At 66.8% G+C, this 57,671-nt stretch carries 48 protein-coding genes and 2 pseudogenes (1 of these 50 running past the window's edge); 26 read left to right on the forward strand and 24 right to left on the reverse strand.

Annotated elements, in window-relative coordinates; genetic code table 11:
- Positions 1-479, forward strand: the final stretch of a protein-coding gene (locus tag CJZ80_RS07980; RefSeq protein ID WP_094512154.1) for a mechanosensitive ion channel family protein. 1,132 nt of this gene lie to the left of the window's left edge; the window shows 479 of its 1,611 coding nt (coding positions 1,133-1,611); the start codon falls outside the window, past its left edge; the stop codon is at positions 477-479.
- A gap of 183 nt (positions 480-662) precedes the next feature.
- Here the strand turns inward: CJZ80_RS07980 and alaS are convergent, their stop codons facing one another.
- Positions 663-3,365, reverse strand: coding sequence for an alanine--tRNA ligase (gene alaS / locus CJZ80_RS07985; protein WP_094512158.1), 2,703 nt, complete (start codon positions 3,363-3,365; stop codon positions 663-665).
- 99 nt (positions 3,366-3,464) lie between these two features.
- On the opposite strand from alaS, the gene CJZ80_RS07990 reads away from it, so the two are divergent.
- The 13 genes and pseudogenes from CJZ80_RS07990 to CJZ80_RS08050 all read left to right on the forward strand — a co-directional run bounded on the left by CJZ80_RS07990 (position 3,465) and on the right by CJZ80_RS08050 (position 18,455).
- Positions 3,465-3,917 carry a hypothetical protein gene (locus tag CJZ80_RS07990; protein WP_094512390.1) on the forward strand — a complete coding sequence of 151 codons (453 nt, stop codon included), beginning with the start codon at positions 3,465-3,467 and terminating at the stop codon, positions 3,915-3,917.
- A 21-nt stretch (positions 3,918-3,938) separates the two neighbouring features.
- Positions 3,939-7,127 (forward strand): DEAD/DEAH box helicase, encoded by a 3,189-nt coding sequence (locus CJZ80_RS07995; protein WP_094512164.1) that lies wholly within the window; start codon positions 3,939-3,941, stop codon positions 7,125-7,127.
- 71 nt (positions 7,128-7,198) lie between these two features.
- Positions 7,199-7,861 carry a DUF47 domain-containing protein gene (locus CJZ80_RS08000; RefSeq protein WP_094512167.1) on the forward strand — a complete coding sequence of 221 codons (663 nt, stop codon included), beginning with the start codon at positions 7,199-7,201 and terminating at the stop codon, positions 7,859-7,861.
- Between the two features lie 15 nt (positions 7,862-7,876).
- Positions 7,877-8,989, forward strand: coding sequence for an inorganic phosphate transporter (locus CJZ80_RS08005; protein ID WP_094512171.1), 1,113 nt, complete (start codon positions 7,877-7,879; stop codon positions 8,987-8,989).
- Positions 8,990-9,466, forward strand: coding sequence for a protein phosphatase (locus tag CJZ80_RS08010; protein ID WP_094512174.1), 477 nt, complete (start codon positions 8,990-8,992; stop codon positions 9,464-9,466).
- Positions 9,463-10,122 carry a 2OG-Fe(II) oxygenase gene (locus CJZ80_RS08015; protein ID WP_094512177.1) on the forward strand — a complete coding sequence of 220 codons (660 nt, stop codon included), beginning with the start codon at positions 9,463-9,465 and terminating at the stop codon, positions 10,120-10,122. Before CJZ80_RS08010 ends, CJZ80_RS08015 begins: the two co-directional genes overlap by 4 nt.
- Positions 10,123-10,318: 196 nt before the next feature.
- Positions 10,319-10,627 (forward strand): nucleotidyltransferase family protein, encoded by a 309-nt coding sequence (locus CJZ80_RS08020; RefSeq protein ID WP_094512180.1) that lies wholly within the window; start codon positions 10,319-10,321, stop codon positions 10,625-10,627.
- Positions 10,628-10,723: 96 nt separating this feature from the next.
- Complete coding sequence (locus CJZ80_RS15925) at positions 10,724-10,900, forward strand: HepT-like ribonuclease domain-containing protein (RefSeq protein ID WP_094512183.1); 177 nt, start codon at positions 10,724-10,726, stop codon at positions 10,898-10,900.
- Between the two features lie 234 nt (positions 10,901-11,134).
- Positions 11,135-11,422: pseudogene (locus CJZ80_RS08030) on the forward strand (2OG-Fe(II) oxygenase); the annotation flags it as partial.
- Positions 11,419-12,117, forward strand: a complete 699-nt coding sequence (locus CJZ80_RS08035) for a Coq4 family protein (RefSeq protein WP_094512186.1) — start codon at positions 11,419-11,421, stop codon at positions 12,115-12,117. The pseudogene CJZ80_RS08030 and the gene CJZ80_RS08035, both read left to right, overlap by 4 nt.
- A gap of 43 nt (positions 12,118-12,160) precedes the next feature.
- Positions 12,161-15,043: a valine--tRNA ligase gene (locus tag CJZ80_RS08040; protein ID WP_094512188.1), complete on the forward strand. Its 2,883-nt coding sequence runs from the start codon at positions 12,161-12,163 to the stop codon at positions 15,041-15,043.
- A gap of 75 nt (positions 15,044-15,118) precedes the next feature.
- On the forward strand, positions 15,119-16,327 hold the full coding sequence (locus CJZ80_RS08045; RefSeq protein ID WP_094512192.1) for a hypothetical protein: 1,209 nt from the start codon (positions 15,119-15,121) through the stop codon (positions 16,325-16,327).
- Positions 16,266-18,455: an alkaline phosphatase PhoX gene (locus CJZ80_RS08050; RefSeq protein ID WP_094512195.1), complete on the forward strand. Its 2,190-nt coding sequence runs from the start codon at positions 16,266-16,268 to the stop codon at positions 18,453-18,455. Before CJZ80_RS08045 ends, CJZ80_RS08050 begins: the two co-directional genes overlap by 62 nt.
- 373 nt (positions 18,456-18,828) lie before the next feature.
- Here the strand turns inward: CJZ80_RS08050 and corA are convergent, their stop codons facing one another.
- Together corA and mscL are read right to left on the reverse strand one after the other, a co-directional pair.
- On the reverse strand, positions 18,829-19,917 hold the full coding sequence (gene corA, locus CJZ80_RS08055; protein ID WP_094512199.1) for a magnesium/cobalt transporter CorA: 1,089 nt from the start codon (positions 19,915-19,917) through the stop codon (positions 18,829-18,831).
- A gap of 82 nt (positions 19,918-19,999) precedes the next feature.
- Complete coding sequence (gene mscL / locus CJZ80_RS08060) at positions 20,000-20,392, reverse strand: large conductance mechanosensitive channel protein MscL (protein WP_094512204.1); 393 nt, start codon at positions 20,390-20,392, stop codon at positions 20,000-20,002.
- 188 nt (positions 20,393-20,580) lie between these two features.
- Here mscL and CJZ80_RS08065 point away from each other — a divergent pair, with 188 nt between their 5' ends.
- Positions 20,581-20,922: a YciI family protein gene (locus CJZ80_RS08065; RefSeq protein ID WP_094512211.1), complete on the forward strand. Its 342-nt coding sequence runs from the start codon at positions 20,581-20,583 to the stop codon at positions 20,920-20,922.
- Positions 20,923-22,158: an RNA polymerase sigma factor gene (locus CJZ80_RS08070; RefSeq protein WP_094512216.1), complete on the forward strand. Its 1,236-nt coding sequence runs from the start codon at positions 20,923-20,925 to the stop codon at positions 22,156-22,158.
- 472 nt (positions 22,159-22,630) lie between these two features.
- Here CJZ80_RS08070 and CJZ80_RS08075 read toward each other — a convergent pair whose 3' ends face one another.
- The 6 genes from CJZ80_RS08075 to CJZ80_RS08095 all read right to left on the reverse strand — a co-directional run bounded on the left by CJZ80_RS08075 (position 22,631) and on the right by CJZ80_RS08095 (position 30,719).
- The gene (locus CJZ80_RS08075) at positions 22,631-24,052 is read right to left on the reverse strand and encodes a cell wall metabolism sensor histidine kinase WalK (RefSeq protein WP_094512221.1); all 1,422 of its coding nucleotides are present in this window, start codon (positions 24,050-24,052) and stop codon (positions 22,631-22,633) included.
- Positions 24,053-24,071: 19 nt separating this feature from the next.
- Positions 24,072-24,767, reverse strand: a complete 696-nt coding sequence (locus tag CJZ80_RS08080; RefSeq protein ID WP_094512224.1) for a response regulator transcription factor — start codon at positions 24,765-24,767, stop codon at positions 24,072-24,074.
- Between the two features lie 195 nt (positions 24,768-24,962).
- On the reverse strand, positions 24,963-27,380 hold the full coding sequence (locus CJZ80_RS08085; RefSeq protein ID WP_158217454.1) for a T3SS effector HopA1 family protein: 2,418 nt from the start codon (positions 27,378-27,380) through the stop codon (positions 24,963-24,965).
- A 183-nt stretch (positions 27,381-27,563) separates the two neighbouring features.
- Complete coding sequence (locus CJZ80_RS15095) at positions 27,564-27,869, reverse strand: hypothetical protein (RefSeq protein WP_144036983.1); 306 nt, start codon at positions 27,867-27,869, stop codon at positions 27,564-27,566.
- 272 nt (positions 27,870-28,141) lie between these two features.
- Positions 28,142-30,259, reverse strand: a complete 2,118-nt coding sequence (gene ligA / locus CJZ80_RS08090) for an NAD-dependent DNA ligase LigA (protein ID WP_094512231.1) — start codon at positions 30,257-30,259, stop codon at positions 28,142-28,144.
- A 37-nt stretch (positions 30,260-30,296) separates the two neighbouring features.
- Entirely contained in the window at positions 30,297-30,719 is a 423-nt protein-coding gene (locus CJZ80_RS08095) for a hypothetical protein (protein WP_094512234.1), read from the reverse strand.
- Positions 30,720-30,801: 82 nt separating this feature from the next.
- Here CJZ80_RS08095 and CJZ80_RS08100 point away from each other — a divergent pair, with 82 nt between their 5' ends.
- The 4 genes from CJZ80_RS08100 to CJZ80_RS08110 all read left to right on the forward strand — a co-directional run bounded on the left by CJZ80_RS08100 (position 30,802) and on the right by CJZ80_RS08110 (position 32,844).
- The gene (locus CJZ80_RS08100; RefSeq protein ID WP_094512239.1) at positions 30,802-31,344 is read left to right on the forward strand and encodes a SprT family zinc-dependent metalloprotease; all 543 of its coding nucleotides are present in this window, start codon (positions 30,802-30,804) and stop codon (positions 31,342-31,344) included.
- Between the two features lie 9 nt (positions 31,345-31,353).
- Complete coding sequence (locus CJZ80_RS15790; protein ID WP_255100248.1) at positions 31,354-31,482, forward strand: hypothetical protein; 129 nt, start codon at positions 31,354-31,356, stop codon at positions 31,480-31,482.
- A 63-nt stretch (positions 31,483-31,545) separates the two neighbouring features.
- Positions 31,546-32,223, forward strand: coding sequence for a hypothetical protein (locus CJZ80_RS08105; RefSeq protein ID WP_198948271.1), 678 nt, complete (start codon positions 31,546-31,548; stop codon positions 32,221-32,223).
- A gap of 99 nt (positions 32,224-32,322) precedes the next feature.
- Positions 32,323-32,844 (forward strand): DUF1269 domain-containing protein, encoded by a 522-nt coding sequence (locus tag CJZ80_RS08110; RefSeq protein WP_094512391.1) that lies wholly within the window; start codon positions 32,323-32,325, stop codon positions 32,842-32,844.
- Positions 32,845-32,857: 13 nt separating this feature from the next.
- Here CJZ80_RS08110 and CJZ80_RS08115 read toward each other — a convergent pair whose 3' ends face one another.
- The 4 genes from CJZ80_RS08115 to mnmG form a co-directional block, all read right to left on the reverse strand.
- The gene (locus CJZ80_RS08115; protein WP_198948272.1) at positions 32,858-33,385 is read right to left on the reverse strand and encodes a hypothetical protein; all 528 of its coding nucleotides are present in this window, start codon (positions 33,383-33,385) and stop codon (positions 32,858-32,860) included.
- A gap of 58 nt (positions 33,386-33,443) precedes the next feature.
- On the reverse strand, positions 33,444-34,118 hold the full coding sequence (locus CJZ80_RS08120) for a chorismate lyase (protein ID WP_094512392.1): 675 nt from the start codon (positions 34,116-34,118) through the stop codon (positions 33,444-33,446).
- Between the two features lie 81 nt (positions 34,119-34,199).
- A complete protein-coding gene (locus CJZ80_RS08125) occupies positions 34,200-35,078 on the reverse strand; it encodes a hypothetical protein (protein WP_094512244.1) in 879 nt (292 codons plus the stop codon).
- Between the two features lie 35 nt (positions 35,079-35,113).
- Complete coding sequence (gene mnmG / locus CJZ80_RS08130; RefSeq protein WP_094512247.1) at positions 35,114-37,027, reverse strand: tRNA uridine-5-carboxymethylaminomethyl(34) synthesis enzyme MnmG; 1,914 nt, start codon at positions 37,025-37,027, stop codon at positions 35,114-35,116.
- 99 nt (positions 37,028-37,126) lie between these two features.
- Between mnmG and moaB the strand changes: the two genes are divergently transcribed.
- Together moaB and CJZ80_RS08140 are read left to right on the forward strand one after the other, a co-directional pair.
- Positions 37,127-37,729 carry a molybdenum cofactor biosynthesis protein B gene (gene moaB / locus CJZ80_RS08135; protein ID WP_094512252.1) on the forward strand — a complete coding sequence of 201 codons (603 nt, stop codon included), beginning with the start codon at positions 37,127-37,129 and terminating at the stop codon, positions 37,727-37,729.
- Between the two features lie 50 nt (positions 37,730-37,779).
- On the forward strand, positions 37,780-38,634 hold the full coding sequence (locus tag CJZ80_RS08140) for an MOSC domain-containing protein (protein WP_094512256.1): 855 nt from the start codon (positions 37,780-37,782) through the stop codon (positions 38,632-38,634).
- 13 nt (positions 38,635-38,647) lie between these two features.
- Here CJZ80_RS08140 and CJZ80_RS08145 read toward each other — a convergent pair whose 3' ends face one another.
- From CJZ80_RS08145 to CJZ80_RS08155, 3 genes are all read right to left on the reverse strand, one after another.
- Positions 38,648-40,639, reverse strand: a complete 1,992-nt coding sequence (locus tag CJZ80_RS08145) for an alpha-amylase family protein (protein ID WP_094512259.1) — start codon at positions 40,637-40,639, stop codon at positions 38,648-38,650.
- A gap of 395 nt (positions 40,640-41,034) precedes the next feature.
- Positions 41,035-41,895, reverse strand: a complete 861-nt coding sequence (locus CJZ80_RS08150; RefSeq protein ID WP_233132911.1) for an HAD-IIB family hydrolase — start codon at positions 41,893-41,895, stop codon at positions 41,035-41,037.
- On the reverse strand, positions 41,892-44,159 hold the full coding sequence (locus CJZ80_RS08155; protein WP_233132912.1) for an HAD-IIB family hydrolase: 2,268 nt from the start codon (positions 44,157-44,159) through the stop codon (positions 41,892-41,894). Before CJZ80_RS08155 ends, CJZ80_RS08150 begins: the two co-directional genes overlap by 4 nt.
- 1,054 nt (positions 44,160-45,213) lie before the next feature.
- Between CJZ80_RS08155 and CJZ80_RS08160 the strand changes: the two genes are divergently transcribed.
- On the forward strand, positions 45,214-47,481 hold the full coding sequence (locus tag CJZ80_RS08160) for an FdhF/YdeP family oxidoreductase (protein WP_094512265.1): 2,268 nt from the start codon (positions 45,214-45,216) through the stop codon (positions 47,479-47,481).
- Positions 47,482-47,656: 175 nt separating this feature from the next.
- On the opposite strand, the gene CJZ80_RS08165 is transcribed toward CJZ80_RS08160, so the two are convergent.
- From CJZ80_RS08165 to CJZ80_RS08175, 3 genes are read right to left on the reverse strand one after another with little or no spacing between them, the layout of a single operon-like run.
- A complete protein-coding gene (locus tag CJZ80_RS08165) occupies positions 47,657-48,847 on the reverse strand; it encodes an MFS transporter (protein WP_094512268.1) in 1,191 nt (396 codons plus the stop codon).
- Positions 48,844-49,239 carry a hypothetical protein gene (locus CJZ80_RS08170; protein ID WP_144036984.1) on the reverse strand — a complete coding sequence of 132 codons (396 nt, stop codon included), beginning with the start codon at positions 49,237-49,239 and terminating at the stop codon, positions 48,844-48,846. The genes CJZ80_RS08165 and CJZ80_RS08170 overlap by 4 nt, the downstream gene beginning before the upstream one ends.
- Positions 49,240-49,286: 47 nt before the next feature.
- Entirely contained in the window at positions 49,287-50,744 is a 1,458-nt protein-coding gene (locus CJZ80_RS08175) for a glutamine synthetase (RefSeq protein WP_094512274.1), read from the reverse strand.
- Between the two features lie 13 nt (positions 50,745-50,757).
- Here CJZ80_RS08175 and CJZ80_RS08180 point away from each other — a divergent pair, with 13 nt between their 5' ends.
- Positions 50,758-51,369, forward strand: coding sequence for a cysteine hydrolase family protein (locus CJZ80_RS08180; RefSeq protein ID WP_094512277.1), 612 nt, complete (start codon positions 50,758-50,760; stop codon positions 51,367-51,369).
- A 461-nt stretch (positions 51,370-51,830) separates the two neighbouring features.
- Here the strand turns inward: CJZ80_RS08180 and CJZ80_RS08185 are convergent, their stop codons facing one another.
- From CJZ80_RS08185 to CJZ80_RS08205, 5 genes are all read right to left on the reverse strand, one after another.
- Positions 51,831-52,940: a GTP 3',8-cyclase MoaA gene (locus CJZ80_RS08185; RefSeq protein ID WP_094512280.1), complete on the reverse strand. Its 1,110-nt coding sequence runs from the start codon at positions 52,938-52,940 to the stop codon at positions 51,831-51,833.
- Positions 52,941-52,944: 4 nt separating this feature from the next.
- Positions 52,945-53,601: a molybdenum cofactor guanylyltransferase gene (locus CJZ80_RS08190; protein ID WP_094512283.1), complete on the reverse strand. Its 657-nt coding sequence runs from the start codon at positions 53,599-53,601 to the stop codon at positions 52,945-52,947.
- On the reverse strand, positions 53,598-54,443 hold the full coding sequence (locus tag CJZ80_RS08195) for an alpha/beta fold hydrolase (protein WP_094512286.1): 846 nt from the start codon (positions 54,441-54,443) through the stop codon (positions 53,598-53,600). Before CJZ80_RS08195 ends, CJZ80_RS08190 begins: the two co-directional genes overlap by 4 nt.
- Positions 54,362-54,967, reverse strand: a complete 606-nt coding sequence (locus CJZ80_RS08200) for a phosphate-starvation-inducible PsiE family protein (RefSeq protein ID WP_094512289.1) — start codon at positions 54,965-54,967, stop codon at positions 54,362-54,364. The genes CJZ80_RS08195 and CJZ80_RS08200 overlap by 82 nt, the downstream gene beginning before the upstream one ends.
- A 303-nt stretch (positions 54,968-55,270) precedes the next feature.
- Positions 55,271-56,374: an META domain-containing protein gene (locus CJZ80_RS08205; RefSeq protein ID WP_158217456.1), complete on the reverse strand. Its 1,104-nt coding sequence runs from the start codon at positions 56,372-56,374 to the stop codon at positions 55,271-55,273.
- 411 nt (positions 56,375-56,785) lie between these two features.
- Between CJZ80_RS08205 and CJZ80_RS15320 the strand changes: the two genes are divergently transcribed.
- Both CJZ80_RS15320 and CJZ80_RS15680 read left to right on the forward strand, forming a co-directional pair.
- Complete coding sequence (locus CJZ80_RS15320) at positions 56,786-56,941, forward strand: hypothetical protein (RefSeq protein WP_158217457.1); 156 nt, start codon at positions 56,786-56,788, stop codon at positions 56,939-56,941.
- Positions 56,942-56,986: 45 nt separating this feature from the next.
- A pseudogene (locus tag CJZ80_RS15680) lies at positions 56,987-57,589 on the forward strand (glycosyltransferase family 8 protein).
- The last annotated feature ends 82 nt before the right edge of the window (positions 57,590-57,671 follow it).

The following is a 57,671-nucleotide window of genomic DNA, read 5'->3' on the forward strand; positions in this document are numbered from 1 at the left end:
ATCAGGTGGTGAAGGGGAGTGTGGATGTGTGGAAGCAAAAACCTGGGGAAGCGCCGATTCACGTGGCCAGGTTGGAGGCGGGGGCCCTGTTCGGCGAAATGGCGATGCTCACCGACAGCACGCGCAGCGCCACGGTGCAGGCTCAGGAGGAATGCCTGCTGCTGGAGGTGAACCGCGAGCACATCGGTCCGCTGCTGCAGGACAACCCAGAGCTGATGGAGCGCCTGGCACAACTGGTGAGCGGCCGCCGGGCCGAACTGGAGGGGCTGGAGCTGGCAAGCCGGCTGGCCCAGCAGAACCAGTTGCTGCGCGCGATGCAGCAGCTCTTCACCACGCTGGGCTTCACCGCGGAACGCCCGGAAGCGGCTGCCGGGGATGCAGCCGCAGACCGTGCTGAAGCGGGCCGCAGCCAAGCAACAGTGGGCGAACGCAGTGGAACTGCCGATGGACCAGGAGGTGGAGCGGCCGATCGCCCCTGAGACACAGCGGCCATTCAGAAGCGGGCGTCCCCGTCGGATGAAGGTGTTTAGAAGCGAGGCATTGCGGTCGAATCAGGAGTGCCGCTACCTCAGCGCCTTGGGAAAGAGCGGGAAGCGGCTCTATCAACTTCAAGTTGCCCGCTCTGCAGTCACCGGGCCACCGCGATACGCATCAAAGCCCGCTCAGCCCAGGGCGGCGGCCAGGGCGGCGCGCGCCTCATCGAGCGCCGCCGGCAGGGCGGCGCCGTCGCGGCCGCCGGCCTGGGCCAGGGCCGGGCGGCCGCCACCGCCACCGCCGCAGCGCTTGGCGATGGTGCCGATGAAGGCGCCCGCCTTGGCACCCGCCTGCACCACAGCCGCGCCGAAGGCGGCCACCAGGATCACCTTGGTGAGGTCGGCGGGATCGGGCAGGCCGCCCAGCACCACCGCACCCCCCTCGCCCAGCTGCTGCTGCAGCTGCTGGGCCGCCCCCTGCAGACCGGCACCTTCCACGCCATCGAGGCGGGCCACCAGCAGCAGGAAGGAGCCGAGCGGTTCCGCCTGGGCCGCCAGCGCCGCCGCCTTCGCCAGCGCCAGTTCGGCGCGGGCGGCGGCCAGGGCCTTGCCGGTGGCCTTGAGCTCCTCGGCCATGGCGCTCACCCGCTCCACGATTTCAGCGGGCTGGGCCTTGAAGCGGTCGCCCAGTTCGCGCACCACCGCCTCGCGTTCGTTCAGGTAGGCCAGCACCGCCGGACCCGCCACCGCCTCGATGCGGCGGATGCCGGCGGCCACGCCGGTTTCGCTGACGATCTTGAACAGGCCGATCTCGGCGGTGTTGGCCACATGGGTGCCGCCGCAGAGCTCCATCGACACCCCCGGCACATCCACCACCCGCACCTGGGCGTCATATTTCTCGCCGAACATCGCCACCGCCCCGGCCGCGCGGGCCCGCTCCAGCTCCATCTCCTGCACCTCCAGCTCGTGGGCATCGGCGATCCAGCCGTTGATCAGCTCCTCAACCCGCTCCAGCTCCTCACGGCTCACGGCGCGGGGGCAGTGGAAGTCGAAGCGCAGGCGATCGAAATCCACCAGCGAACCCGCCTGGGCGATCGCGGGATCCACCAGCTGCTTGAGCGCCGCCTGCAGCAGGTGGGTGGCGGTGTGATGCGCCTGGGCGCGGCGGCGGCAGGCCCGATCGACCCGGGCGATCACCCGATCACCGAGGCCCAGGCTGCCGCGCTCCACCCGGCCCTGATGCACGAACTGCTTGCGCAGGCGGCTCACCGCCTCCACCCGCACGATCACGCCGGCGTCACCGGCGGCCTCGCTGCCGAGCACACCGCCCAGCAGCAGGCCCCGGTCGCCGATCTGGCCGCCGGATTCGCCATAGAAGGGGGTGGCATCCAGCACCACCTGCACCGCCTCGCCGGCCACCGCCCGCTCGGCCGGGCTGCCGTTCACCACCAGCGCCAGCACCTGGCTGGGATGCTCCAGGGCGCCATAGCCCTCGAAGCGGGTGTCGGGGAGGTCGGCCGCCGCGGCCGCCACCGCCCCCTGCACGGTGAGGTCCACGCTCACGGCCGCCGCCTTGGCCCGCTGCCGCTGGGCCTCCATCGCCGCCTCAAAGCCATCACGGTCGACCGTGAGCCCGTGCTCCTCGGCGATCTCTTCGGTGAGCTCCAGCGGGAAACCGTAGGTGTCGTAGAGCTCGAAGGCCTGGGCGCCGCTGATGGCGGCAGGGCGGGAGGCCAGCACCTCCGCCAGCAGCTTCTCGCCGCGCTCGAGCGTGTCGAGGAAGCGGGCCTCCTCGCGGCCCAGCTCGGCCAGGATCGCCTCACGCCGCTCCAGCAGCTGCGGGAAGGCAGGCGCCATCAGCGCGATCGCCGCTTCACCCATGGTGCGCAGGAAGGGCTGATCGATACCGAGCAGGCGGCCGTGGCGCACCACCCGCCGCAGCAGGCGCCGCAGGATGTAGCCGCGGCCCAGGTTCGACGCCGTGACCCCATCGCAGATCAACTGGGTGATGGCGCGGCTGTGGTCACCGATCACCTTGAGCGAGGTGCGGCCCTTCTCCTCAAGCTGGCTGTAATCCACGCCAGCCAGAGAGGCAGCGGTGTGAATCAGCGGAACGATCAGATCGGTTTCGTAGTTGTTCGGTACGCCCTGCAGGATCTGGGCCATGCGCTCCAGACCCATGCCGGTGTCGATGTTGCGGTTCGCCAGGGGGGTGAGCGTTCCTTCCGCATCGCGGTTGAACTGCATGAACACCAGGTTGTAGAACTCGATGAAGCGGCTGTCGTCCTCCAGATCGATGGCGTCATCGCCGCGTTCGGGGTGGAAGTCGTAGTAGATCTCCGAGCAGGGGCCGCAGGGGCCGGTGGGGCCGGACACCCAGAAGTTGTCGGCTTCATCCATGCGGATGATCCGCTTCGGGTTCACCCCCACGACCTCGCGCCAGATCGCTTCGGCTTCGTCGTCTTCGCGGAACACGCTCACTACCAGGTGGCGGGGATCCAGGCCGAACACCTCGGTGCTCAGCTCCCAGGCCCAGGCGATCGCCTCGGCCTTGAAGTAATCGCCGAAGGAGAAGTTGCCCAGCATCTCGAAGAAGGTGTGGTGCCGCGCCGTGCGACCCACGTTCTCGATGTCGTTGGTGCGGATGCACTTCTGGCTGGTGGTGGCCCGCGCCGCCGGCCGCGGCGCCTGCCCCAGGAACACCGGCTTGAAGGGCAGCATGCCCGCGATCGTGAGCAGCACGGTGGGGTCGTCCGGCACCAGCGAGGCGCTGGGCAGGCGCCGGTGGTCACGGGCGGCATAGAAGGCCAGGAATGCCTCGCGGATCTCGGCGCCGCTGCGGGGGCGCGGCTGGCCCGCCAAGGAGGCGCTGGAAGAAGGTGCGGCAGCCATGGCCCGTCGCGACGAAACAATGCGAAGCGCCCATCTTCGGCGAGCGCCCCCCTGACCGGATCCGGCACCTTACGCTGCGCCCGCCCCGCCGTCGCTGTGCTGCCCGCCTCCGACCAGCCCCAGCCTCCGGCGCAGCCCAGGCCAACGCCACAGCCCCGCGCACGCCTGCGGCTGCAATCGATCAGCTGGGCGCTGCTGGCCGGGGGCGCGGCGGCGGCGCTCGGCCTGGGCGGGGGCCTGGAGCCGGCCCTGCGGGCCGGGGGCTGCGGCTTCTTCTATGGCCTGCTGGCCTTTCACCTGCAGCGCGTCGACCCGGATGACGGCCACCTGCAGGCGGGGCTGGTGGGAGCGGTGTGCGGCATCCTCAGCCTTGGCGCCGCCTTGGATCTGCCCTCGTTCGGCCCGCTGGCGTGGGGCCAGGGCCTGGCGCCGGGGCTGTCGTCGTTGATGATGGCGCTGATCCGTGCCTGGCTGCCCCTCTGGCTGCCTGTCGCGGGCGCTGCCCTGCTGCTGCAAGGTGCCCAGCGTCTGCTGCCCGCACTTCGGCCTTGATCAGGCCCTGACCCCCCGGCCATGAGCCTGCTGCATGCCACCTGGCTGACTTCCGGTATCGCCGCAGGGGCGACGGTGGGCAGCTTCGACCGGCCCGGTCTGCTGATCTGGGCCGACACCTGGCGGGTGGCGGCGCCGGTGACGCCGAAACGAACGCCAGAGCCCCACCCGCTCAGCCTCGACCAGGACGACCTGGGCGCCTGGCTGGAGGAGCACGAGCTCTGGTCGGAGGCCTTCCGCCCCGCCGTGGCCACCCTCACCCTGCCGAGCCGCAGCCAGAACGCCCGCGGCAGCAAGAGCAGCGCCAGCGGCCCCTGGAGTGGCCTGCCGCTGCAGGCCGGTGAGCCGATCCCGAAAGGGCTCAGCTGGTGGCCGTGGCAGGTGGAGGGCCTCTGGCTCAAGCCCGCCGCCGCCGCCGACTGGCTGGGGCAGCTGCCCCTTTCCGGCCATCACCCCGATCTGGCCGATGAACTGCGCTGGTGGAGCCATCTGCAGCGCTGGGCGCTCAGCCTGATCGCCCGCGGCCGCTGGCTGCCCCAGGTGGAGCCCAGCGCCGGCGCCGCAGGTGGCCGGGCCCGCTGGGTGCCACTGCTGAACCGTGAGGAGGATCGTCGCCGGCTGGAAGATCTGGCCGCGCAGCTGCCCCAGGTGGCGGTGGCGGCGCTGGCCCCCTCCGGCAACGGCCCTGGCGGTGGCGGAGGTGCTGGCGGTGGCCTGGGTGCCGGCATGGGCGTCGGGAATGGCGCCGCGCCGCTGGCCTGCTGGCGGCCGGGATCCGGCCGGCTGCGGGTGGTGGCGATCCTCGCCGATCTGCTCGATGGCCAGATGCGCGAGAGCTTCACCCCCGCCACCGAAGGGCTCGATCCACTGCTGGCGGCCTGGCAGCGGGCACTCGGCCCCGGCGATGGGCGGCTCGACCTGTCGGCGGAGGACGCGGAACGGCTCGCCACCGCCACCCACCACTGGCGGGAAGCGGTGGCCGGCCGTGTGGCGCCGGCCCACACCTGCCTGGAGCTGGAGATTCCGGCGGAAGGCGACGAGCTCTGGCCGCTGCGCTTCAGCCTGCAGGGGGAAGCCGACCCGAGCCTAAAAATGGCGGCGACAGCGGTGTGGTCGGCCGGAGCCGGCACCGTGCAGCTGGGCGAAATCGCCGTGCAGCAGCCGGGTGAGCTGTTGCTGGAGGGCCTGGGGCGGGCCCTGCAGGTGTTTGAGCCGATCGAGCGCGGCCTCGACACGGCCACGCCGGAGCAGATGGCGCTGACCCCCGCCGAAGCCTTCGTGCTGGTGCGCACCGCCGCCGCCCGCCTGCGCGACGTGGGCGTGGGCGTGGTGCTGCCGCCGAGCCTGAGCGGCGGCCTGGCCAGCCGCCTGGGGCTCTCGATCACGGCGGATCTGCCGCCCAGTTCGCGCGGTTTCAGCCTGGGCGAATCGCTCGAATGGACTTGGGAGCTGATGATCGGCGGCGTCACCTTGAGCCTGCGCGATCTGGAGCGTCTGGCGGGCAAGCGCAGCCCGCTGGTGCAGCACAAGGGGGCCTGGATCGAGCTGCGGCCCGGCGATCTGCGCAACGCCGAGAAGTTCTGCGCCCTCGATCCACCGCTCAGCCTCGACGACGCCCTGCGGGTGACGGGCAACGAAGGGGAAACGCTGCAGCGGCTGCCGGTGCACCGCTTCACGGCGGGGCCACGGCTGCAGGCGGTGCTGGAGCAATACCACCAGCAGAAGGCCCCCGATCCGCTGCCCGCCCCGGAAGGGTTCGCCGGGCAGTTGCGCCCCTACCAGGAACGGGGCCTGGGCTGGCTGGCCTTCCTGCACCGCTTCGACCAGGGCGCCTGCCTGGCCGACGACATGGGCCTGGGCAAGACGATCCAGCTGCTGGCCTTCCTGCAGCACCTCAAGGCGGAGCAGGAGCTGAAGCGACCGGTGCTTCTGGTGGCGCCCACCTCCGTGCTCACCAACTGGAAGCGGGAGGCGGCGGCCTTCACGCCCGAACTGGAGGTGCGCGAGCACTACGGTCCGCGCCGCCCCGCCACCGACGCCGCCCTGAAGAAGGCGCTCAAGGGGGTGGATCTGCTGCTCACCAGCTACGGCCTGCTGCAACGCGACAACGAACTGCTGGCGGCGATCGACTGGCAGGGGATGGTGATCGATGAAGCGCAGGCGATCAAGAACCCCAGCTCGAAGCAGAGCCAGTCGGCGCGGGATCTGGCGCGGGCGGGCAAGCAGAGCCGCTTCCGCATCGCCCTCACCGGCACGCCGGTGGAGAACCGGGTGAGTGAGCTGTGGGCGCTGATGGATTTCCTCAACCCGCGCGTGCTGGGCGAGGAGGAATTCTTCCGCCAGCGCTACCGGCTGCCGATCGAGCGCTACGGCGACACCGCCTCCCTGCGCGACCTCAAGGCGCGCGTGGGGCCGTTCATCCTGCGGCGCCTGAAAACCGATAAATCAATCATCTCCGACCTGCCCGAAAAGGTGGAGCTGAACGAGTGGGTGGGGCTCTCGCCGGAGCAGGTGACGCTCTACCGCAAGACGGTGGACGACAGCCTCGACACCATCGCCCGGGCGCCGCTGGGCCAGAAGCACGGCCAGGTGCTGGCGCTGCTCACCAGGCTGAAGCAGATCTGCAACCACCCGGCGCTGGCGCTGAAGGAAACCGGCGTGGGCAACGGCTTCGCCAGCCGCTCCGCCAAGGTGCAACGCCTCGACGAGATCGTGGAGGAGGTGATCGAAGCGGGCGATCGGGCGCTGCTGTTCACCCAGTTCGCCGAATGGGGCCACCTGCTGCAGGCCCACCTGCAGCAGCGCTTCCGCCAGGAGGTGCCCTTCCTCTACGGCAGCAGCAGCAAGAGCGAGCGGCAGGCGATGGTCGACCGCTTCCAGGAGGATCCGCGCGGCCCGCAGCTGTTTTTGCTGTCGTTGAAAGCCGGTGGGGTGGGCCTCAACCTCACGCGCGCCAGCCATGTGTTCCACATCGACCGCTGGTGGAACCCGGCGGTGGAGAACCAGGCCACCGACCGCGCCTACCGCATCGGCCAGACCAACCGGGTGATGGTGCACAAGTTCATCACCAGCGGCTCGGTGGAGGAAAAGATCGACCGCATGATCCGCGAGAAATCCCGCCTGGCCGAAGACATCATCGGCAGCGGCGAGGAATGGCTCGGCGGGCTCGACCCCGGCCAGCTGCGCGACCTGGTGGCCCTCGACGACTGAGCGGCGCCGTGGTCGGGCTCGGCGGCAGCGGGTACGGTGCAGGCACGGCTGGATCGGGGAGAGGGTGACAGGTGGCGAATGAGACTCCACCGCTGTTCGGCAAGACCCGCTTCCTGGAAGGCCTGATCGACGAGTTCCTCGACAAGATCGCCGAGGGGGTGATCGTGGGGGAGCTGGGCCTCAAGGCCTATCTATGCGGCAGTGAAGAAGAAGCGATCTGCCTGGAGAAGCTCAACCAGCTCACCGAGATCAAACGGCGTTGCAGCGAGCTGCGCCGCACGATCGTGACCATGCTCTACACCGAGATGCTGCTGCCTGATGCCCGCGGCGATGTGCTGCGGCTGCTCGGCAGCCTGTTCGCCCTGCTCGATGACATGGGCGACGACTTCGAGGAGCTGATGATCGTGCAGCCCCAGCGGCTGCCGGAATTCGGCGCGGATTTCGCCGAGCTCACGGCGATGGCGGTCCGCGGCGTGCAGGCCGTGCTGGTGGCGGCGCGCACCTTCTTCCGCACCCCGGCGGCGGTGCGCGACCACCTCAACGAGGTGCGGGTGTTCGAGGACCAAACCGACCGACTCGCCTACAAGCTCAAGCGCCGGATCGTGGCGGCCGATCTGAGTTTCGAGCAGCGCACGCTGCTGCGGGAAACGGCGGCCATGCTCGATGGCCTGGCCGACAAGGCGGAGAACATCGGCGACGACCTCTCCATCTTCGCGATCAAGCGATCCCTCTGAGCCGCCGCCTTGACCATGGCCCTGATCGTCACGCTCATCTTTCTCTCCAGCGGCCTGTTCCTCGGCTGGTCGATGGGCGCGAACGACGCCTCCAACGCCTTCGGCACCGCGGTGGCCACGCGGATGATCCGCTTCCCCACCGCCGCCTTCCTCTGCAGCACGTTCGTGATCATCGGGGCGGTCACGAGCGGCAGCGGCGCCGCCGAGGGGCTCAGCCAGCTGGGCGCGATCAACGCCCTGCCGGGGGCTTTCACCGCCGCCCTGGCGGCCGCACTCACGGTGGCCTGGATGAGCGCCGTGGGGCTGCCGGCTTCCACCGGCCAGGCGGTGGTGGGCTCGATCATCGGCTGGAACCTGTTCAGCGGTTCCCCCACCGACCTGGGCACGTTGGGCCGGATCGCGGCCACCTGGGTGGTGTCGCCCGTGCTCGGGGCGATCTTCGCGATGGTGATGTACAAGCTGCTGGTGGCCTGGATCAGCTTCACCAAGCCCCACCTGCTCTCGATCGATCGCAACACCCGCAGCGGCCTGCTGCTGGCAGGGATCTTCGGCTCCTATGCGATCGGCGCCAACGGCATCGGCAATGTGATGGGCTTCTTCGTGGAGGCCTCACCATTCCGTGAGCTGCGGCTGGGGCCGTTCGAGGTGTCGTCGGTGGAGCAGCTGTTTCTGATCGGCGCCATCGCCGTGGCGGTGGGTGTGTACACCTATTCCCGCCGCGTGATGATGACTGTGGGCGACAGCCTGCTGACCCTCTCCCCGCTGGCGGCGCTGGTGGTGGTGGTGTCGCACTCGCTGGTGCTGTTTCTGTTTTCCTCCACGGCGCTGGAAAGCCTGCTGGCGGGCTGGGGGCTGCCCACGATTCCGCTGCTGCCGGTGTCGGGCTCGCAGGCGGTGATCGGCTCGGTGCTGGGCATCGGCCTGCTGCAGGGCATGAAAGGGGTGCGCCAGATCCGCTGGGGCGTGCTGGGCGGCATCGCCTCCGGCTGGATCACCACGCCCCTGATCGCGGCGGTGATCGGTTTCGTGCTGCTGTTCGTGGTGCAGAACGTGTTCGGCCAGGAGGTGTACCAGGCGAGCCGGCCGCTGGCGGTGGCAGTGTTGGCGGCAGGCCACGCTGCACCCTGAATGTCAGCCCCTCCCACCGCATCCGCTCCTGAACAGCTGCAGGCGGCGCTGTTTCACTTCGCGATCGGCGAACTGGTGCGCCAGCACCGCAGCAGCTTTCCGCCGCTGTGGACCACCGAAAGCTGGGCCAAGCTGATGATCTGGCTGGCACTCAACTGCGGCTGCAGCGGCGACGACGAGGGCCTGCGCCAGTTCGCGGCGTCGCTGGGGCCCGCCCTGGCCCGCACCCTGCGGCAGACCTTCTTCGAGCGCACGCTGGAGGACCTGGAGCTGCGCCTGCTGGCCGATCCAGCCGACCCGCAGGTGGTGCTGCTGCCTTTGCCTGGCGCTGGGGCACTGCCGCCCGAGCGGGTAGCCGAAGCGCTGGCCCGCGTGGGGCTCAGCGCGCTGGTGGTGGCGGATCCTGCCGGCTGGCAGCAGCTGGACGGCCTGGTGGCCGTGCCCTGGGCCCAAGCCAGCGAAGCTGCCCACTCATGAACCTGATCGGCACCTACCGCAACGCCGGCTATGCGGCTCTCGCCGACGGCATCTGCGCCTTCTACGAGCGCCGCACCGACCTGCAGCGCCGCGGCGTGGCCTTCGGCGAGCCGCAGGCCGGCGCCGATGCTGCCGCTTCCACCGGCGCTGCCTCCACACCCGCCAAGGTGTCGACCGACATCAGCCTGGTGGCGATCGACCGCAGCGATCCGGAGGCCTTCGCCCTGGCGGAGGTGATCGTGCGCGGCGTGAACGCCGGGCTGGAGCGTTACCTGCAGGAGCGTCCGCTGCTGCGCCAGTGCGCGCCGGAGCAGTCGCTGTTCGTGCTGCCGATCTTCAACCTGCAGCGCTACGCCCCCGGCGAAGCCTTCCACGCCTGGCACTGCGACTGGACCACCAGCGACGAGGCCACCGAGCCGATCCGTCGCCTGCTGGCCTGGATCCTCTACTGCAACGACGTGCCCGACGGCGGCACCGAATTCCACTGGCAGGACCATCACGTGGAAGCCGTGAAAGGCACCCTGGCGATCTTCCCGGCAGGCATCTCCCACATCCATCGCGGTCGGGTGAGTCACGAGCACAGCAAAACGATCGCCACAGGCTGGATCAACGCTGGCCGGCGCGAGGATTACATCGCTCGGCTGGCGGCCGGTTGAGCTGTGAGCATCCGATCTGCCTTGTTGGATGGAACGAACCAAGCAAGAACAAGGCCCAGCATTCAAATGGGTGAAGCCGAGCAAGTGGGTATCGGATCCGCTGACTCAGCGATCGACCGATCACGAGCGCCAATCTCTATACATCCAGAATCCCTGAAACCTGTTGCCTGAGGTAGAATGGCCGAAGAGGTGACACATGACTGCTCTTCTCGAGAATCACGAAGAAGCCATCGCCGAGCTGTGTCGCAAGTACAGCGTTCAAAGACTTTTTGCGTTTGGATCAGCAATTAGGGACGATTTTCGGCCAGGCGAAAGCGATGTTGACCTCCTCGTCGAATTTGCCCCAATTGGTGGACACGCTAAATTCCATGCTTATTTTGAGATGCTTGAAGAGTTGCAGAGAGTGCTCGGCACCAAGGTAGATCTTGTCATGAGCGGCGCAGTGAGCAATGCAATCATCTCGCGCGAGATTGAGAAAACAAAAAGGATAATCTATGCCGCGTGAAACGACGGCTTATCTCCATGACATCATCGATGCGTGCGATTCGATTGCATCGATCCCTAGCGGCATCTCGGTGGAAACGTATGGCAGTATGGCAAACTGCGCGAGAAGAGATCTGCAGTAGAACGCGAGTTTATTGTCATTGGCGAAGCAGCCTCAATGCTGGCAAGATTCTCACCCGAGAGATTTAATCGCCTATCGGATGGCCGCAAAGCCATTGGGCTTCGCAACATACTCACCCACAACTATGCCTCGGTTGACCACGAGACGATTTAGGAAACCGCCCTTCAGGATGCTCCTAAGCTGAGGAGAGAATGTATTGAGATGCTCAGGGAATCGGAGGATACCGTGAAAGACGGGCTTGAGAGCAGGCCGGAAACAGCCGGATAACGCCTTTATCTTTAGCCGCCTCAACATGATTCTTGCTCGCGCCCACAACTCATTGCGGCCAAGTCATCGCGAAGATTCCAAGGATTCATGTCGACTCGGCCAATCTGCCTCCTCTACTAGACCACCAGCGAGGAGGCCACCGTGCCGATCCGCCGCATGCTCGCCTGGATCCTCACCTGCAACGACGTGCCCGACGGCGGCACCGATTTCCAGTGGAAAGACCACCACGTGGAAGCTGTAAAAGGCACCCTGACGATCTTCCCGGCAGGCACCTCCCACATCCACCGGGGCCGGATGAGCCACGAGCACACCAAAACGATCGCCACCGGCTGGATCAACGCCGGCAGCCAGGAGGATGACCTGGGGCGGCTGGCGTCGTCCCCTGCCCCTGCTCCATCCGCACGATGAAGATCGATCCCGACCTCCGGCGCCGCACCCTGCGGGCCGCCATCGCCCTGCTCGAAACGGCCCATGATCCGGAGCATGTGTTCCCCCATGCGGTGCCCCTGCTGGATGCCCTCGGCAGCTCGGCTCTGGGGGATCTGGGCCGGGCCCAGTTGCTGGAGGATCCCGCCCTCAGCGCCCTCGCCGCTGAGCGCTACTGGGGTCCCTGGCCCTCGGCCCCGGAGTTGCGTTCCCTGCCGAACGGCAGCCTCGGCCAGCTCTATCAGGCGCGGTTCGATCGGCTTGGGCTGCATGCGCCACCACCACCGGACACCTCCGGCATGGACGGCCCCGGCGCCTACCTGCAACAGCGGCTGCGCTTCACCCATGACCTCCATCACACCGTGCTGGCCATTCCCGTGGACGTGCCTGGGGAGGCCGCGGGTTCCGCGTACTACGCCTCGGCCCTTCGCCAGCCTGCCTCTGCCGCCGTATTGACGGCCTGGATCTTCCACGGCTTCGAGGTGCCCGAGGAGAACGAGCGCCTCTGGAATGGCATTCGCTTCGGACTGGAGGTAGCCCGGCTGGGGCCCACCCTGCTGGCGATGCGCTGGGAAGAAGGCTGGGCGCTGCCGATCGCCGCTTGGCGTCAGCGGCTGGGGCTGGACGAGCTGCTGGCGGCGACCCCGTTTCCGGAGGAGCTGGCCCTGCTGAGTTGAGTCCCTTTGAGACCATGGGCTGATTGCCCTGTACTGACCCGCCGTGCCCGAGGCCGCCTGCCCCGCCCCCAGCCCTGATGGCGCCGCTGCCGCCGAGGCCCTGCCCAAGACCTACGACCCGAGCGGCACGGAAGCCCGCTGGCAGGCGGCCTGGGAGGCGGCGGGCGCCTTTCACCCCGACCCCAACGCCCCCGGCGAGCCGTTTTCTGTGGTGATCCCGCCGCCGAACGTGACCGGCAGCCTGCACATGGGTCACGGCTTCGAGACGGCCCTGATCGACACGATCGTGCGCTTCCAACGCCTGCGCGGTCGCAACGTGCTGTGCCTGCCCGGCACCGACCACGCCTCGATCGCGGTGCAGTCGATCCTGGAGAAGCAGATCAAGGCGGAAGGCGGCAGTAAGGACGACCTGGGCCGCGACGCCTTCCTCGAGCGCGCCTGGGCCTGGAAGGCCGAGAGCGGCGGCACGATCGTGGGCCAGCTGCGCCGGCTCGGCTATTCGGTGGATTGGCGGCGCGAGCGCTTCACGCTCGATCCCAGCCTCAACAAGGCGGTGGTGGAAGCCTTCGTGCGCCTGCACGAGCAGGGGCTGATCTACCGGGGCGAATACCTGGTGAACTGGTGCCCGGCCTCGGGATCGGCGGTGAGCGATCTGGAGGTGGAGATGAAGGAGCTCGACGGGCACCTCTGGCACTTCCGCTACCCGCTCACCGATGGCGCAGCGGGTGACGCCGCAGGTGACACCGCCGGCCTGGATCATCTGGTGGTGGCCACCACCCGCCCCGAAACCCTGCTGGGCGACACCGGTGTGGCCGTGCACCCGGACGACCCCCGCTACGCCGCCCTGGTGGGCCGCACGATCACGCTGCCACTGGTGGGTCGTCAGATCCCGATCGTGGCCGATGCGCACGTGGATCCGGCCTTCGGCACCGGTTGCGTCAAGGTGACCCCCGCCCACGACCCCAATGACTTCGCGATCGGCGCCCGCCACGGCCTGCCGCTGATCACGGTGATGGCCAAGGACGGCTCGATGAACGCCGCCGCCGGCCGCTTCGCCGGGCTGGATCGCTTCGAGGCGCGCGCGGCGGTGGTGGCGGCGATGGAGGCGGAAGGGTTCCTGGTGAAGGTGGAGCCGCACCGCCACAGCGTGCCCTTCTCCGACCGGGGCAAGGTGCCGGTGGAGCCGCTGCTCTCCACCCAGTGGTTCGCGCGGGCTGAGCCGCTGGCCGCCCGCTGCCGCGCAGCGCTCGATCAGGGCGAACCTCGCTTCGTGCCGCAGCGCTGGGAGAAGGTCTACCGCGACTGGCTCACCGACATCCGCGACTGGTGCATCAGCCGCCAGCTCTGGTGGGGCCACCGCATCCCCGCCTGGTTCGTGGTCAGCGAGACGAACGGCGTGATCAGCGACGCCACCCCCTACGTGGTGGCCCGCGACGCCGAGGAGGCCCAGTCCAAAGCCGAGGCGCAGTTCGGCGCCGCCAGCCGGGCAGCGGGCCGCGCGCTGCAGCTGGAGCAGGACCCCGACGTGCTCGACACCTGGTTCTCCAGTGGCCTCTGGCCCTTCTCCACGCTCGGCTGGCCCGATGCGAACGCCGCCGATCTGGCCACCTGGTATCCCACCAGCGTGCTGGTCACCGGCTTCGACATCATCTTTTTCTGGGTGGCGCGCATGACGATGCTGGCCGGCGCCTTCCTGCAGGAAGACGGCGTGCCGGTGGGCGGCCGCGACACCTGGATCCCCTTCCGCGACGTGATGATCCACGGCCTGGTGCGGGACGAGAACAACCGCAAGATGAGCAAGAGCGCCGGCAACGGCATCGATCCGCTGCCGTTGATCGAGCGTTACGGCGCCGATGCCCTGCGCTTCGCCCTGGTGCGCGAAGTGGCCGGCGCCGGCCAGGACATCCGTCTCGACTACGACCGCGCCAGCGGCAACTCGGCCACGGTGGAAGGGGCGCGCAACTTCGCCAACAAGCTCTGGAATGCCACCCGCTTCGCCCTGATCAACCTGGGCGGCGAAACGCCCGCCAGCCTGGGGGAACCGGATCCGGCCGCGCTGACCCTGGCCGACCGCTGGATCCTGTCGCGGCTGGCGCGGGTGAACGGCGAAACGGCGGAGCGCTACGGCAGCTACGCCCTGGGCGAGGCCGCCAAAGGCCTCTACGAGTTCGCCTGGAACGAGGTGTGCGACTGGACGATCGAGCTGCTCAAGCGGCGCCTCAACCCCCGCCCCGCCGTTGAGGGCAAGCCGCTCAGCGCTGAAGTGCTGGCGGATCAGCGCGTGGCCCGCCAGGTGCTGGCCAAGGTGCTGAACGAGCTGCTGGTGCTGCTGCATCCGCTCATGCCGCACCTGAGCGAGGAGCTCTGGCACGGCCTCACCGGCGCCCCTGAGGGCACCTTCCTGGCGCTGCAGGCCTGGCCGGCGCTGGACGCCGCCGCCCTCGACGCCGCCCTGGAAGCCCAGTTCGCCGAACTGATCGAGGCGATCCGGGTGGTGCGCAACCTGCGCGCCGTGGCCGGGCTCAAGCCCTCCCAGGCCGCGCCGGTGGTGTTCGTGACCGGCCGGCCGGAGCTGGCCGCCGTGCTGCGCGCCGGCAGCGGCGACATCACCGCCCTCACCCGGGCGGCGTCGGTGGAGGTGCGCAAGACCAGCACCAGCGCCCGCTGCCTGGCGGCGGTGAGCGGCGAGCTGCAGGTGCTGCTGCCGATCGAAGGCCTGGTGGATCTCGACGCCCTGCGCGGCCGGCTGGAGAAAGACATCGCCAAGGCCGAGAAGGAGATCAAGGGCCTGGCCGGCCGCCTGGCCAACCCCAACTTCGCCGGCAAGGCGCCGCCCGAGGTGGTGGCCGAGTGCCAGGCCAACCTGGCCGAAGCCGAAGCCCAGGCGGCCCTGGCGCGGCAGCGGCTGGCGGATCTTGGAGCCTGATGCACGTGCTAATGCCCTCATAAGCCATCGTTAACGAGCTGGGGCCGTGGCTGGCTGAGGGTTCTAGGGATCCCCTTGCCGATCACGTTCGTGTCTACCGCCGCGACCCGATCCGAGTTCCCCTTCCTGGAGGATTCCGGCTCCTTCCACCGCTCCTCCAACCCGCAGCTTCCCTCCCTGACGCCATTCCCGACGCAGGAGGAGCCCAAGGTTCCCGCCGAGTCCCCGGCAGGGTTCGCCGCCTCCCGGCAGCCCCGCTTCAACGATGTGCAGGATGACGTCGGCGATGACGATCGCCTCAGCAGCAGCAGCAGCAGCAGTAGCAGCAGTCGTGGTCGGGACGGCGAGCGTGGCGGGCGCGGCCGGCCCCCGGCACCGGCCGACCCCCTTCTGGCCAGCCTCGACCTTTCGCCGACGCCTCCGGCCCCAGGTGCCGCCCCAACTGAGCAGTTCCAGACCGAAATCTCCGCCTACGTGAGGCTGGGCGGCAAGCTCTTCCTGCTCTCCTCCGGTGGCGGCAGCACCCTGCAGGTCACCGATGCCAGCAACCCCCTGGCACCGGGCTTACTCCAGCGGGTGTCCCTCGGCGCTTACATCAGCCAGTCGGTGGCGACCTACGACGACCTCGTGGCAGTCGCCCTCTCCCCCAACGACTACGGCACCAGTGCCGGCAAGGGGCTGGTGCGCTTCTACCGGATCGACAGATCCGGCACCCTCACCCTGGTGAAGGACGTGGAGGTGGGCTACCTGCCCGATGGCATCGCCTTCAGCAAGGACGGCAAGAAGCTGGTGATCGCCAACGAGGGTGAGCCGATCGCGAACTACGCGATTGACCGCCCCGGCAGCATCGGCATCATCGACATCAAGGGCAGGCCCGGCAAGGAGACCTTCAGCTACACCGACCTGAGCTTCGCCGGGTTGACCCTGCCCAGCGGGATCCGCATCTCCGGGCCAGCCGGCACCACCCAGGCCACCGACATCGAGCCCGAGTACGTCTCGATCCTGGGGAACACCGCCTACGTGACCCTGCAGGAGAACAACGGTGTCGCCAAGGTCAACCTCAGGACCAACACGATCGAGGCGATCTTCGCCCTCGGCAGCGTCGACTTCAGCACCCAGCTCGTTGACATCAGCGATCGGGACGGTCCCCCCCCCCGCTGGCAGCAGCACCGGAACGCCCCTGATCAACCCTGTTCTCGGCAACAACGTGGTGGGCTTGAGGATGGCGGACGGCATCGCCGCCTTCAGCACCAGGGGCAAGGATTACTTCATCACCGCCAATGAGGGGGATGGCCGTGAGTACGGCACCGCCGGAACCCCGGGCTTCTACCTCGACGAAACCCGGCGCCTGGGCCGACTCAAGACTCTCAGTGAAGACACCACCGCCCCCTTCACCGCCTTCGGCAGCCGCAGCGTCAGCATCTTCGATGCCACCACCGGTGCCCTCGTCTGGGACAGCGGCAACACCCTGCAGACCATCGCCATCGCCGCCGGCGTCTACGACGACACCCGCAGCGACGACAAGGGCGTCGAGCCCGAAGGTGTCGTGGTCACGAAGCTGAACGGCCGCACCTACGCGATCGTCAGTGCCGAACGCGGCACCAGCAGCCTGCTGGCGGTGTTCGACATCACCGACCCAGCCCAGGCCAGCTTCGTCACCAGCACCGTGCTGGCCGGCAGCGTGTCCCCCGAGGGCCTGCTCGTGATCGACGCGAAGGACAGCCCCACCAGGCGGGACCTGCTGGTGGTCTCCAACGAGGTGTCCAACACCTTGAACATCCTCGATCTCGGCGCCCTGGTCGCCGCGCCCCCGGTGGCCGGCGCCGGCAGCTTCACCTCCACCATGCTCAAGGACGTGGCCGGTGGGGCGGAGCTGACGATCTCCAGCCTGATCACCAACGGCGAGTTCACCAACGGCACCGCGCCGGGCAGCGGCGTCTATGTGCCGCCGGGCATCTTCGATGGACAGGGCGCCTACAGCAATGGCGATGGCACCTACACCCTGCTCGTCAACCACGAACTCGGCGCCAGCGCGGGCTACGCCTACACCGCCGAAGGCCTGAACTCCTCCGTCAACGGTGCCCGCATCAGCCGCTTCATCGTTGACATCGATGCCGACGACAACGCCGCCAACGGCTTCCAGTCACGGATCCTCAGCGGCGGCCTCGCCTATGACAGGGTGATCGGCACCGATACCAACGGCTTCGATCGCTTCTGCTCCGCCAACCTGGTTGAGGCCAACAGCTTCGGCGCCGGCCGTGGTTTCGCTGATCGGATCTTCCTCGTCGGTGAGGAGGTGTTCGGCGGTGGCGGCGGCGCCTTCTACGCCCTCGATACGGCCAGCAACGACCTCATTCAGGTGAATGCCTTCGGCAAGGGCACCTGGGAATCCGCCACCTTGATCGACACCGGCAACGCCAACACGGTCGCCGTGCTGCTCCTCGATGACGCCAAGGCTCCCCTGCGACTCTGGGTCGGCGAGAAGACGGCCGGCGGCTACCTGGAGCGCAACGGCCTGGCGGAAGCCAACGGCGCCCTCTATACCTTCGTGCCCACGGGCCTGGCGGAATCCGGTGTCGACGCCACCGCCGGTCCCGATTCGGATGACCTCAAGGCCCTGGCCCTTGGGGCTCCCCTGGCCGGCAGCTGGGTCAAGATCGAGAAGCCGGCGGGTAAGGCCAGCTACGCCGACCTCACCGATGCCGAGATCCGCACCCTGGCCACCGACCTCGGGGCCCTGCAGCTCAGCCGCATCGAGGACGGGGAGGTCAACCCCCTCAACGGACAGCAGGTGGCCTTCGTCTCCACGGGCACGAAGGACTTCAGCAGCGGCGACCTGTACGGCAACGTCTACACCCTGAGCTTCGCCGATGCCTTCACCGCCGATGGCCGCCTGGCCAGCAGCGGTTCCAGCAGCCTGCGGGTGATCTATGACGCCGATCGCCTCGCTGACCCCACAACGGGCCTGCGGAACCCCGACAACCTCACCTGGAGCGCTGATGGTTCCCTCTACCTGCAGGAGGACCGGGCCAACGGCGGTGGACTCGACATCGCCAACGGCAACTTCGGCACCGAAGAGGCCTCGATCTGGAAGCTGAACCCCAGCGGGCCTGTCGATCCGGTCACGGGCGTGCCCTCGGAGCGGTGGGCCCAGATCGACCGCACCGCCGTCCCCACGGCCTACGGCCAGAGCCAACCCGGTGTGGTCACAGACCCCAGCAGCAGCGGTGTCGGCAACTGGGAATCTTCGGGGATCATCGATGTCTCGTCGATCTACGGCGCCGCACCCGGCACTGTCTTCCTGGCCAACGTGCAGGCCCACAGCCTCGGTGGAGGCAACATCAACGGTTCCGGCTACCTGGTGGAAGGGGGCCAGATCGATCTGATCGTCCAGACCGACCCGGTGATCTGATCCCATCGGCCCGTCGCGAGCCCAGCCCTCGGCCCCTCCTGTGAGGGGCCTTTTTTGTCAGGGGCCCTCGGCTGCCGCCGAAGCCGAGCATCACTCGATCGGGCTGAACCGTCCAGCGTCATTGTCAGCTCCGGGCAGGCCCCGGCCAGGGACGCCAGCCCCTGTGGCATGGGGGGGGTGGCGGCACGATCATGGGCCAGCTGGGGCGGCTCGGCCACTCGGTGGATTGGGGCGGTGAGCGACGAGCTGGAAAACGATGATGCCAAGGCCGACGCGGAGATCAAGGACCTCAGCGCGCGCCTGGCCAACCCCACCTTCGCCAGAAAAGCGCCACCCAACCTGGCCAGTACCGTCGGGCGCTGCGAGGCTTGGCTCAGATCCAGCGGCGGCTGCGGAAGTACGCGATCAGCAGCCCGCTGATCGCCAGCATCACCGCCCACACGATGAAATAGCCGGCTCTCCATTCGAGTTCCGGCATGTATTTGAAATTCATGCCATACATCCCGGCGAGGAAGGTGAGCGGGATGAAGATCGAAGACATCACGGTCAGCACCTTCATCACCTCGTTCATGCGATGGCTCAGGCTGGAGAGGTAGGTGTCATGCAGGCTGGCGAGAAAATCTCGGGACGTTTCCACCATGTCAATCACCTGCACGGTGTGGTCGTAAAGGTCACGCCAGAACATCTTGTTGTGCTCATCCAGCAGAGGTGATTCGCTGCGCTGGATCGCCCCCACCACATCCCGCAACGGCCAAACGGCCCGGCGCAGGATCAGCAACTGTTGCTTGAAGCGGTGCATTTCCTGGTGGTCATCCGGGCGGGGTTGGCTGATCACCCGCTCATCAATCAACTCCACCCCCTCACCGATCCGCTCCATCGCTAGGAAGTAGTGGTCCACCACCGCGTCCATCAGGCAGAAGGCCAGGTAATCGGATTTCTGCCTGCGCACACGACCACTGCCGTTGCGCAGCCGCTGACGCACGCTCTCAAACACATCCCCTTCATCCTCCAGGAAGGAAAGAACCCAGTTGGGCCCAAGAATCACGCTCACGTGTTCGATCGTCACGCCCCGCCTTGGGCCGCCGTCATCGAGCATCTTCATGGCTACGAAGCCGTAGGCCGGGAACTCCTCCCATTTCGGCCGCTGGGACGTGTTGGCAATGTCTTCACAGGTGAGGGGGTGCAGCCCGAAGGCCCTGCCCAGTTGTTCGATCAGCGCGGTGTCATGAACGCCGTTCACATTGATCCAGGTGACCGCGGAATCAGACAGGCAGCCGAGGCAGGTGTCCACATCCGCCTGTTGCCACTCCTGAATCGCCTCAGCGCTGAAGCGGATGATCTCGATCGTGGCCAGTTCGCGCCGCTGGCTGCCCACGAACACCGTGGCGCCAGGTGCCTGGAAGGCGGTGTTGCGAGCGCCGCTGCGGGCACTGACACGGGCGCCGCTGCTGCTGCTCGCCATTGCGTAAAGCCTCGGGCCTGGGAGTCTGGCCCCAGGCTGGCCAGATCTGCCTGGGGCTGCCCACGGCCCTCACACCGATGGCCTAGAGCCCCTTGCGATCGAGCGCGTCCGCCAGGCGGGTCACCGCTGAGGCCAGCTGGGCCTGCACATCGGGGACAGCGGCCGCCTCGGCCTTGGCCTCCTCCTTGCGCTTGGTGGCCTCGATGGCCTTGACGATCAGGAACACCACGAAGGCGATCACCAGGAAGTTGATCAGCGCCACGATCACGGCGCCGGCCGGCCACGAATTGATCGAATCGACGTTGGCCGCCTTCAGGGCAGGCGTGAGCAGGCTGCCCATCACAAGGCTCACCACCGCATCCACCACCTTGCCGAAGGCGCCACCGATCACCACCGCCACGGCGAGATCGACCACATTGCCCTTGTTGATGAAGGCCTGAAAATCGGCCAGGAAACTGGAGCGGCGCGGGGCCATCACGGAACAGCGGAAGGATCGCCGACAACCTACGTGTGAAGGCAACGGATCACCCGTCCCCTACCCCTCCCCAACCTGATCCGACACTCCCCAACCCCTCCATCCCTCCGAACCTGTCGAAATGGGGCGCCGCCGTCCGTCATGGAGGTGAACCCCGACCCGGGGCCCTTCACCTCTGCGCTCGCACCATGAACTACGCGGTCCTCATCTACGAAACCGAGCAGGATGTCGCCGATCGCCCCAGCCTGATGCCCGCCTATGCCGCCTACGCCCAGGCGTTGGCGGAGGCCGGCGCCCATCGCGGTGGCGAATGCCTCCATCCCACCCACACCGCCACCACCGTGCGGCTGCAGGGCGGCACCGCCCAGGTGCAGGACGGTCCCTTCCCCGACACCAAGGAGCAACTGGGCGGCTTCTTCCTGATCGATGTTCCCGATCTCGATGCCGCCCTGGCCTGGGCGGCGCGCTGTCCCGCCGCCGGCCGCTGCGCCGTGGAGGTGCGGCCCGTGCTGGCGATGGAGGGGAGCTGAGTGGAAGCGGCGCGCAGCGCCGAGCAGGCCGCCCGCCGCTCCTACGGGAAACTGGTGGCCTGGCTCACGGCCCGCTGCGGCGATCCCGCCGCGGCGGAGGACGCCCTGAGCGAGGCCTTCCTGGCGGCCCTGGCCGACTGGCCCCGCCAGGGGGTGCCCCGCAGTCCGGAGGCCTGGCTGCTGGTCACCGCCCGGCGGCGCTGGCTCGATGGCCACCGGCGGACCCGCACCCAGGAGCGCCTGCTGCCGCTCCTCCTCGATGAAGCGTTCACCATGCCCACCGATCCGAGTGCCGGCGCGGGCGAAGCGGCGGCCATCCCCGACGACCGCCTGCGGCTGCTGTTTCTCTGCGCCCACCCCGCCATCGATCCGGCCATCCAGGCGCCGCTGATGCTGCAGACGGTGCTGGGCCTCAATGCCGTCCGTATCGGGGCCGCCTTCCTGGTGGCTCCCGCCGCCATGGGGCAACGGCTGGTGCGTGCCAAGGCGAAGATCCGGGAGGCCCGCATTCCCTTCGTGCTGCCCCCCGCCCACGCCCTGCCGGCACGGGCGGCGGCGGTGCATCAGGCGATCTACGCGGCCTTCGGCACGGGCTGGGAGGAACCCGGCGCAGCGGGCGGCGGCAGCGACGGGCTCGCAGAGGAGGCCGTCCAGCTGGCGCGGCTCTGCGTTGAGCTGCTGCCGCAGGAACCGGAGGGGCGGGGGCTGCTGGCACTGCTGCTGCATGCCCAGGCGCGCCGGCCCGCCCGGCGCGACCGCCACGGCGCCTACGTTCCGCTCCAGGAGCAGGACATGCGGCTCTGGTCGCGGCCGCTGCAGGCGGAGGCCGAGGCGGAGCTGCGGCTGGCGGCGGCCCAGGGGCGGATGGGGCGTTTCCAGCTGGAGGCGGCGATCCAGTCGGTGCATGCCCAGCGGGCCGTGCACGGCCGGGTCGACTGGCCGGCGCTGCTGCACCTCTATGACGGCCTGATCCGCCTGGCCCCCAGCCTGGGGGCGCAGGTGAGCCGGCTGGCGGTGCTGGCCGAGCTGCGCGGTGCTGCCGCAGGGCTGGAGCCACTGGAGGCGCTCGGCGCCACCGTGCCCGCAACGGCCACCTATCAACCCTGGTGGGCGCTGCGGGCCGAGTTGCTCAGCCGGCTCGGCCGCTGGCCTGAGGCGCGGGAGAACTATGGGCGGGCCATCGCCCTCACCACGGACCCAGCGGCCCTGGCCTTCCTGCGAGGGCGCTGCCCGTAGTGCCCGGCCTGCACTCCCCTACCGGGGTCCTGGCCTTCCGCTCGCTCCATGCCTTGCGGGTGAGCCGGTGGCCGCTCTGCAGCCACCGATCGCCAGCCGTTGAGTCCGTCCTGAGCAGAGCCTCTGCGCATGGAAGCTGTAGACCAGCTGGTGCCACAGACGTGCGGGCGTGGCCACCGCGGCATGAAGCAACTGGGCAGTCATCTCCACTATCAGCAACGTGGAGCAAACCTGGAAGCCTCGGCTCCAGTGCGTGCAGGAAGCTGCTACCGAAGGAAGTGCTGGGGCGCCAGTAGACCATCTCGGTGTCCCACACCAGCCGCAGATCGATAGCCGGCCACAGCTCGATCACACCGATCAGAATCTTGACAGTGCAAGCCAGCTTGCCGCAGCCATTGCATCCCATCGGACCGACTGGAAGGCAAGGGATGCATCTGGATCGACAGATCCAGCGAACCGCCGAGATCATCCATCAGGCTGATGCCAAACCATCCCGTTTGACGTCGAGGGGAAAACTGACCGTGAAGGTGGTGCCATGGCCAGGTTGGCTTTGGACTGTGATCGTGCCGTGATGGTGATGGACAATTTCCTGGGCGATGGACAACCCGAGGCCTGTGCCACCCGTCGCACGCGAGCGCGACTTCTCGACACGGTAGAAACGTTCAAACAGATGGGGTAGATGTTCCGGCGCGATTCCAACCCCAGTGTCACTGATGTCAACACGAATGCAGCCTTGCTGAATGGCAGCAACCACGCTGACTCGGCCCGGAGCAGGTGTATACTTAATGGCATTTTCAATAAGATTAAGAAAGAGACGAATCAGATGATCTGGGCTGCCTTGGATCAACAGATTGGGGACGATGAATGTGCGGAAAGAAAGGCCCGCAAGATCAGCCAAAGGTTGAGCCTGCACAGCAACTGCAGCCAGCAGATCGCTCAAGTCAATGAGATCCTGATCAGCATACCGGTGGCCCTGTTCCAGCCGAGATAGCAGCAGAAGATCACTGCTAAGACGAATCAGACGATCAACATCATGATCAATCAAGTGGAGAGATTCTTGATAGTCTGCGACGGTGCGGGGTTGACGCAGCGTCACTTGCAGCCGGCCCTTAAGAGCCGTCAGCGGGGTTCGAAGCTCATGAGAAGCGTCCATCAGAAACCGCCTTTCGAACTCAAAAGCCGACTGCAGTGAATCCATCATCTCATCAAACATCATGGCCAGGCGAGCCAGTTCATCATTAGAAGTTCCTTGGTAATGAATACGCTGGGCCAGATTTCCGCTAACCCTGATCTGCTTCGATATCTGCGTAATCTGCACAACCGGCTTAAGCGCACGGCTCGCCAGGAAGTAACCTCCCAAGCCCACCACTCCAAGAAGAATAGGAAGCTTGAGCAGATAGCGATTCGAGAGGTTCTGCAAGGTGGTGTCGATGGGCTGAAGAGAACGAGCCACCTTCAGCCATCCCGATGGCCTTCCACGACTCGTAAGGATTTCCTTTGTATACATTCGCCAGCGCCCTTCCCCAGTCAGCACGGTCTCAAAGCCAGGTTTTACGACTTGGTGAGCCGGAAGCATGGACGAATCGCCGAAACGCTCCTTCACAGCGCCATCATTCCCAAGCAACAAAATCACAACACCAGCATCACTCAACAATGACGCAATGATCGGCGCATCCTTACGTGGATCGAACACCAAGGTGTTAACTTCGTCATCAAGGGACTTCAAGGCTTGGATGGCATTCACCTTCAAGGCGCCATCAACCTGCTCAAGCAGCGTTCGCTGAAACTCGTGATAGATCAAGCGATCGGAGCCCAGCATAGTTAGACCCGCCAGAAGGCTGTACCAGGCGACCAGGCGAAACCTGAGATTGTGCCAGGGTTTCCAAAGCTTCATGGCGGTTTAAACGTTGGGGCTATGGGTCGGAAAGCTGAGCCTCACCATCAGCCCTGATGCAGTAACCCACTCCCCTAGCAGTCTGAATCAAAGAGAATGGCTCATTCTGATCAAGCTTTCGCCGGAGATAGCCAATGTAGACATCAATAACCTTGAAGTCTCCATAATAGTCAAAGTTCCAGACGTGCTGGGCAATTTGCGTCCGACTCAACACCTGGTTGGAGTGACGCATCAAGTACTCCAAGAGAGAAAACTCCCGCGGACTCAGATCAATGAGCCGATTGCCACGCTTCACCACCCGTTGGGCGGTATCCATCTCAAGGGTCCCAACCTTGAGCAACACGTCTGTCTGAAGGGGAGGCCGCCTCAATAGAGCTCGCAACCGGGCCAGCAGCTCCGTGAAGTCAAACGGCTTGATCAAATAATCATCTGCGCCAGCATCCAAACCCAGCACACGATCCTGGACGGTGTCCAACGCCGTCAACAACAGAACTGGTGTTTTTAATCCCTGTCTACGCAGCTCCCTAAGGACGCTCAGGCCGTCCAGTACAGGAAGCATGACGTCGAGAACAACAGCATCGTAATCAGCTGCCATTGCATAGTTCACGCCATCGCGGCCATTCAAGGCAAGATCAACGGCGTATCCCGCTTCCCCCAGCCCTTGATGGATGAACCTGGAGATACCTACATCGTCTTCAACTACTAACACGCGCATAGCAGATCGGCAAAGAACCTCCACTGAGTCATGGCAACAGAAAGGCGGACATGGGCTAACCGTCATGGTACCGCCGCGAGATGATCATTCATGCTGTCCTCAGCATAGAAACGGCACTGCAGCCTGATCTCCAGAGCTTCCACGACACAAAGCCTGGGCCACTTTCCAGTGGAAGGCCGTGAGAGCGTGATGGGGTCAGTGAGGGTGGCACGGAGCATCGCTCGCAGAGGGCAGCTCACCACAGTCACAGAGATCCAGTGGTGGATAGGAAGCACGGGATCCCGGATTGAGATGGGGACGCTGCCAATCCAGATTGTGCTCAGCAAAGTGTTGCTGGATGGCACACTGCCGAGGCCTGGGGAAGGGCTCAGCAGCCAGCAGTGCCCGCGCCAGGATCTGGCAGCGGCCCAGGCCAAAACCTTGTGCATCTCCAGGGGCTTCGGCGAGTGCGATGCCAGGGGCAAGTGGCGCGGTGAAGAGGGGGATCGGATCTTGTAAGTGAGGGCGGAGCCTGGGGTAGTGACGCTGCAAGACGGCCCGTAGATTCACATAGTGCCTGGATTCCAGAGTCAGAATTGCAGCATCAAAGCGCCCATAGGACAAAGGCTCGGTGAGGACCTTCAAGGTAAATGGACAGGATTCGCGATTGAGCTCGCAGCTCAAGATTTCCATCAGCAGGATCGCCCCCTCCACGGTGACATGGAAGAAGAGGTGAAAAGAAACTTGATCAGTGGCAGGTTGCCCACCATTGCCGACCGCCATGTAGTACTCCCCAACGAAAGAAGAATTGGGCAGACGCAAGGACAATCGAGTGCCAACAGATCCCTCGGACGAACCCAACGCCAGATCGGCAGTGGGATCAATCCAAAGATGCAGACCATCTTTCTGAACCTGGTAACGGCTTCCCTCCACTCGGGTCACGACCCAGTTGGGGTCGACGCACCCTGTGCCGCTATTGGCCGCCTGGATCTGGCCAATGAAATCAAGATCCAAGCCTGCATAGGTGCTGTTCTTGTACTCTGTTTTATGCGTAGGCATTGACAATCGCGATTCTTGCTCCCCGCTGAAGTAGATGTCATGCAGATAATTCCTGAGCTGACGCAATAGATCCGCCTGCTTTAGCTCATCTGGCAAAGCATTGTACCGTTCTGCCTCCGTTTCAGAGGCAGCACTGCCTCGCATTTGAGTGACATCGAGCAGTGCGTAAGACGGATGTTCAATCAGAGGAGGATCGATACGAACATTCTCACTCAAATCAGCCAGCGCTGCATCGAGGGAATAGTGCTGCAGCCAACGGGGCAAGAACACCTCTGAGCGCGAAGCTGGATGGCTGTTGGTGCAATGGGCTTTGCTGAAGGCAACGTGAACCATCTCACTAGGAGGGGAATCTGGAGGCTCGATGCCTGAGCAGTGCGAACCGAGGTCACCAAACACCGTTGACATGGCGGCTTCAGGATGACACAACAGCGACCTTGCAACCTGCAATATGGAAATCTCCAGATTGCCAAATGGCTCTCGGTAAAACAACCGTTCCTGAATCACCTCGATCAACCCCAGGCCAGCAAACCGCAGCACCCGTTCCTGAAAGTCAGGAAAAACCTCAAGAATCGCAGGGAACTGTGCCAGATAGGCCTTGATCAAGGCGGCCAGTGAGGGCTGAAGTGTCTGCAACGGCACTGCCGCCAATTGCAGCGAGACAGCAAGATCAATATCCCTGCTCAGGGCAAGACTCTGAAGCCAGACTCTCAGATACTCAGTGATTATCGCCCCTACATCGAATGCCGGATCGCCCCATGCCCACTGCTCCCAATCAATCACCCGGATGACTCCTTGCTGATCAGGGAGGTGCAGAGCCGCCATGGAGGTGGGCAGGGGCGAGGGCTCCCACCGAGGCCACTCCTGGTGAACCAGGATGTTTCCAAACTTGAGGTCGTTATGAATCAGGCAGCATGGTATGTAATCTGCTTGCAGACGAGAGAGCGCTTCCGAAAGGTGGGCAGAGCGCTGGTAAAGCTTATAGAACATGAGGCCATCCAGCGACACTCGCCGAAAGAGATCAGGCGTCAGATTCTCCAATTCTCCGCAGAAGTCAGGCCCGTCGCCCCTGTCTCCCTCGATACGGGTGCATTCCGGAGCGAGTTGGAGCTGATAGTCCCGACGTTGAAATGTTGCCCGGTGAAGCGTGGCCAGGGCGGTTCCGAGTGCGGTGGCGATGTGCGCGGGAAACTGCTGGGCACCCGCGTAGAACTTGCCAAGATCCCAATATCCTTCTACAAATCGGAGAACCAGGATGCCATTTGTAGCATCATAATTCACCCCTTCAGACATGATGGGTTGCAGCTCGCGGAGCTGATCATCGGTATCAAGCAATTGATAGATGCGCCACTCTTCGAGAAAACTCTGCTTGGGACCTTCCTCATCCCGAAACGGTGCTTGCTTGACCAATAGGCTGGTTGTCATCCCATGGTGGCTGCCGCCTGTGGAGAGCTGCACCAGGAGATTGAGATTTTTGCCTGAGAGTGCCTTGACACTCAGCACTTCATCATCAGGGCCGCAAAGGCCTTGCTGAACCAAGTAATCAAGGATGGTAGAAGATTCCAGGCGTAGAGGCATCGTCAGGCATTCATCATTCCAAGCACTTCCACCATGGACTGAGACTTGCTCCAAGCCGAGGTTTCGAGAATGCCACTTGACAATCTCGAAACCTCGACAGGTCCCAAAGTTGTTCTCAGGGATGCGCCACTGTCGGTTTCCCAACAGGGGTTGCAAGCCCTGGATCATCGGCCTAGGGGAACGTCAGGACAATCCGCTCATGCGGCTGGGACGGCTGGCGCGGGTGGGACGGCTGGCGCGGGTGCGGCGGCTGCGACGGCGCCTGCCATTACCACCTGAAATGGAGGCCTCATCCTCTGGGGTGAGATCAGTGAGGAAGCTATCTGCCCCTGACAGCAGATTCAGGCCCAACAGGGCTGCATTGGTCGAAGATTCAGTTGCCATGATGTTCTCCTTTGACTGGTTAGAATTTGGGACGGGGATAATGATGGTCAATCGACGCCTCTGCCTGTACTGCATGGTTAACCTTGCAGTCAACAGACGGGTCATCTGTCCACCTGTTCAGCTTGAATGGCTGAACTGAATGAACAGTAAAAGTTCGGCGGTAAGAGGACGGAAGGAAATTGGCAAGAAAACTCTTATGTCGGCACAGGGTGAGAACGTCCACCTGCGTCAGCGAGGTTGTGGCGTCATCAGCCCTGTCCAGCGGAGGGCGGTGCGCCTGCCAGCCTGGTCCCGCACAGCAACGGCCGTGACCGTCGCAGCGAAGCTGCTGACGCGCCTGTCGCCTGCCCCAACGGCTGAGGAGACCGGTGGAACGCTCAGTCCGACTCGGAGGACCGTGGTGGCTCTGCAGCGAGCAGGGCCTGCAGGCCCGCTTCGTCGATCACGGCCACACCCAGGCTCTCGGCCTTGCCGAGCTTGCTTCCCGCCTCCTCGCCAGCCACCACGAAGCTCGTCTTCCGGCTCACCGAGCCTGTCACCTTGCCACCGGCGGCCTCGATCAGCTCCTGGGCACGGTGCCGGGTCAGGCTGGGCAACGTGCCCGTGAGCACCAGCGTCTTCCCCGCTAGAGGCTGGGACTGGGACCTGCCGCCTCCGTCAGGAACGGCGCCGGTGCTGGCCAGCGTCAGACCCAGCTGCGCCAGGTCGTTGAGCAGGCGCTCGTTCGCGGGGATGGCAAACCACTGCTGCAGCGACTGGACGATCTCGACGCCGATGCCATGGACTGCGGTGATCGCCTCCGGGGCCTCGAATGCCGCCGTGGCGAGAGTGGCGGCCGAGGTGAACACCCTGGCCAGCGCCTTGGAGTTCACCTCGCCCACGTGATGAATCCCAAGGCCATAGAGCTGGCGATGCCAAGGCTTGGCCTTGGAGGCCTCCAGCGCCGCCGCCAGATTCGACGCCGACTTCTCCCCCATCCGCTCCAGGCTGGCCAGCAGCGCGGCGTCGAGCCGGTAGAGATCGGCGATCGAGCGCACCAGCCCTCGGTCCACCAGCTGCTCGATCAGCTTGCTGCCGAGGCCATCCACGTCGAGGGCCGCCTTGCTCACCCAGTGGCGCAGCGAGCCGCGCAGGATCGCCGGGCAGCTGCTGTTGACGCAACGCGTGGCCGCCTCCCCCGTCTCGCGCACCAGCTCAGAGCCGCACTCCGGGCAGGCCTGGGGCAGGGCCAGCGGCGTTGCCCCTGCCGGCCGCAGTTCGACCAGCACCCGCACCACCTCTGGGATGATCTCACCCGCCTTGCGCACCACGATCGTGTCGCCGGCGTGGAGATCGAGCTCGGCCAGCCGGTCGGCGTTATGGAGGGTGGCGCGGCTGACGCTGGTGCCGGCGAGCGCCACCGGCTCGAACTCCGCCACCGGCGTCACGACCCCGGTGCGGCCCACCTGGGCCACCAAGCGCAGCAGCCGGCTGGGGGCCTCCTCGGCGGCGTACTTGAGGGCGATCGCCCAGCGCGGCGCCTTCTGGGTGAAGCCGGCCTCGGCCTGGAGTCGCAGGTCGTTGAGCTTCACCACCACCCCGTCGGTGGCGTAGGGCAGGGAGCGCCGTGTCTCCTCCCAGGCGCTGAAGAAACCCTCCACCGCGGCCAGGTCGGGCAGGAGTTCGGCATTGGGATTGACCCGGAAGCCGGCGGAGTGCAGCCACTCCAGCGAGGCCCACTGGCTGGTGGGCCTCGCTGGATCACTGGTCCCGCCGGCGCCGACCGGATCCCACTCCTCAGGGAGATGGAGGGTGTAGGCGAAGAAATCGAGACGCCGGGCGGCCACCACCTTCGGGTCGAGCTGCCGCAGGGTGCCCGCGCAGGCATTGCGGGGGTTGGCGAACGGCGGTTCGCCGCGGGCTTCGCGCTCGGTATTGATGGCGCTGAAGGTGGCGTCGGGGATGAAGGCCTCACCGCGCACCTCCACCCAGGCCGGGGGGTGATCCAGCTGCAGCCGCAGCGGCACGCTCTGGATCGTGCGCACGTTGGCGGTGATCTCCTCTCCCCACGCCCCGTCACCGCGGGTGGCGGCCCGCACCAGCACCCCGTTGGCGTAGCTGAGAGCGAGGGCGTTGCCGTCGATCTTGAGCTCGCCCACCATCGGCAGGGCGGGCAGCGGTGCACCGACCTCGGGCAAGCGATCGATCGCGCGCAGCAGGCGGCCATACCAGGCCTCCAGGTCCTCCAAGCCGAAGGCGTTGTCGAGGCTGAGCAGTCCGACGCGGTGCTCCACCGTGCGAAAGCCTTCGGCGGGAGCGCCGCCCACCCGCTGGGTGGGGCTGTCGGGGCGCACCAGTTCGGGGTGGGCGGCCTCCAGCTCCAGCAGCTCGCGATAGAGCCGGTCATAGACCGGGTCCTCCAGCTCCGGGGCATCGAGCACGTAGTAGGCGTGCGCCGCGCGCTGCAGCAGGCGGCGCAATTCCTCGGCCCGATCCTCAGGCGATGCGTCGGGCATGGGAGGCGGCGCTGGCAAGGAGCGGCGGGATGGAGCGTCAGGCAGCGGCGAGTCTGTTGATGCGATCCACCCGCCAGGCTTCCTCCACCTTCACGAAGGTGAAATCGAGCGGCAGTTCCTCCTTTGCCTCCGACTTCAGCTTCACCGTGAGGATGATCTGGCCGTCCTGGATGCGGGGCCGGCCGGATTTGAGGTTGCGGTACTTGTTGAGCTGCAGGCCCGCCAGGAAACGGATGAACTGTTGCCGGTTCACATGGGAGCGGTAGTTCTTGGTGGTGAGCAGATAGGCGCCATCGATCTGGCCCGAGGCCACCTGGGTGAAGAACTGCTTGAGCAGCGGGTTGATGCCGCGGGCGCTGATCACCAGCTTCACGGCCGTGTAGGTCCAGTAGAGAAGCAGGGCGCCGGCACCGGCCAACAGGGCCTTGGTGCCGATCGTCTGTGCCAGACCCCAATCCATGGCGAAAGCGCGCATCCTGAGCCTGGAGTCTGACCGACGGCCCCGCCAGACTGCCTGGCTGGTGCCAACGCCCTGAAGCGGCATGCCCCTGGAGTCCTTGCTTCCGCTGTTCCACCGCCTCAACCGGGAGCACTTCGACGGCACCCTGGCGCCGCAGGGCCGAAGCCTGGTGGCGGTGCGCTGGAGCGATGGCCGCATGAACCGCACTGCCGGGCTCTACCGCAGCGGCCGGCAGCGCGACGGCACACCGCTGTGCGAGATCGTGCTGTCGCGGCCGGTGCTCGAACCGCTGCCCCGTGAAGCCACGCTGGGCACCCTCTGCCACGAGATGATCCACGCCTGGATCGACCGGGTGCTGGGGGTGCGCGAGGTGCACGGCCCCCACTTCCGCGCCCGCATGGCCCGCATCAACGCCGCCCAGTCGGCGTTCGAGGTGAGCCTGCGCCACTCTTACCCGGTGCCGGTCAGTGCTGTGCGCTGGATCGCCCGCTGCCCCAGCTGCGGTGTCACGGCGCCCTATCGGCGGCGGGTGCGGGGCGTGGCCTGCCGCCTCTGCTGCGACCGGCTGCACGGCGGCCAGTGGCATGCCAGCTGCCAGCTCCTGTTCGAACCCGGTGGCGCCTAGGGTTCGCCGATGGATCGCGCCCTTGGCATGGAACTGTTCCTGGGGGTGCTGCAGTGCGGCGGCCTGGCGATCGCCGTGGTGGGCCTGGGCCGCGAACGCTGGCTGCGCCGCCGCTGGGCCCTGCGCCTCAGCCGTTAGGGTCAAGGCGAAACGGTTCTCAGGGAAGAGCCGGGCCCATCAGGACGGACACAGGACAGAGCCATGAACGGTTCCGGTGACCCTTCCCGCCGCGGCAGACGCCGCCAGGGATCGCCCACGGCGGGCGGAACCTTCGATCAATGGATGGTGGCGGGGCGGCAGCTGGTGAACGGCGTGTCCGGGGCCCGCCCGGGCTCGCGTGCCCAGGCGCGTGGAGCCGGGGGCCGCACCGGTGCACGACCGGGCCTGGATGGTCTGGGTCGCTGGGTGGGCGAACGCTTCGACTGGTTCCTCGAAGGCGACGACGACTGGCCCGAACCCTGGCAGGAACGCCCCTCCCCCCAGGAGCGGGAGGCGCAGACCCCACCACCCCGCCGCGGCAGCGGCCTTCCCACCGACGAGCGTTTCCGCACCGCCAGCCGGGAACCCGCCAGCCGCAGCCCCATGGGCAGAGCGCCTGAGCCGGCCAGGGAGTGGGACAGGGGAAGCGGCCCGGCCGCAACACCGGCTGGCCCCACCGCCAGTGGCGGGCGGCGGCCACTGGAGGCGATCTCCCGTCGCAGCGCCCCGCTGCTGCCACCCGCGCCCGACACCAACGATTGGCCCGAGGACGACAACTTCCGCCTGCCCCGCTGGCAGCGCCCCAGCGGGGCAACGGCTGGGAGCGAGACCCCGCCGTCGTTGCCGCCGGCACGCACGCCCCAGCGCCCCCTGCCCCGCTCCAGCCGCCGGCGGGATTGAGCGGGGCAGCCGCGAATCCTCAACGCAGGCCACCAGCGGAGCGCCACCGCATGCCACCTACATTCAATGGTGATCAACCGCTTCCAAGGATCTGCGTCCATGAGCAACCTGATCGTGGTGGGATTTCCGAAAACCGAGGACGCTGACGCCGTACGTCGCGAGCTTGTCAATATCCAGCAGGAGCATCTGATCTCACTGGAAGATGCGGTGGTGGTCGAGCACGATGCCTCCGGGGAGGTGCATCTGCGTCAGGCGATCAACCTCACCGCCGCCGGCGCGCTGGGCGGTGGCTTCTGGGGCTCGCTGGTGGGGCTGCTGTTCCTCAACCCGCTGCTGGGTGCTGCCCTGGGCGCCGGTGTCGGTGCCGCCTCGGGCGCGCTCAGCGATCTGGGCATCAGCGACGGCTTCCTGCGTGAGGTGGGCGAAACCCTGCCGAAGGGCAGCGCCGCCCTCTGCCTGCTGGTGCGTGAAGCCACCCCTGACCGGGTGGTGGAGCGCCTGCGCAGCTTCGCCCCCCACGCCAAGCTGCTGCGCACCAGCCTCAGCCACACCGACGAAGACCGGCTGCGCGAGCTGCTCGAGAAGACTCGCCAACAGGCTGAAGCCCTGCGGCTCGGCTGAACCCGGCAGGCTTTCAGCTAGCCGCTTTGCGGCGGCGACGGGCCAGGTCATCAGGATGGTTGCGGGCGCGCGGGGTGCCATTGGCATGGCCTTCACCGGCGCCGGCACCGCCACCGCTGTGGTGGGTGCGGGGCACCTGGAAGTCCCAGCCGTTCACACGCAGTTGTTGGTTGACAGGCTCCACCAGCTCACCGGGGAGATCTTCGGCCATCTGCTCGGCAGAGGTGCTGATCGCCGCTGATCCTTGCTTCATCGCCCAGAGCAGCTCGGCCCACTGCTCCACAAGCGTGCGCTGGGCAAGGGGAACTTGGCCTCGAGCTTCCAGTGCGGCGCGGCAGCCTTCTTCATGCCAGAGCGTGTCCACATTGCGGTGGCTGGAGCAGGCCACCTGGGCTAAGCCGCTGGCCAGAGCTTCGGCGCTGGGGCGTCCGTCGTGGTCGCGCAGACCGACCTCGCACAGCAGGCGGCCGCAGTAGATGGCGGAGATGCCGTAGAGGCGGCCCAGATCGGTGAGGCTGAGCCAGGACGTGGACGGGGCCATCGGGCGAACCGACGTGGAACATCAACATGGTGCCCGGGCTGGGGCAACTCGCAACTTGTCAATGCGTGCGTGTGACGGCTGGCAACAATGTTGATGATTCTTCACAGCGCTGACTGGGCCCCAGCCAACGCTCCAGTGCCGGGGAGAAGACCTCGCGGATCACCGTGAGCTGACGCCCGCCGCGAAAGAAGCGGTAGTGGCGGCTCCAGAACGGACCGCTGCAGCCAAAACCCTGTTCCAGCCAAGGTTCTGTCACCTGGGCCAACCCATCCACTTCACGGAACAGTTCGGCGCGATCCGCCGTCAGGCTTTGCCAGATCGGCAGCTGGCGGTCGCGGAGATTTTCTTCGGCCTGCGACTGGTTCCACCAGCTTTCGGCCCAGGCCAGCGGCTCTCCGTGACAGCGAAGCCACACCTGACGCCGCAGCAAGGGCGAGGCCAAACCAGCCACTTCTGCAGGCACCCGCTTGCCATCCCCCGCATCGCATGCCATGGCGATCAGCTCCACCTCCACCGGAGCGCCGGTGAGCAGCTGCAGGTGGCGGGTGGGGCTGCCATCACCCAGCAGCAGCAATTGCCAGGCACCGCTGAGGCCCGCCGCCGTGCAGCCGGCCTCCATGGCCGCCCGCGACGCCGACCACAGGGCATGCGGTGAGGGGAATGGGGTGCCGTCGTCGCCGGGGATTGGCTCCTCGCGCGATCGGGCAGGGGTCGAGCAGAGTGAGCCGCTCATCGAGCTGAGCACCGGTGGTTCAGGCTACGAAGCCAGCCTGGGCAATGAGAGCGGGGGAACCGGCTGAGCAGTCACATCAGCTCAGAGGCCATCGTTGCTGATGCTCACCTGGCGCTGCTTGCCCTGGCGTTCAATCACCACCGAATCGCCACTGGCGGATTGCAGACGCCAGCCGCTGGCGCCGATCGGCTCTCCCACCGACACGTTCGTGCTGGTGCCGCCCACCTGGAAGATCGCTGCGCTGGATCGGCCCTGCACCTGCACCACTCCCATCAGCTCGGGGGCAGGGCCCGCGCTTGCACCAGCCGGCGACGGGGGGGCAGCGACCCTGGAGGTGGCGGAGGCACCCACGGTGTCGCCCACCGCCCAGCCGTTGCCACCAGCAGCAGCGGCGGGGGCTGGGCGGGTGATGGTGCCGCTAACGGGCACCCGCAGCGGCCGCGCGGTGGAGGCCTGGCCGGCGGTGCCACCAGAGAGGGGCGCCAGCTCCTGAACCCACGGCTCTTCCAGCGGCGGCGGCGGCAGGCTGGGATCAAGGGTGGGGGCAGCTCCTGCAATCTGACCAGCAGGCAACGCTGCCGGTTCAGCGGCGGCGGGCACCAGATCTCGCAGCCGCTCCAGCAGCTTGAGATTACGTTCCTGATCAAGCGCGCGGTTGGCCACCTGCCAGTTGCGCCACAGCAGCAGCGAGGAGGTGATCCCCACCAGGGCAAGGGCCGCGAGAATCGGTAGCCAGGGGCGGTGCCAGAGGGCTGTGGTGGCTGTGCGGGTAGCCCGTGAAGGTGGAGGCGGAGCCGGAGCGCGCGGGGGGGCCTCGCTCACCACCACATCAATCGGCGTATGGTCGAGCAGGCCAACACTGGTGCGGTTGGCTCCATTGGCAAACACCCGGTGCACCACCTGCTCGGCCTTGAGATCCCAGAAGGCTCTGGAGGTGGGGACTGAAGGGGGGGTCGCCATGAAAGCGCAGGCTCAGGCGTGAGTGACGCGCGAGCTTAAGGCACTGACGTCCGTTTTGCGGCTTCCTGCCGCCGGTTCAGCTCCAGCCACAGCAGCAGGGCATTCGCATCGGCGGGGCTGACGCCGGGCGTGCGTGCGGCCTGGCCCAGATTCAGCGGCCGCACGGCGGCCAGGCGCTCACGCGCCTCCTTCGAGAGGGTGGCGATGGCGGCGTAATCGATGCCGTCCGGAATCGGCCGGTGATCCTGCTTGCGCACCCGCTCGATCTCCTGCTGCTGGCGGGCCAGATAGCCGCTGTATTTCACATCGATCTCGGCGCTGTCGCGCACATCGGCCGGCAGCTGCGGATCGCAGAGACCGTGGCGCACCAGATCGGTGGCATGCACCCCGGAGCGGCGCAGCAGATCGGCCAAGGTGATCGAGCCGCGGATCGGCGCGCCCGTTTCCGCTTCGATCGCGGCGGCGGCAGGATCAGACGCCTTCAGCCGCACGCTGTCGAGGCGGCGCTGCTCGGCCGCGATCGCCGCCTGCTTGGCCTGGAAGATCTGCCAGCGGCGGCCATCCACCAATCCCAGCTCATGGCCCAGCGGCGTCAGGCGCCGATCGGCGTTGTCGCCCCGCAGCACCAGCCGGTATTCGCTGCGGCTGGTGAGCACCCGGTAGGGCTCCTTGAGGTCTTTGGTGACCAGATCGTCGATCAAGGTGCCGATGTAGCTGCCCTCGCGCGGAAAGTGCACGGGGCTCTGGCCCCGCAGCAGCCGCGCCGCATTCAGCCCCGCCACCAGCCCCTGCGCCGCCGCCTCCTCATAACCGGTGGTGCCATTGAGCTGGCCGGCGCTGAACAGCCCCTCCACCCGCTTGGTCATCAGCGAGGGCAACAGCTGGGTGGCAGGCAGGATGTCGTAGTCGACCGCATAGGCGGGCCGCAGCATCACGCACTGCTCCAGCCCCGGCAGCGTGCGCAGCAGCTCGAGCTGCAGCCGTTCGGGCAGGCCGGTGGAGAACCCCTGGATGTAGAGCTCGGGCGTGTCGCGACCCTCCGGCTCCAGGAAGATCTGGTGGGAGTCCTTGTCAGCGAAGCGCACGATCTTGTCTTCGATTGAGGGGCAGTAGCGCGGCCCCTTGCTGTCGATGAAGCCGCCGTAGATCGGCGTGAGATGGAGGTTGTCGCGGATCAGCTGGTGGGTGGCCGCGGTGGTGCGGGTGATGTGGCAGGCCATCTGCTCCCCGCTCACCCAGGCGGCCGGATCGAAGGAGAAGAAGCGATCGGCGGCGTCGCTGGGTTGTTCCTCCAGCTGATCGAGGCGCACGCTGCGTCGATCGACCCGCGCCGGCGTGCCGGTCTTGAGGCGGTCGGTGCGGAAGCCCAGCGCCTGCAGCGCCTCGGTGAGCCCCTCGGCGCGGGCTTCGCCGGCGCGGCCGGCGGGCATGGAGCGGTTGCCCACCCAGATCGTGCCGCCCAGAAAGGTGCCGGTGGTGAGCACCACGGCGCCGGCGGCGTACACGCTGCCGAAATAGGTGCGCACGCCGATCACCCGGTCGTCAGCCACCTCCAGGCCGGTGACCATCGCCTCGCGCAGGTGCAGGTGCGGCGTGTGCTGCAGCAGCTGCAGCATCTGGCGGGCATAGGCGCGCTTGTCGGTCTGGGCGCGCAGGGCCCACACTGCCGGCCCCCGGCTGGCGTTGAGCACCCGCTTCTGCAGAGCGGTGGCATCGGCCAGCCGCCCGATCACGCCGCCGAGCGCATCCACTTCATGCACCAGCTGGCTCTTGGCCGGCCCACCCACTGCCGGGTTGCAGGGCTGCCAGGCGATGCGGTCGATGTTGAGGCTGAACAGGGCGGTGTCGATGCCCAGCCGCGCCGCCGCCAGCGCCGCCTCGCAGCCCGCATGGCCGCCGCCGACGACGATCAGTTCAAAGCTTTCGCTCGGTGCCGCGCTCAGTGCCATCCGCCCAGGCTATGGGCCTGGCCCCAGGCCTGCCGAGCGCGGGTCGGGGGGCCCAGGCACCGCACTGCCTAGCCTCAGGCCGTCGCCGCGCGTTGCCTTGTGAGTCTCGCCATCGCCCTGCTCACGGTGTCCGACCGGCGCAGCGCCGACCCCAGCGCCGACGATCCCTCCGGCGATGCGCTGCGCGATCGCCTCGAGCGCGAAGGCCACCAGCTGGTGGAGCGGTTGTGCGTGCCCGACGACCGCTACGCGATCCGGGCGGTGGTGAGCCGCTGGATCGCCACAGCGGCGGTGCAGGTGGTGATCAGCTGCGGGGGCACCGGGCTCACCGGCCGCGATGGGTCACCGGAAGCGGTCGCGCCCCTGCTCGACAAGACGATCGAGGGCTTCGGCGAGCTGTTCCGCCAGCTCTCCTTCGAGACGATCGGCACCAGCACCTTGCAGAGCCGCTGCCTGGCGGGGGTGGCCAACGGGACGGTCATCTTCGTGCTGCCCGGCTCGCTCGATGCGGTGAGCACCGCCTGGGACCGGCTGATCAGCGCCCAGCTGAACCCCGCCACCCGGCCCTGCAACCTGGTGCAGCTGCTGCCGCGGCTGCGCGAAGACCCGCACACCCCGGCCTGGAACCCGGCGGCCAGCACCAGCAACAGCGGCACCGGCACGAGCTCCGCCAGTAACTCCGGCACCGGCGGTACGCCCTGAACGGCATTCGGCGCCGCTGAACGCTTGGATGAGGCCGTTGGGCGGATCCCATGAACGGCAGGCTGGTGGGACGGGTGGAAGCGCTCTGGCGCTATCCGGTGAAATCGATGCTGGGCGAGTGCCTGCCCCAGGTGGAGGTGGGCGAAGGGGGAATCTGCGGCGACCGCGCCTATGCCCTCTGGGACCATGCCACCGGCCGGGTGGCCAGCGCCAAGAATCCGCGCCTGTGGCGCTCTCTGCTCCAGTACCAGGCTCAGTTCGTGGCGCCACCGCTGCCGGGTCAGGCGCTGCCCGCCGCCGCGATCAGCGCCGCGGCTGATCGGGCGGCCGGTACGGAGGCGGCGCCTTTGCTCACCAGTGATCCGGAGGCGGGCGCACAGTTGTCGGCGTGGCTGGGCCGGCAGGTGAGCCTGCTGAATCGGCCCCAGGAGGGCGCCAGCCTGGATCAGTACTGGCCGCCGGTGCAGGAGCGGGAGTTTCAGGACGTGGTGAATGAGCTGGTGCTGCCCGCCGGCACTTTCTTCGATTCCTGCCCGATCCATGCGATCAGCACCGCCACGCTCGACCGCCTGCGGCAGCTGGAGCCCGACCTCGATTTCGCCGTGGAGCGCTTCCGTCCCAACCTGCTGATGGCGCCACTGGAGGGCGACGAGGGGTTCGTGGAGGAGGCCTGGTTAGGCCACCGCCTGCGGATCGGTAAGCGGGCGTTGCTGCAGGTGGACACGGCCTGCCCTCGCTGCGTGATCACCACCCTGGCCCAGTGCGGCCTGCCGGAAGACATCGAGATCCTGCGGGCCACAGCACGCCATAACAAGGTGATCGCCGGCATCCGCCTGTCAGTGCTGACCCCGGGGCCGGTGGCGGTAGGCGACCCGATCACACTGCTGGAGGGGGGCGCGGGCTGAGCCGAGAGGATCGTCAGCCTTGCTGGCGCAGCCAATAGAACTGATAGCCGCTCAGCACGATGCCGCCGTCGAACTGGGTGGGGGCGGCACCGGTGTAGAGATCGGTGAGAGTGCAGTGGCTGTTGAAGCCTGGATTGGCGCCATGGCTGAGGCCCTGCTGCATGCCATGGCGGCACAGATCGCTCAGCTCCACCTGCTGTGGGCTGGCATCGAAGTTGGCCAGCACCACCACGCTGTTGGCGCCCTGCTGACCATCTGAGCGCGCATAACAGAGCACGTGATCATTGGCCACGGGCAGCAGTTCGCGGTTGTTGAAGTCGGCGAAGGCGCTGGTCTGCTTGCGGATGGCGATCATGCGCTGCATGGCCGTGAAGATCTCGAACTCCACCGTGCCCGGCTGCTTGCGCTGCTCGGCCTGCTGCCAGTTGATCTTCGGACGGTGCACCCAGCGGCTGTCTTCGTGCTTATCGGGGTCGTCGCGGAAGCTGTAATCGTTGAGCACACCAAGAGCGTCACCGTTATAGATGAGGGGGATGCCGCCGAAGGAGAGAATCACCCCATGCAGCAGCAGGATGCGATCAATGGCCTGCCGGGTCAGTCGCGCATCCTGCCGCTCCAGAGCGGCTTCGAGCCCCACCAACGAAGCCAGCGAGCCACAGATGCGAGCATCGCCGGTGGCCTCGTTGCGCATGAAGACCAGGCCCCGGGCGCTGTCGTCGTAGTGGCCGGTGAAATAATCCACCAGGAACCTGCGATGTGCGGAGGGGTCGTAACCCGCTGCCCTGATGTCGCTGTCATCGAAACCGAAGCCGATATCATCGTGGCAGCGCACATAATTAAGCCAGGTGGCACGATCGAGCTTGCTGGGCAGGCTCTTGATCCCTTCCCGTAGCAACCGGGTGTTCTTGGTGGCGATGCCATCCCAGAGCAGGGCCATCAGCGTGGCGTTGTAGGCGATCTCGCATTCCTTGGCCACGATGGCATCTTCGCCGAAATACTTGGCCACCTCCACCGGCGCCACGATGGCCTCGGCGATGAACAACACCCCAGGGGCCGTCACCTGGCAGCAATCCTTCAGCAGCTGCAGGATCAGGTGGGCCTTGTGCTCGTTCTGACAGGAAGACCCTATTTTTTTCCACAGGAACGCCACCGCATCGAGCCGCAGCACATCCACGCCCTGATTGGCCCAGAAGAGCACGATGTCCAGCATGGCGATGAACACAGCCGGATGGCTGTAGTTTAGATCCCACTGATAGTCGTGGAACACGGTCATCACCCAGCGCTGCATCTCCTCGTTCCAGGTGAAGTTGCCTGGATCGGTTTCAGGAAAGATTTCCGGCATGCTCTGCTCAAACAGATCGGGGATACGCCGATCTGCGAACGTGTAGTAATACTCCTGATGCTCGAGATCACCCTGCTTGGCCATCAAGGCCCAGACGTGCTCATCCGAGGTGTGGTTCAGAACGATATCCAGCACCAACAGGATGCCATTGGCACGGAACTGCTCCGACAACGCCTGGAAATCGGCCAGATCCCCCACACGGCCATCAATTCTGCGAAAATTGCTGACCGCATAACCGCCGTCGCTCTTGCCGACGGGACATTCCAGAATCGGCATCACGTGCACCATGTTGATGCCAAGCTCCTGGAAATAACCCACCTTCTGGCTCAGATCAGCCAGATCATCAGCGAAACCGTTGGTATAGAGCGCCATGCCCACCCAGCGCTGAGACAAGAACCAGTTATGATCGGTTTCCCGATTGATGTCCAACCGTTCAGATTCAGGTGACCGGTCGACATAGCCCATCGCCATCGTTTCAACCAGCTTCAACATCTGATCGGCGAAGTCGTCGCGATGGCCGTAAAGCGTGGAGAAGAGCGAGTGGATCGCAAAGAAGTTAGCCCCCAGCCGTGTATAGAAGTGCCGCAGATCCTGGCGGCGAATCTCCGGCTTCAGATCATCGAGGATCGCATTGAGAAGCGAATGGGAAATCTGTTCATACATGGCCGAAACAAGAAGCAGCGAAACGAGAGGCAGCGAAACAGGACGGCATCAGTGCCGGGCACTGGCGAAAGCGAAGCTGTGCCGGCCGTGCGGTCATGAGCCGGAGCAGCAGCGCTGGGCAGGACCGCAGGAGCTGGGGGTTCGTTGGCCTGGCGAAAGAAGAGAACGTGACAGCAACCGAATCACCCTCGGTGCTGTCAGATGGGAGGCAGCCTGCTGGTAGCAACAGTTGGCTGAGCGCAGTGCATCGTTGCCTGGATGAACGCTAGAGCAGCGCGACCAAGGGGAAGCCGTCACAGCTGATCGGCCGCCAGGCCGGAGCAGCCTGGGCACCACAAAAAGCAGCGTTGGCGCCAGCGGCGGCAGACGGCATCCAGCCGAAAGGCCTGGGCGGCTCACGACTGCTGCAGCCAGTGGGCCACGCCGGGATGGAAGTGAACCACGCCTTCCAGAAGGCCGGCGCTGTAGTGACCGTTCATGCCCATGAAGCCACCGCGGGCGAGATAAAGCGCCTCGGGATGGCCGCTGCGGCCCGCGGCTGCCGTGGCCTCCGCGATCACCGCGGGGTGGGCGTTGGCCACCAGCACGGCGGGCACCGCGCTGGCCAGAAGCGGCAGGTCATTGCCGCTGTCGCCGGCAAACACCGTGCCGCTGAGATCGAAGCCGGTGCGCTGCATCAGAAACTCCAGAGCGTGCCATTTGGTGGCACTGGCAGGACACACATCCAGCAGCCCCGTGCCCTTCGCTTCATCCACGCTGTAGATCCAGCTGCAGGAGGCGCCGTGGCCGGCCAGGCGCTCCAGCATCACCAGCTTCAACGCCTCCAGGTCGACATCCAAAGGCACATAAAAGCTGAGCTTGCAGGCACTCTGGCGATCACTCTCCTGCAGCACAAGCTGGGGAAGATCCTCAAACAAAGCCTGCAGATCAGCGGACACACAACCAGGCCAATCGCGGCGGATGTGCTGCTGCCATGCCGCGCAGGGCTGCCAATGGCCACGATCAAGCTGGTCGAGGCGGCTGCCCACATCACTGATCACCCACTGGGGTTCAGGGAGCGCATAGGTGGTGATCGCCTCCTCCACCAGGGCCCGATGACGGCCGGTGACATACGCCAGCGTGACCTCCGCGCGCGCCGCCAGCCGTGCGAAGAGAGGGCGCGCCAGAGGCGATTCCTCGGCAGCTCCGTTGGGCAGCAGGGTGCGGTCAAGATCGGTGGCGATCAGCAACCGCGCCAAGGGCGAGACAAAACTCACGTCACTGCGCAGCTCATGCGCTGAAAGAAGTTGTAGTGATGGATCGCATCAAGAATGCCCCAGGAATGGGCGCCGGCGGCGAAATACACCTGCTGCCATTCGCTGAGGTTGGCGAGCTCCTCCTGGTGCCGGTTGGCCACCACCACCCCCAGCGTGTTGCCTCGCAGCATGTCCTCATCGCCACCGGAGCCACCGGTCACGAGGATCTGCTCCAGGGGAATTTCATACTGGCTGGCCACATAGCGCAAAGCCTGTCCCTTGGACGCCCGTGCCGGCACGATGTCGAGGTATTGCCCGAAGGAATAAGTGGCATTCACGGAAAGCTCCTGCTGATGCAGCAGGCCATGAATGTCTTCAATGGGAGGAGCATGGGCGGCGTCGTAGTAATAAGAAAGCTTGTAGCGGCTCTGCTCACTCTTGGGCTGCAGTGTGAGGCCGGGAATTTCATCCATCACCCGCTTGAGCACCTGGGGAGTCCAGGCATGGTTGATGTGCCGGTTCCAGGCCACATCGGTGAACAACTGACCGGTGTAATAGATCTCCGTCCCCAGGCTGGTGATCAGAATGTCGGGAGCTGGGATGGCCTTTCGCTTCAGCAGCATCAGCACTGAATCCAGGCGCCGCCCCGTGGCGACGCCGAACATGAAGGCACGGCGGTGTGCCGTGATCACCTTCACTAGTGCCTCGAGTCCCTCGTCATCGCCGAGCAGGGTGTTATCCACCGCGGTGAAGATGGCGCGATCAAACGATTGGCGGATCCTGCCGCTGGCGGGGGGGCGCTCCGGTGGACGGTGCTGCTCAATGATCGGTCGGATCGCCGTGAGGTAACGGCTGGCATGCGCCTCCCAGGAGTAGTACCGGGCGATGTTGATCAGCCCCTGCTGGGAATAGCGGGCCCAGAGCTGGGGATCCGCAAGAATCGCCAGCAGCGCTGAGGCAATCGCGGCGCGATCGGTGGGATCCACGAGCAAGCCATTGCGGCAGTTGCCGAGGATGTCCACAGGGCCGCCATTATCCGTGGCCACCAGGGGCAGCCCGCTGGCGGCGGCCTCCAGCAAGGTGAGGCCGAAGGGTTCGGTGAGCGCCGGGTTCACGAACACGCCCCTTGAGGCCGTGGCCGATCGATAGATCGCCGGCACCTCCGAGGATTGATGGTGCTTGGGCAGCGCCACGACTCCATAGAGATCGAGCGCATCGATCACCAGCAGGATCTCCGTGAGCACATGCTGGGCCCCTTCATGGAGTTCCCGGATGTCGTCGCGGTTGCCCATCACGATCACCAGATTGGCCATCGCCTTCAAACGCGGCTCCTGGCCGAAGGCCTCCAGCAGGGCAATGATGTTCTTGCGCTCATCCGCCCGGGAGAGCGCCAGGATCATCGGCTTGGTGGGATCGGCAAGAAACTTGTTGATCTCCTGCTGGATGGGCGACGGATCGGCGGCGGCAGGCTCTGGGCTGGGCGGAAAGAATTGCTGGAGATCGGTGCCGGGCGGAATCACCGCCATCTTCTCGGGCGTGTAGTAATCGTAAAGTTCGTATTGGCTTTCAATCTCATTCCGCGTGCTCGTGATCACCAGGCTCGCGTGGCTGAGAGTATCTTCCTCGGCGCTGATGCGCTCAATCATGTGATAGCGGGCTTCGATCTGTTCAATCGCCATACCCACAGCCAGCAGGCGGCGGGTCTTATCACGCCCGAGTGAATGGCCTGTGTGCACCAGCGGCAGGCCGGTGAGGTTGGCGAGCCGCACGCCCACATATCCCGCATCGGCGTAATGGGTATGGATCAGATCGGGCCAGCGCGGCTGCTGCTTCAGCCAGGCATGGAGGGTATCGGCGAAGTTGCCGAGATAGGGCCACAACTGCTCCTTGGCGATGTAAGCCTCTGGCCCCGCCGGCAGGCGCACGATCCGGCAGTGCTCCCCCAAGGGCTCGATGAGCTGCGCATAGTCGTCGCTCACGGCGGCATCCACCACCAGCCGCGTGACCAGATCCACCTGCTCCACATGCGGCTGCTGCGCCAGTGCCTTGGCCAGCTCGACCACATATTTGGTTTGCCCACCGGTGTCCGCATCACGCCCCAGCTCGAGCTGCTGGCCGCGGATCAAGCCATGCAGGCTGATCAGCAGCAGGTAGAGGGGTCGCTCGGAAGTGCCCGGCTGCGCCGAGCGCTCCAGCCGGGTGACGGCGGCAGCGGTCTGCTGGACGGGGTGCTGTGGCGTTGCGGCCGGCGGCTCGAACTGTGGAGACGCGAGCTGTTGCAGCACAACCGGTGCGGCTGGGAGCTGCCGGGCTGTGGCCCGGCTGGAAACGCCATCGCAATGTGGGCCTGTCGTTTGGGGCGATCCGCAGGGGTGAATCAAGGGTTCAGTGGTGCTCAGACGACAACAGACGCGAAGCGGAAGCAGAACGCATCAGAGCTCTGCAACCACCCTTAGCCACCGATCCAGATCGATGCCAACACTGAACGAGGCAGGCAGCCATGGCCAGAGCTGCTCGCCCCGACCCGGCCTGAAACCATGGAAATCAGCAGAAAGCAGGCGCCGAGCAGAATCCAGGCTGAAGTGGATGGCAGAGCAATCAAGAAGCAGAAAAGGACCGATCAAGGCACCATCTGATCCATGAGACGTCGGATCACACCAGAGCTGTCGCCAGCACGGAAGACGATCAGGCCAAGGCCATCTGCGCAAAGCGGGCAGAAGAATGCCACTCGAGCAATGCCCGCAGAACAATGCCCATAGAGCAGAACCCGTCGAGCAGTACCGGCAGACAGCCCCTCTGAGGTCAATGATCTCAACCCCTGCATGGCAGGCTCCAGTGTGATGGCAGGTCGGCAAGATTCAGCAACGCCCTGCGATTGCCACGCGCGATGCTCAACCATCAGAACCGCCGAAAAGTGGCAGCCATGAGAGACACAGAGGCCTGCGGCACTGCACACAGTTGCAGCACTTCTTCAAGCCGAGATGATGACAAAGCTGGAACGCCCGGAACATAAGCGTACCTTCTTATAATCTTTATACCATGGTTTCCCATTGTTTGTTCTTGCAGCGTTACTACCGCTGCGCAGACTCTCAGCCAGGCGCTGACCAGGGCCAGCATCGGGGGAATGTCCCCGTTGGTGCCTTAGGCAATGACCAGGGACAGGACCATCGTTCAGACCTTCGAGCGGGCGGGAACCCACAGCTCAGGACAGCCGGAAGAGCCCGCGGGCAGCCAACCAGGCGCGAAGAGCCAACGCGGCCCTGAGGCCGCCGGGGCTCCATGCCAGCACGGCCGCCGCCACACCCGCCAGAGTGGACATTCCTCAGGCGGCGGCTTGGCATGGAGCCCGGCAACGACTCTTCTGCAGCGAATGCAGCCACCCCGACGATCGGCGGTGGCTGGCCGGTGATCGACGGCTGGGCCAAGGCCACCCTCTCGCCCCGTGGCCCCCTGCTCTGGCAGACCCTCCTGCACAAGAGCGCCTGTCTCTCCTGCGCCTGGGGCACGGGCGGTCAGAACGGTGGCTTCGTCGATGAGCTGGGCGAGCCACTGCAGCGCTGCCTCAAGAGCGTGGAGGCGATCGCGGCGGAACTGCAGCCGGCGGTGCCGGAGGGGGTGTTCGCCGAGCGCAGCCTGGCGATGCTGCAGCAACTCAGTTCGCTCGAGGCCGACCGGCTCGGCCGCCTCAGCCATCCGCTGATCCTGCGCGAGGGCCGCAGCCATTACGAGCGCCTCGGCTGGGACGACGTTTTCGAGCTGGCCGACGCCGCCTTCCGCCGCCCAGCGGAGCGGGTGGCCTCCTACAGCTCCGGCCGTTCCTCCAACGAGGCCGCCTACCTGCTGCAGCTGTTGCTGCGGGCGATGGGCTCCAACAACCTGGCCGACTGCTCCGATCTCTGCCACGCCCCCTCCACCGTGGGGCTGGGCGAGGTGTTCGGCTCGGGCACCTCGATGGTGAGCCTCGAAAGCCTGCAGCAGGCCGACTGCGTGGTGCTGGTGGGCTCCAATGCCCCCGCCAACCACCCGCGGCTGATGAACGAGCTGATCCGCCTGCGTGAACGCGGCGGCAGCGTGATCGTGATCAACCCGGTGCTGGAGGTGGGGCTGCTGAAGTTCGGCTCGCCGGCCTTTCCGATCAAGTCGATGCTGCGGGGCTCGGAGATCGCCACGCTGTTCCTGCAGCCGGTGCCCGGCAGCGACACCGCCGTGTTCCTGGGCCTGCAGAAGGCGCTGCTGGAAGCGGGCCAGGTGCGCCACGACTTCCTGCGCGACCACACCGAAGGCTCCGAGGCGGTGCTGGAGCAGCTGCGCGCCACCCCATGGGAGGCGATCACTGCCTGCTGCGGCCTCAGCCGCGAGGAGCTCAGCCACACCGCTGCGGTAATCGGCCGGGCCAAGGGCGTGGTGTTCGCCTGGGCGATGGGCATCACCCACCACAGCAACGGCACCACCAACGTGCACGCGATCGCCAACACGGCGCTGCTGAGCGGCAACGCCGGCAAGCCCGGGGCCGGCACCATGCCGATCCGCGGCCACTCCAACGTGCAGGGCTTCGGCTCGATGGGCGTCACGGTGAAGCTGCGGGCCGAGATGCAGCAGGCGCTGGAGCGGCTGCTGGGCCGCCCGCTCAGCCGCGTGCCCGGCTACGACACCCGCGCCCTGATCGCGGCCGCCGGCGCCGGTGCGGTGGACACCCTGCTGTGCCTCGGCGGCAACCTCTGGGGCGCCAACCCGGATTCCAGCGAAGCGAAGCAGGCGCTCGGCCGCATCGACACGATCTTCTACCTGGCCACCAAGCCCAACCAGGGGCACTTCCACGGGCTGGGGCGCCGCCGCACCCTGGTGCTGCCGGTGTTCAACCGCTTCGAAACGCCGCACGCCACCACCACCGAATCGGGCAACAACTTCGTGCGCTTCAACGATCCGGGCCGCTCACACCTGAAGCACGCCGACCTGATCAGCGAGCTGGGCTTCCTGGCCGAGCTGGCCCGGCGGCGGCTGGGCGACGATCCGATCGACTGGGGCCGCCTGCAGGACCCCGTCTACGTGCGAGAGCTGATCGCCCGCACCGTGCCGGGCTACGGCGCGATCGCCACGATCGATGCCACCAAGCGTGAGTTCAGCGTGGCGGGGCGGGTGTTCGAGCAGCCCAGCTTCCCCACGCCGTCGGGGAAAGCACGGATGGAGCCCACACCCCTGCCGGCGCTGACGCTGCCTGAGCCGGCCCATTTCGGCGGCCTGGCGCCGGGGGAAGCGGGCCTGGTGCTGGCCCTGATCACCGCCCGCAGCTACTCCCAGCACAACACCGTGGTGTACAAGCCGGGCGATGCGTACCGCGGCATGCCGCACCGCAACACGATCCTGATGAACCGGGGCGATCTGGCCCGCTGCGGCCTGCGTGCCCACCAGCGCGTGACCGTGCAGGGCGAAGCCGGTGCCCTCAGCGACGTGGAAGTGATTCCCGGCGAGATCCGCGCCGGCGCCGGTCTGATGTTCTACCCGGAGGTGAACGCGATCTTCCGCGCCGCCATCGATCACCGCAGCGGCACGCCAGCCTTCAAGCGGGTGCCGGTGCTGGTGCGCAGCGGGCCTGTCGCCACCGGTTAGGCCGACAATGGCGCCAGGCGCCACGTCAGCGGGTGCTCCGGCAGGGCCCACCCCGTCGATCCACCACACAGGGCAGCGGGCGCAATGCCGTCATCGCCGGATCCAAGCTGGCTCCCAGCGACGGGGTGCATTGTCGCCGGAGCTTGGTGGTGGTAGGCCGCTGCAGCGGTCCCGTTCAGGCCAAGCCATCACGCCGTCCATCCCCCGCAGAGAGGCATGCTCCGGCAGCGAACGCCAGACCCGTCGCCGCGGCCACCAAGGCCAGCAGCGGTCCGGCGGCAACGGGTCCGTCACTGGTGAAGACCATGCTCAGCAGGGCGCCAGCGGCTCCCGCCCCCCCCAGCACCAGGCCAGCGCCCAACCCCGCGCTGGTGGCGGGCAGGGTGGCCAGGGCCGCGGCTGTGAGGCTGGTGGACACGAGGCTGTGGGCCAGACCCAGCAGCGGCAGCAGGGCTGGGCGCAAAACGGCTGGGCCAAGCACCATGAGGGCGAGCAGGGCAGCCAACGTGGCCAGGGCGATCCTCAGGCTGCGTTGCCTCCCCCAGCGGCTCACCAGATGACCTCCCCAGGGGGCCACCAGCGCCGAGACGATCAGCACGGCTGCCACCAGGTGTCCGCCGGAGGACAGCGACGACCCACCCAAAGGCACCCGGGGCAGGAGCGTCAGCAGACACGTTGTGACCACACCCACGGCAAGGGCCATGGCCAGCAGGTGCAGGGCCTGGCGGGGCGGAACTCGCACGGCAATGGCGGGCTCCCTACGTGCAGGAGGAAACGGCGGCAACCATCGCAGCACGACGAGCCCCAGGCCCAGCACGGCTGCACCCAGGGTGAAGGTGAGGGCTGGCCCCAGCCGCACGGCCGCGGCGGTGAGCGGAGCTTCAAGGGCTCCCAGCAGCCCCTGCGCACAGGTCAACAGCGCCGCGACGCGTGGCAGCTGGCGCAGGGGGGCCGCCTCATGCAGCACCGCCAGTGCCGGGCTGGCCGAGCTCTGGACCGCCACAATCCAGGCCACCATCACCAGCGGCAGCAGCAGGCTGCCGGCGGGGATGCCGCGGTTCAACAGACCTACCACCCCAAGAAAGATCAGGCCGGCCACCAGTACCGCCACACTCACAGGCAGCAGCCGGCCCCGTGCGCTCGGGTCGCGGCGGTCGGAAAGCCAGCCCGTCAACGGTTCAATCACCAGCCCCATCACGCCGGGCAGTAGGGCAAAGGGAAGCAGTAGCCGGCTGAATCCATGGCTGCTGAGCAGGGCCGGCTGGTAGGCCCTGTAGATCATCCAGCCCAGCAGCAGGGCCATCTGCAGAGCCACCACGCCCCAGGCCAGACGCCAGTGGATGGAAGCTGAAGGTCCGGTGCTCATGGCCGCCAGTCGGGCTGGCTCCCATGCAGGGCGGCCAGGTATGGGGGCCGGCGCAGGGCTGTCACCGCCGCGGGCAGGGGCGCCACGAACACATGCGGATCGGTGCGCTCACCGGGGCAGACCGCGGCGTGGGCCAGCACGATGGCAGGAGACTCGGATCGGGTCGCCAGTTCCACGCGATCGCCGCGGGTATCGCGTGGATGCCCGCCGAAACCGGGCGGCGCTACCCCGTTGACACCGCGCAGCGCGAAGGGCGGACCGTCGTCATGGGGGGGGAGGCGCTGTTCACCGAAGCCAGCCGGGATCCCGCTTGACCGCAGCAGCTTCGCCAGTGGATAGCTCCTGGCGAAGCTGCGCTGCTCAAGCACTGCTGAGGCCATAAGGGGGTCCATGGGCGTGGGTCTCAATGGGGTGTCCATGGCGCTCGATTCATTCATGCTCAGAGTCCAGTGAGGGGCCAAGCCCGGGTGGAGGCAATCAGGGCCTCGTCGGAAAGGGCTTCGCTGCGGCGCACCTCCGCCTGGCGTGACTCCGCCACGGTGCGCAGCAGAACCTCCCCCATGACCTCCCGCAACACCTGACTGGCCTCCAACGCCAGCAGCGCCTCCGAGAGCGACTTGGGCAGCCGCGGCGCTTCGGCTGGGGGCATCGAGGCGGGATCGCCGCTGAGCGGGGGGCGCAGAACCCGGGGGTGCCGCAGGGCGTCCTGCGCCACCCCAAGCACCGCGCCCATCAGCAGATAGGGGTTGGCGCTCAGGTCGGCCACCTTGAGTTCCAGGTGGCCGGGCTCGCCCCCGCCGGCCGGCACCAGCCGCAGGGCCGCCTCCCGGTTCTCCACCCCCCACACCTGAAACGGTGCCGCCCAGCGGCCCGGCGCAAGCCGCACATACGACACCGCCAGGCCGCAGGCCAGGGGCATCAGGGCAGGCAACTGCTCCAGCAGACCCGCCAGCAGCGCCTCCCCCCGTGCCGTGAGGCCGGCGGTGCCCGGACCGCCACCGAGGAGCGGCACGCCCTGGTCCGCCACGCTCAGATGCAGGTGGCCGCCGTTGCCCACCAGATCAGAAGTCACCACAGGGGCAAAGCTGGAGATCCAGCCGAAGCGGCGGCTCACCTGCTGGATCACCAGACGTGCCGCCACGAGGCGATCAGCGGCCTCGAGCGGGGTCGCCGCCGCCAGCGACAGTTCAAACTGGCCGGCGCCGTACTCCGGATGCAGCTGCAGCCAGGGCAGCTCGGCCGCATCGAGAGCCTCGGCCACGGCCGTGAGGTAATCGAGCCCCTGCACCAGGCGATCGGCGCCGTAGGGACCGCCCATCACCGCCGGGGTCCAGCCGCCGGCCTCCCCGCCCGGTTGGGGCAGTCCCACCATCCACTCGATCTCGAAGCCAGCCAGGGCGCTCAGGCCGGCCGCGGCGAAAGACGCCTGCTGCCGGGCACAGAAGCCGCGCTGATCGAGGGCATCGATCCCACCACTGCGGTCGTGCCGCACGCCGGGAGCCCAGGCCCAGCCGGAGGCCGGATCGAGGGGGCGCAGGGCCGTGAGATCGGGCTTCAGGCGCAGGTCACCATCTGGCCGGGCCAGGCTCTGCTGCGGATCGATCAAGCCCGTGGCCCCGAAGGCATCAGCCACTGGTGAAAAGCCCACTCCCTGGTTGGCCACCAGCACCAGCCGCTCCAGCGGCACCCCCTTCACCAGCACCGAGCCGGCGTGGTTCACAAAGGTGATCGCCAACCGGCGCAGGCCGCGCTCCAGCAGCTCGGCCATCTGCAGAGCGGCATCGTCGTCTGCCACGTCACGACTGGCGATGGGAGGGGGGAGGTCCGGCACGGCATGGCAGCCACGGGCCCGGAAATCATTGCCCGATTCGGCGCCACAGGCCATCGTGGTGGCCACAGCCCCGGCTTCCTTGGCTCCCGCAGCCCTGCTCCTGGTCGATGTCCAGAACGGCACCTGTGGGCCGGCGGCTGGTCGTGCGGGCAGCGCTGAAACCAGCCAGTTTTCCCCATCGCCCCGGCCGCCCGGCTTCGACGCCCACTTCCAGGCGGCGGTCCTGCCTCGGCTGGAGCAGGCGCTGGACCATGCCCGCCGGGGCGGCCTGGAAGTGATCCATACCGTGATCGCCAACCTCACCGCCGATGGCCGCGACCGCAGCCTCGACTACAAGCGCTCGGGACTGGGTTTCGCGCCGGGCAGCTGGGAGGCCCAGGTGATCGCCCCGCTGGCACCGCTGGCCGATGAGCTGGTGCTGCCAAAAAGCTCCTCGTCGCCGTTCAACTCCACCAACCTCGATTACCTGCTGCGCAACATCGGCATCACCGAGCTGGTGGTGGCGGGCCTGCTCACGGATCAGTGCATCGACCACACCGTGAAAGATGCGGCGGATCGCGGCTACACCGTGACCTGCCTGATCGACGCCTGCATGGCCGAATCGGCCGAGCGCCACCGAGCGGCGCTGAGCTGCTTCCGCGGCTACGGGAGGCTGTGCACGGTGACGGAATTCATCGCCGTATCCGCCTGAAGCCAATACTTGCAAGCCATTTCCTTGCTGCAAGCCATGCCCTTGCTGGAAGCGATGTCCTTGCTCGTGTGGCTGTATTGGCTATCACCTGGTGCAGAAATCGAACTGGAAGAGGGAGATGGGCCACCCCAAAGATGAGCCCCGGGCAGGGCACCAATCGAGCACATCGTCCTGGACATTTGCTCAGGATTCCTTTCGTTCTCAGTCTTTCGTTTCGCACGTGGCGTGGCATGCCATGACTGGTCGCGACCCTGATTCCATCCTTGCCGCCCTGCACTGGCTGGCTGCTGGGCGGAAGGCATCGGCTCGCTGACGCGAGGCGGCAGAGACCGACATGGCCATCGTGATGAGCGAGCTGAACAAGCGCCAGAACCGCAAACTGCTTGTGGTCGATGTGACGCTCAACCGCTAGAGCAGCACCAGCTTCAAGCTCCGCGATCCCTGCACCCTCGACAGGGCGCTCACCCCCCCAGATAGGCCATTTCGGCATGGGGGCGCTGCGCGGCCTCCAGCGTCTGCTCCTGACGCTCCTCGCTGTAGCGGTCGCGGCGCGCCCGCCACTGGCCGCTCAAGGCGGCGCCCAGGCCGGCCGGATCCGGGCCGGGCCGCAGCCAGGGCTTGAGATCGAGGCCAGTGGCGGCGAACAGGCAGCTGTAGGCCACGCCGTCGGCGGTGACACGCAGGCGGTTGCAGTCGCCGCAGAACGGCGCCGAGATCGAGGCCACCACCGCCAGGTGGCTGCCACCCGGGCCGCCGCTGCCACCGCCATCGCGGTAGCGCCAGCGGGCAGCGGTGCCATGGGCGCTGCGGCCCACCGGCTCCAGGGGCCAGCGTTCGCCGATCCGCTGCACCATCTCCTGGGCCGGCAGCACCTGCTCGGGCGCCCAGCCGTTGCGGTTGCCCACATCCATGTATTCGATCAGCCGCAGCTCAATGCCGCGCTGCCGCGCCAGGGCCGCCAGGGGCAGCAGCTGGTCGTCGTTGCGGCCGCGGGTGATCACGGAATTGAGCTTCAGCGCCCCCTCCGCCGGATCGAAGCCTGCCGACTGGGCGTGATCAAGGGCCGCCAGGATCGTGGCCAGGGCCCGATCGCCGGCCGCCGCGCCGCCCCGCAGCCCGCCCATGCGGGCCACGCTGGCGCCGTCGGTGCCATCGAGGCTCACCGTGAGCCGGTCAAGGCCGGCCTGCCGCAGCCGCTGGGCCCGCTCCGCTGTGAGCAGCAGGCCGTTGGTGGTGAGAGCGATCGCCTCGAGCCGCGTTGCGCCCGCCGCCTCTCGCAACGGCCGCAGCGCCGCCACCAGGGCCTCCACGCCGGGGTGCAGCAGCGGCTCGCCGCCGGTGAGCCGCAGGGTGCGGAAGCCGAGCGCCGCCGCCTCGCTCACCAGCAGCACCCGCTCCTCGAGGGTGAGCAGCTGCGGCGGGTCCTGGGCGTCCGGGCAGCAGTAGGGGCAGGCCAGGTTGCAGCGGGCCGTGAGCGAGAGGCGCAGCACCCCGGGGGGGCGGCCCAGCCGGTCACGCAGGGGTGGGGCGCCCGCTGAGGCAGGCGGCAACGGCGAGGAGGGCCCGGTCATCGGCTCACCCTGGCGGAATGCTCTGGGAACTGACGAGCCAGGGGCCGGGCCAGGCCGCCGGTCGGTTGCAGTTCCGCAACGCCGCCGCCGGCAGCGGCACGGGCCGGTGCCCACGCCGCTGCAGCCAGCCCAGCAGGCGCCGGTCACCGGCCGCGAGATACAGCCGCAGGGCGGCGCGGTTGGCCGCCGTGGCCGGATAGATCCCCAGCAGCGGCTGATCCCGACGTCCGTCATGGGCGGTGAGCAGGCTGCCGGCGGGAACGGCCGCCCCGCCTGCCTCTGTGCCACCTGCCTCCGTGCCGCTTACCTCCGTGCCGGCCGCGATCAGAGCCTCCAGGGTGGGCCGATCGAGCCAGGGCATGTCCACCGGGCAGAGCAGCAGGTGGTCGCCGGGGTAACGGTCCATCAGGCGGGCAAGGGCCGTGAGCGGTCCGTCCCAGGGGGGCGGCTCATCGAGCACCTCCACCGGAGCCGGAGCCAGCAGGCGATGGGCGCGGTGGCGGCTGAGCAGGCAGACGGGCCGCTCCAGGCTCAGCAACAGCCGCAGGCTGCGCTCCAGCCAGGTGCCGCCCTCGGGATGGGGCAGCAGCGCCTTGTCAGTGCCCATGCGCCGGCTGCCCCCCCCGCTCAGCAGACAGCAGCGCAGCGGTGCTGTGCTCATGCAGGGGGGGGCACCAGGGCCAGTCGCTGCTGCACGAAGCCTGCCACGCAGGCGGCGGCGGCCTCCCGCTCGCCATCACGGAACAGCTCGTGCAGGCTGCTCTCGAACCACACCACCTGCCGTTGCTCGGCCGGGCTGCCCAGTTCCTGCAGCAGGATCGCCACCGACGCCGGCGCCACCACCGGGTCGCGGCGGCCCTGCAGGATCAGCACCGGGGCCTGCACCGCCGTGAGGCGGGTGCGGGTGTGGCGGATGAAATCGAGCAAGGTGGCGATCGCCCCGATCGGCGCCCACACGTAGCTGGTGTCGCCGGCGGCCAGGGCCGGATCGGCGTAGCGCTTGCGCAGCGGCCAGCGCGGCAGCACAGCCAGGATCAGGGGCGCGAGCGGGGCCAGGGCCCCGCCTGGGGCCAGCGGGGAGGCGAGCTGGATCGGCGCCGACGCCAGCACCACGCTGTCGATCAGGGTCGGGTGGTCGGCGGCGAGCTGCAGGGCGATCAGGCCGCCCATGCTGTTGCCCACCACGATCACCCGCTCGGCCCGGCTGCACAGCTCCTCCAGGGCGGCATTGGCTGCCGCCATCCAGGCGGGCCAGGTCACGCCCCGCAGCGCCTCGGGGCTGGCACCGCCATGGCCCGGCAGGGTGGGCAGAGCCAGGGGTACACCGAGCGCTTTCAGCGGGGCCACGAGCACGCGCACGGAATCCGGGCTCCCCGCGAATCCATGCAGCAACAGCACACCGAGGGGGGCCAGGGAGACGCTCAGGGGGAGTGATGGTCCAGTCTGACCCGCGCCGACATCCGCGCTTCTGGATTCACCCCGGCAAAGGTGGGCGGCAGCCACACGCGCACCACCATCAGCACCGCCATGGTGATCAGGAACAGACACACGGCCAAGATCTGGTGCCAGTCGGTTTCGAGCACGCCCTTCACGATCACCTCCCGCAACACCGACACGATCGCGATCTCCACCGACACCCCGATCGACACACGCTGCTCCTGCAGATAGATGATCAGCAGCCGGAACAACTCCACCAGGATGAGGATGAACAGGATGTCGGCTGTGATGGCGTGAAAGCGCGGCGTGGTCATCAGCGTGGAGTAGATCTCCCGCATCTGCAGCACCATCACCCAGAACAGGCCCACACACAGCGCCACCGCAATCAGGTCCTGCACCGCCTCCAGGGTCTGCACGATCTGTACGCGCCGGAACAGCTGATGCCAGGGAACGCTGCCGGTGGCAGTGATCGTGGCGGCTGCAGGGGTGGCAGGGGGTGGGGCCGCAGGTGGGGTGCTGTCGGGCGAACCGCGGCCTTGCTCGGTGATTGGGCTTGTCGGGCTTGTTGGGCTGGCGAGCGTGTCCTGCATGAACCTTGACCGAATGGATCGCAGCCTATGGGGCGCCAACTTATCGGTCAATTACCTATAGATAGGTAGACCTTATTGCATTGATTGGGGCGTCATTCACTTGGGGCTCCACTGACTGGGGGGTCATTGATCGGGGGACAGCTTGAGAGGTCTTGCTCGTGGATCGGGGCGCGAGGCTCTGATCGCACTGTTCTGAGCGGCCTGAGCTGAACACCCCCGCCAGATCCGACCAGCCCCCGATTGTCCTTTCGCCTATCGCCCCTCCGCCTGATTCCCCCGCTTGACCGTCACTCCTGCCCCTGATCACCCCTCCTGCGGAGCCGGGCGGAAGCGCAGCAAGGTTGTTCCGCTGGCGTCCTGCAGCAGCAGATGGCGCTGATCGATGCGCCAGCGGCGCACCCGCTCCAGGGCATCGCTGTAGCGCTGCTCAAGCTCCATCACCGGCGGGCTGCAGCCCATGCGCGTGCTCGCCAGCTGGGGGAAGCGGATCGCTGTCCCCTCCAGGCTGAAGCCGCCCATCAGGCGATTGCAACCGCCACTGCCGGCCAGCTGCAGGCGCTCGGCCGAGAGCTCCAGCTCGATCGGCTGAGCGCCAGGCGGCGTAGCCAGCTTCTGGCCGCCAAGGCCCTCCAGCCGCCAGGTGGTGCCCCGCAGCGGGGGCGCCTCCCTGGGGCAACCCCGGCCCGGGGTGAGGGCCGAGAAGCTCTCCACCACCAGGGTGCGGCGTGGCGGCTGGCCCTGCTCCATCGACGGCCGCTGGGTGATCAGTCCCTCCAGGCTCACCAGCAGCGGCTGGCCCGGTCGGTCTGCCGGGCGGGCCGCCAGGTAGGCACGCTCCAGGGCCAGGTAGCCGGCCTCCATCGCCACGGGTAAGCGCTGGCCGGTGGCGCACAGGCGGATGCTGGCCGCATCAGCCATGTACGAGAACAGACCCGTGAGCTGCAGGCGCGGGTCGATGGGCGCGGCCTGGGGCAGGCGCGTCAGCCGGTCGTTGGCGTTGGCAGAGGCCGCACCCACCTGGGGGTCGGGCTGGCGCAGCGCCGCCCCGGCGGCAAGCGGCTGCAGGAGCTGCGGGGGCTCGCTGCCACGGCTGAGCTCCAACCGCCCCGTGCCGGGCTCCAGCCGCCAGCGGCCGATGGCATCAAACGCCTGGGGCTTCGGCCGGCTCAGCAACGTCTGCCGCAGTTGATACGTGCCATCGGCAGCCAGATCGAGGTGCCAGCGGACCGGGCCGCCCGCGCCGGGAAGAACCCCCTGCCAACTGGCGGGGAGAGGTCCGAGCGAGGCCGGTGATGAAGGCCGCCGCGTGCTGCTGTCGGTGGGGGGCCGCTGGCTGATCAAGGCGCCGGCACCGGTGGACGCGCCCAGCGCCGGTGCCGTGATCACAGCCACCAGGACGACCACCATCCCGCGCCCCATTCCGGGCAAAAGGCCCCGTGCCCGGCGAGCCTCTTCAGTGGCGCGGGCAACACGCCACCGCAAAGCGCGGTGCGGCATCGGCATCGGCACGGTTGGCGCGTTCAAGGTGACGACTTTGAACGTACAGGCGGCTGCCTCACAGCCAGACCATGGCTACCGACACCTGAGCGCCCGCCCGAACGCATGGGCCACCGCATCAGAAACAAAAGGCAGCCGAACAGCGGTCAGATCACGACACGATGATTGCCTGGAACGCCTGCCACATGAAATCAGGGCACCGCGAAGGAATGCCAGGAGCCATGCAAGACCGTGTGGCCACTTCGCGATGGTAACGAGCTGAATCAAGAGGGCGAGCTACGTTTTCATCATGCGGTGCCTCGAGGTGCAATGGGAGGCGCAATGGCCACGATTGTCATTGCGGCAACGGCCAACGATCTCTGGGGAGCAGCGGTCACCGTGCGCTCAGCCTTGGAAGCCTGCAGCACAACCCTCAACATCTATGCCATCAGCGTCGATTTATCTTTAGCAGACAAGCAGCAACTCTGCGCTTCTTGACAAACTTCGAACTGAGGCACCATCAAGTTTAGTGATTTTGATCTTGTGAAAGTCCATGACTTTCGAACCACTCTACCCGTCAAGAGCAACTCCACCCATGCACGTTGCTTTATTCCCGGGCTCTTGGCCGGGGTGTCCCGCTGCATTAACCTGGATACGGATTTGATCGCTTGCTCAGACTTGAACGACTTGCAGATCCTAGATCCAGAAGGTAAATCCAGCGCTGGTGTTATTGACAGCGACATCGCAAGCCCAAAGCAGCAGCAACGCCTCGGCTGAAACCTAAAGCCGAAAGATCCTTTCCACTATGTTAAATCAGGAGTCATCGTGATGAACTTGGACGCCTGGCGACTTCGCCAGATCCAGGTCAATGCTCTAAACATTGCTCAAGACAACCAAGATGTGCTTGACCCAATGGGCCAGAATGCTCTGACTATGGCCTTGGCAGGCGATTGGCTGACGCTCGATCCGAAGTGGAACACATCGAAAGGCATAGCCGATGCCAGCTTTTTCGATGGGATTATTCATTTCATGGACAAGATCAAATCATGGCATGCAGATGATGCAGGAAGTTTTCAAGATCGATGGTTTCACTATTGGATCGAACCGTTTTCGCCGGCCAGCGCCCCGTCAAGCCACTTGGAATAGCAGCCACCGATCAACGGCTAGCTCGCTCGATTCCCACCCTGGAAATGGCGCGGGGCAAACTGCACAGAATGATGCGTTCAGC

The sequence above is a fragment of the Synechococcus sp. MW101C3 genome, assembly GCF_002252635.1.
Lineage (GTDB): Bacteria > Cyanobacteriota > Cyanobacteriia > PCC-6307 > Cyanobiaceae > MW101C3.

Bases quoted from the DNA above. Each gene is read 5' to 3' on its own strand.
- alaS (WP_094512158.1), bottom strand. From the start codon at position 3,365: ATGGCTGCCGCACCTTCTTCCAGCGCCTCCTTGGCGGGCCAGCCGCGC.
- CJZ80_RS07995 (WP_094512164.1), top strand. From the start codon at position 3,939: ATGAGCCTGCTGCATGCCACCTGGCTGACTTCCGGTATCGCCGCAGGG.
- CJZ80_RS08005 (WP_094512171.1), top strand. From the start codon at position 7,877: ATGGCCCTGATCGTCACGCTCATCTTTCTCTCCAGCGGCCTGTTCCTC.
- CJZ80_RS08010 (WP_094512174.1), top strand. From the start codon at position 8,990: ATGTCAGCCCCTCCCACCGCATCCGCTCCTGAACAGCTGCAGGCGGCG.
- CJZ80_RS08015 (WP_094512177.1), top strand. From the start codon at position 9,463: ATGAACCTGATCGGCACCTACCGCAACGCCGGCTATGCGGCTCTCGCC.
- CJZ80_RS08020 (WP_094512180.1), top strand. From the start codon at position 10,319: ATGACTGCTCTTCTCGAGAATCACGAAGAAGCCATCGCCGAGCTGTGT.
- CJZ80_RS08035 (WP_094512186.1), top strand. From the start codon at position 11,419: ATGAAGATCGATCCCGACCTCCGGCGCCGCACCCTGCGGGCCGCCATC.
- CJZ80_RS08050 (WP_094512195.1), top strand. From the start codon at position 16,266: ATGGCGGACGGCATCGCCGCCTTCAGCACCAGGGGCAAGGATTACTTC.
- corA (WP_094512199.1), bottom strand. From the start codon at position 19,917: ATGGCGAGCAGCAGCAGCGGCGCCCGTGTCAGTGCCCGCAGCGGCGCT.
- mscL (WP_094512204.1), bottom strand. From the start codon at position 20,392: ATGGCCCCGCGCCGCTCCAGTTTCCTGGCCGATTTTCAGGCCTTCATC.
- CJZ80_RS08065 (WP_094512211.1), top strand. From the start codon at position 20,581: ATGAACTACGCGGTCCTCATCTACGAAACCGAGCAGGATGTCGCCGAT.
- CJZ80_RS08075 (WP_094512221.1), bottom strand. From the start codon at position 24,052: ATGAAGCTTTGGAAACCCTGGCACAATCTCAGGTTTCGCCTGGTCGCC.
- CJZ80_RS08080 (WP_094512224.1), bottom strand. From the start codon at position 24,767: ATGCGCGTGTTAGTAGTTGAAGACGATGTAGGTATCTCCAGGTTCATC.
- CJZ80_RS08085 (WP_158217454.1), bottom strand. From the start codon at position 27,380: ATGCCTCTACGCCTGGAATCTTCTACCATCCTTGATTACTTGGTTCAG.
- CJZ80_RS15095 (WP_144036983.1), bottom strand. From the start codon at position 27,869: ATGACCCGTCTGTTGACTGCAAGGTTAACCATGCAGTACAGGCAGAGG.
- ligA (WP_094512231.1), bottom strand. From the start codon at position 30,259: ATGCCCGACGCATCGCCTGAGGATCGGGCCGAGGAATTGCGCCGCCTG.
- CJZ80_RS08095 (WP_094512234.1), bottom strand. From the start codon at position 30,719: ATGGATTGGGGTCTGGCACAGACGATCGGCACCAAGGCCCTGTTGGCC.
- CJZ80_RS08100 (WP_094512239.1), top strand. From the start codon at position 30,802: ATGCCCCTGGAGTCCTTGCTTCCGCTGTTCCACCGCCTCAACCGGGAG.
- CJZ80_RS15790 (WP_255100248.1), top strand. From the start codon at position 31,354: ATGGATCGCGCCCTTGGCATGGAACTGTTCCTGGGGGTGCTGCAGTGC.
- CJZ80_RS08105 (WP_198948271.1), top strand. From the start codon at position 31,546: ATGAACGGTTCCGGTGACCCTTCCCGCCGCGGCAGACGCCGCCAGGGA.
- CJZ80_RS08110 (WP_094512391.1), top strand. From the start codon at position 32,323: ATGAGCAACCTGATCGTGGTGGGATTTCCGAAAACCGAGGACGCTGAC.
- CJZ80_RS08115 (WP_198948272.1), bottom strand. From the start codon at position 33,385: ATGGCCCCGTCCACGTCCTGGCTCAGCCTCACCGATCTGGGCCGCCTC.
- CJZ80_RS08120 (WP_094512392.1), bottom strand. From the start codon at position 34,118: ATGAGCGGCTCACTCTGCTCGACCCCTGCCCGATCGCGCGAGGAGCCA.
- CJZ80_RS08125 (WP_094512244.1), bottom strand. From the start codon at position 35,078: ATGGCGACCCCCCCTTCAGTCCCCACCTCCAGAGCCTTCTGGGATCTC.
- mnmG (WP_094512247.1), bottom strand. From the start codon at position 37,027: ATGGCACTGAGCGCGGCACCGAGCGAAAGCTTTGAACTGATCGTCGTC.
- CJZ80_RS08140 (WP_094512256.1), top strand. From the start codon at position 37,780: ATGAACGGCAGGCTGGTGGGACGGGTGGAAGCGCTCTGGCGCTATCCG.
- CJZ80_RS08145 (WP_094512259.1), bottom strand. From the start codon at position 40,639: ATGTATGAACAGATTTCCCATTCGCTTCTCAATGCGATCCTCGATGAT.
- CJZ80_RS08160 (WP_094512265.1), top strand. From the start codon at position 45,214: ATGGAGCCCGGCAACGACTCTTCTGCAGCGAATGCAGCCACCCCGACG.
- CJZ80_RS08165 (WP_094512268.1), bottom strand. From the start codon at position 48,847: ATGAGCACCGGACCTTCAGCTTCCATCCACTGGCGTCTGGCCTGGGGC.
- CJZ80_RS08170 (WP_144036984.1), bottom strand. From the start codon at position 49,239: ATGGACCCCCTTATGGCCTCAGCAGTGCTTGAGCAGCGCAGCTTCGCC.
- CJZ80_RS08185 (WP_094512280.1), bottom strand. From the start codon at position 52,940: ATGACCGGGCCCTCCTCGCCGTTGCCGCCTGCCTCAGCGGGCGCCCCA.
- CJZ80_RS08190 (WP_094512283.1), bottom strand. From the start codon at position 53,601: ATGAGCACAGCACCGCTGCGCTGCTGTCTGCTGAGCGGGGGGGGCAGC.
- CJZ80_RS08200 (WP_094512289.1), bottom strand. From the start codon at position 54,967: ATGCAGGACACGCTCGCCAGCCCAACAAGCCCGACAAGCCCAATCACC.
- CJZ80_RS08205 (WP_158217456.1), bottom strand. From the start codon at position 56,374: ATGGTGGTCGTCCTGGTGGCTGTGATCACGGCACCGGCGCTGGGCGCG.
- CJZ80_RS15320 (WP_158217457.1), top strand. From the start codon at position 56,786: ATGGCCACGATTGTCATTGCGGCAACGGCCAACGATCTCTGGGGAGCA.